We start from the raw sequence: 57,671 nt of genomic DNA on the forward strand, positions 1-57,671 counted from the left end.
GATGTCCACGTCCTCCGCGCGCAGCCCGCGCTCCCGGAGGATGCGCAGGGCGTCGGGGCCCGCAAGCAGGGTCAGGCTCTGGCTCATCGCGGGGGCGGACCCTAGCAGTCCGGCACGGACGGAGGCTCAGCGCTCGTCGTCCGGACGCTCCGAATCCAACGGATGGAGCGTCACCACCTGGTGGCCGTCCTCCGGTTCGGTGCGCGCCTCCTCCAGCTCCTCGGGTGTCCGGGGCGCCCGCTCGGAGAACTCGTCGTTCTCCAGGTGCCGCTGGCGCTGCTCACTGGTCTCGCCGTAGCCCTCCAGCTTCTTGCCCGCCATGGTCGTCCTCCCATCGAAACGTGAACCTCAAGCCTTGGGATGACACCCGATGGGCGCAAGCGGTGGTCTGCCCGGGCGGACGCACGCTCCAGGAGCGGGGCTCCAGCGGGCGCTCACTCCTCCAGCGTTCCCGCGGAAGGGGGCGCGCCGTCGCGCTCGCGCTGGGCCTCCAGGTAGGCGGAGAAGCCCGCCTTGGACTGGATGCGGAACACCGGCAGCCGGGGCAGCACGTCGTCCGCGAACGCGTACTGCTCGCAGACGAGGCTCGCGCGCAGGGCCCCCTCCGGTCCGCCGGTGAAGGCCTGGACCTCGTGCTGGAGGTTGCCCCGGAAGTGGACCAGCAGGCCCGGCCTGGGGCGCACCTCGCCCTGGAGCTGGTTGTCGCGCAGCAGCCGGAGCGCGCCTCCCCGCGCGCCTTCCGGAACCCGCAGGTACAGGACGCTCACGTGCTCCGGTGTCGCGTCCGGGACGCCGCTCGGCTCCTGCAACGTCGCGTCGATGTGCCGTCCCACCGGCGTGCCCGCGTCCAGCAGCAGCAGGTTCAGGTAGAACGCATTGGGACGCGGACGCGTGTCCTTGCCCCCGAACCAGCGCTGCGTCCAGGGCAGGAGCCCGCGCGCGCTGTCGTCATCCAGGATTCGGCGCAGGTAGACGGACAGGAACGGGAAGCGGGCCTCCAGCGTCGCGCGGCCCTCGCGCGTGAAGATGAACGCGAAGCCCCGGCTCGCGCGGAACGTCCCCATCAACGGACTGCGCGCGACGAAGCGGGAGCCGAGCAGGGCATCCCCCAGGGCCTCCAGCTCCGCGCGGGGCAGGGCGTCGCGGTGGGTCACGTACTCGGGCACGGACCGGACGCTAGCGCCTTCCCGGCGCGCGCGAGAGGAGAACCACCACCGCCCGCATCCCTCCCGGCCGAGCCCGGGGCTACAGGCTGGCCTGCTTCACGCCGCCCTTCGACCTGCCCAGCATGTGCAGCAGCGCCTTCTCCGAGCAGTGCATGCCTTCGCCCGCGCTCGCCGCCAGCTCGTCCACGGACTTGAAGTAGCGGTCCACCACCTGGCCCCGCTCGAACAGGACGAGCACGGACGGGTAGATGTACGACGCCTTCGCCACGGCGGGCGTGTTGCCCAGGTGCTCGGAGGCCTCGCGCACCGCGGCCACCATGCTCTTCTTGAGCACGGTCTTCTTCACCGGGCCTCCGTCGCCGTCCTCCACGCGCTCACGGGCCCTCGCCAGCGCGCAGGCGCAGATGAGCGTGCCCGCCCAGGTGCGGAAGTCCTTCGCGCTGAAGCCCGGGCCAATCACCTGCTGGATGTACTCGTTGATGTGCCGGCGCCGCACGTCCACCACCGCGCCGTCGTCGAGCACGAACTTGAAGACATCCCGCCCGGGCACCTTCAACAACTGCCGCACGAGCGTCGCCACGCGCCGGTCCTTCAGCTCACGGTGCTGCCGCACGCCGGACTTGCCCGGGTAGTCGAACACCACCGTGTCGCCTTGCACCTTCACGTGCCGCGCGCGCAGCGTGGCCAGCCCGAAGCTGCCGTGCTCCTCGGCGTAGCGCTCGCTGCCCGGACGGATGAAGCAGGTCCCCAGGATGCGCAGCATCCCCGCGAGCACCCGCTCCCGGCCCAGGCCCCGCCGGCGCAAGTCCTTGTTCACCTGGCGCCGCATCTTCGGCAGCGCCTGCGCGAAGCCCACGATGCGCTGGTACTTCGCGTCCCGCTGCTTCTGCGTGTGGGCCTCGCTGTAGCGGTACTGCCAGCGGCCCGCGCCGTCCCGGCCCACCGCCTGGAGCCGCGCGGAGGCCTTGGGCGAGATGGCCACGTCCGTCCAGGCGGGCGGCAGCCGCAGCGCGTCGATGCGCTCCCGCTCCGCTGCCGGCACCGCCCGGCCCCGCGCGTCCACGTAGCGGAAGCCTCGCTTCATCGTCCCCAGCCGGCGGTGACCGTCCTCCCGGAGGCGCTCCAACTGGGTCATTCCCCGGCGGCTCGCGGGCGGGACGCGCTCGGATTCTGGAACGGTGGCGTGGGAGGGCATCGACTCCTGTAGTGCGCAGCCCACGCCGGGGCGGCAATCCGGGTGCCCCCTGGCGGCCCGCACAGCAGGCGACCGGAAAAGCCCCGGGTGGCATTTTCGGATGGGGGTGCAGTCGTTTAGAGTTCGTTGCGACTCCCACCTCTCAATTTATTCCCGAGGCATGACGACCTTCCTCGACGCCCTCCTGGCGTTCCCGACCGCGATCTTCACCATCCTCCTCGGTGTGGTGCTGGCCTACTGGCTGTGCGTGATCATCGGCGCGGCGGGCATCGACATGCTGGATGGCGACGTGGACCTGGAGGGCGGCGCCAAGGCGGTGAGCGGCGCGTTCGAGGGCGGCGCCAAGGCGACCTCGGGGCTCCTGGAGGGGGGCGCGAAGGCCGTCGGAGGCCATGACGTCGGCCACGCGGGGCACTCGCACCTGCACGACGCGGAGGCCGCCACCGGCCTGCTCGCGATGCTGGGCTTCGGCGGCATCCCCGTCACCGTGTCGGTGAGCCTGGTGGTGTTCCTCTCCTGGTCGCTGTCGCTGCTCGGCGGACAGGCCACGCACGCGGCGCTGTCCATGCTGCCCTCGTGGCTCGTGAGCACGGGCCTGGGGCTCGTCTGCGCGACGGTGGGGACGGTGGTGGGCGGGCTCGCGGTGCGGCCCCTGCGCCCCATCTTCATCGCCAAGAAGGCCCCGGGCCGTGAGGCGCTGATGGGCCGCGTGTGCACCATCTCCAGCGGCAGCGTGACGGCCAGGGATGGCCACGCCACCTTCGACGATGGGGCCGCGGGCCTCATCCTCAACGTCTTCTGTGACAAGCCCAACCAGCTCAAGCGCGGCCAGCCGGCGTTGATCCTCGGCTACGACGCGGAGCGGGGCGTGTACGAGGTGGAGCCGGTGGACTGGCTCCTGCCCCAGGAAATGGAGCAGCTCCGGGATCCGCTGAAGGCCGCGGCCATCGCGCGAGCCCGCGCCCAGCGATGAACATTGGCGTCCTCCGGGCTCCTCCGGACGGGCGCGGCAATCGGCACCGGGTGGCTTTCGCGGGGGACCCCGAGTGCTTGGAACAAGGCCCGCCCAACGGACTTCACAGGATAGGCCATGGATCTGATCACCACTGCGGCAATCGCCGGCGTCGCAATCATCATCCTCTTCGGCATCTTCGTCAGCGTGGCCAAGTTCTACCGCCAGGTGGATCAGGGCAAGGTGCTCATCGTCAACACCATGAAGACCGAGCCCACGGTCACCTTCACCGGCGCCGTGGTGCTGCCCATCGTCCACCGCGCGGAGGTGATGGACATCTCGCTGAAGACGGTCGAAATCGACCGCCGCGGCAAGGAGGGCCTCATCTGCCAGGACAACATCCGGGCGGACATCAAGGTCACCTTCTTCGTGCGCGTGAACAAGACGCGTGAGGACGTGCTCAAGGTGGCCCAGTCCATCGGCTGCGCCCGCGCGTCGGATCAGGAGACGCTGGAGAACCTCTTCGAGGCCAAGTTCTCCGAGGCCCTCAAGACGGTGGGCAAGTCCTTCGACTTCGAGCAGCTCTACACCAAGCGCGACGAGATCAAGGACAAGGTGGTGGAGACGATCGGCCGCGACCTCAACGGCTACATGCTGGAGGACTGCGCCATCGACTTCCTCGAGCAGACCCCGGTGGAGATGCTCGACAAGGACAACATCCTGGACGCGCAGGGCATCCGGAAGATCACCCAGCTCACCACCGAGCAGAACGTCTTCACCAACGAGCTGCGGCAGACGGAGCGCCTGGCGGTGACCAAGCGCAACGTGGAAGCCGACGAGGCCATCTTCTCCCTCGAGCGTCAGCGCGAGGAGGCCGCCGCCAAGCAGCGCCGGGAGATCGACAGCATCCAGGCGCGCGAGACGGCCGAGGCCGACCGCGTGAAGAGCGAGGAGTTCGCCAAGGCGCAGTTGGCGCGCATCAAGGCGGAGGAAGAGATCGCCATCAACGAGGAGAACAAGCAGCGCCAGGTGCAGGTGGCCCAGAAGAACCGCGAGCGCGTGGTGGGCGTGGAGTCCGAGCGCGTGGAGAAGGACCGCGCCCTGGAGGCCATCAACCGCGAGCGTGAGACGGAGCTGCAGCGCATCGCGAAGGAGAAGGCGCTGGAGTCGGAGAAGAAGGCCATCGCCGACGTGGTCCGCGCCCGCATCGCGGTGGAGAAGACCGTCGCCCAGGAAGAGGAGAACATCAAGGACCTGCGCGTGACGTCGGACGCCAAGCGCACCAAGGAGGCGATCATCATCACCGCCCAGGCGCACGCGGAGGAGGCGTCCGTGAAGGACGTCACCGCCGCGGACGCGAGCGCGAAGATCGCCGTGTTCATGGCCAAGGAGAAGCTCACCCTGGCGGAGGCCGACCTGGAGGCCGCGGACAAGCAGGCCAAGGCGAAGATGCGGCTGGCGGAGGGCATCCAGGCCGAGTCCGCCGCGGCGGGCCTCGCCACCGTGCGCGTGCGTGAGGCGGACGCGGTCGCCACGGAGAAGCTGGGCATGGCGCAGGTGCGCGTGAAGGAGGCCGAGGCCTCCGTCATCGAGAAGCAGGGCCAGGCGCAGGCCGCCGCGGTGCGCGAGAAGCTGCTCGCGGAGGCCGCGGGCGCGGAGCAGAAGGGCCTGGCGAACGCCCGCGTGCAGGAGGCCGAGGCCACCGCCATCCACAAGCGCGGCGAGGCGGAGGCGTTCGCCACGCGCGAGAAGCAGTTGGCCGAGGCCGCCGCCATCCAGGAGAAGCTGATGGCCGAGGCCCGGGGCCTGTCGGAGAAGGCCGCCGCGATGAAGGCCCTGGACGGCGTGGGCCGCGAGCACGAGGAGTACCGCCTGCGCCTCCAGAAGGAGCGCGACGTGGAGCTGGCCGCCATCAACGTCCGCAAGGAGATCGCCCAGGCCCAGGCCACCGTCCTGGCCCAGGCGTTCAGCAACGCGAAGTTCCAGATTGTCGGCGGCGACGGGAAGTTCTTCGAGAACTTCATCAAGGCCGTGTCCGTCGGCAGCTCGGTGGACGGCGCGCTGGAGCACAGCGAGTCGCTGAAGAAGGCGCTCGGCGGCTACCTCAACGGTGAGAAGGACCTGCCGGCGGACCTGAAGGAGATCCTCTCCAAGCCGGGCCTCAGCAACGACGCGCAGAACCTGGCCGTCGCGGCGCTGCTCAACCGGATGTCGGTGAGCCCCACGGAGACCACCGCCGCCGGCATCAAGGCGCTGGTGCAGTCGGAAGCCGCGGCCCTCGCGCAGAAGCAGCAGGGCTGAAGCGTCCCGCCAATCGCAACTCCTTTCCGGTGAACATCCATGGCAACTGACAGCACCAAGACCCCGGGCGCCCAGGCGCCCGGGGGCGAGGCGACGCTGGAGGGCGGCAGCTACGAGGTCATCCGCGCGCGCCTCCTCTCCCAGGCGGACGCGCTGGCGACCCAGGCGAACGACCTCAACGCCCGGCGCAAGGCGCTGTTCGGCGGCACGGAGCTCACCGTCATCGGCAATGAGCGGGTGCGCACGGAGAACAACTGCGTCCCCCGCGACATCGTCAGCGTCGGGAAGTACCTCCTCTTCGGCTACAACGTCTTCATCGGCCTGAAGAAGGAGACGACCGTCTCGGACGTCTTCTCGCTGCACCGCTTCGAGAAGACGGCCGAGGGCTTCGACCTCTCCGCCGTGCCTCCCACGGAGGCCGGCGGCTTCCTCGCGGACCCCCGGTTCGTGAAGGACTTCAGCGAGCTGTACAAGTACTACAAGGACACGAAGCTCTTGCAGTTGCGTCGCCGGGACTCGCGCCTGCTCGCGGTGTTCCAGACGGGCCAGTCCGCGCGCGACCTGAAGGTCTTCCGCTTCAACGTGGACGTGGAGGGCCGCGCCACCTACGTGGACAACCAGGGCGAGCGCGACCACGTCTACCCGCCGTCACACGACTTCGAGTGGACGGTGGCCACGCGCGAGCAGTACGTGCTGGGCCAGCACCCGCACGTCAACGTGCTGGATCAGGTCTTCGTGGAGACGGTGAAGGGCGACCTCACCGTGAAGGTGGAGGACAACACCACCACCGGCCTGGGCATCTACAGCGAGCCGGTGGAGGACCCGGACCAGTCGCTGGACGACGCGGAGTTCGCCTGGACGCAGGTGGGCGGGCTCATCCTCCTGCGCATCCTGCCGTTCCGGGAGAAGGCGCACCGCTACCTCGTCTTCAACGCGCGCACCCAGCACGTGGTGCGCATCGACGCCATCGGCCAGTCCTGCGTGCGGCTGCCGGAGGACCAGGGCATCGTCTTCCCGGGCGGCTACTACCTCCAGACGGGCGACTACAAGGTCTTCGACGGCGCGTCGGAGGGGATGGAGTTCCACCAGGCGGTGCGCTCGCCCAACGGGGAGGACGTGCTCTACGTCTTCCACCGCCGGGACGACGGCGCCTACGTGCTCTTCCCGTACAACCTGGTGCGCAAGGAGGTGCAGACGCCGCTGCAGGCCAACGGCATGAGCCTCTTCGCGGACGGCGGGCTGGTGGTGTTCCGCGCCTCGTCGCAGGAGCCCACGCGCGTGCACCCCATGCAGGTGTGGCAGACGCCGTTCGTCTCCGACGAGCACGCGGCGAAGCTGCCCCCCGCGCCGGGCTACCTGGGCAAGGTGGGCAACGCGGAGCTGGTGCGCGGCATCAGCGACGCGCTGACGCTGCCGCGCGTGGCGAAGACGGACAGGCCCACGCGCCGCACCTACGAGGACCTGGTCTCCGCGGCCACGCGCGCCCTGGACGCGTACTACTGGCTCTCCCACGCGGAGGTGGGGCTCCAGGAGCCCATCGAGCTGCTGCGCCGCACCTCCGAGCTCATCATCGATGAGTTCGAGAAGGTCCTCGCGATGCGCAAGCGCGCGGAGGAGTCGCTCGCGCAGGCCCTCCAGACGCAGGAGACGCTCCTGCTCAACGCGCAGCCGGAGGGGCTCACGGACGCCGAAGGCTTCATGCGCGCCCTGGCGGACCTGCGCCGGCACCGGGGGCACCTGATCACGCTGAAGGACGTCCGCTACATGGACCTGGGGCGCGTGGACGCCCTGGAGCAGGCGGTGGTGGCCGCGTCCGACGCGGTGAGCACCGCGTGCGTGGACTTCCTCCAGAAGGGGGAGGCGCTCCAGCCCCTGGCCTCGCGGCTGGAGGGGCTCCTGGAGCGGCTGGAGCCGCTGGCGACGACGGCGGAGCTGGCCCCGCTGGCCGAGGACCTGGAGCGCACCGGCCAGGGCCTGGAGGTGCTGGGCGAGGTGGTGGGCGGGCTCCAGGTGGGCGACCCGCTGGCCCGGGCCCGGATCCTCGAAGGCATCTCCGAGCTGTTCAGCCGCCTGAACCGCGTTCGCGCGGGGCTCCAGGCGAAGCGCAAGGAGCTGTCCGGCAGGGAGAAGCGCGCGGAGTTCGGCGCGCAGTTCAAGCTCCTGGGGCAGAGCATCGAGAACGCGCTGTCGCAGGCGGACTCGCCGGAGAAGTGCGACGAGGCGCTCTCCAAGCTCACCGTGCTGCTGGAGGAGCTGGAGGGCCGCTTCGGCGAGTTCGACGAGTTCCTGGGGCAGAACACCCAGAAGCGCGAGGAGCTGCTGGAGGCCTTCGGCGCGCGCAAGCAGGCGCTGGTGGACGAGCGCCAACGCCGGGCCTCGGGCCTCTTCAGCGCGGCGGAGCGCATCCTCCAGGGCGTGCAGCGCCGGGCGAAGTCGTTCAAGGCGGACGATGAGCTCAACGCCTACTTCGCGTCCGACGCGATGATCCTCAAGCTGCGGCAACTGTCCGAACAGTTGCTGGCGCTCCAGGACAGCGTGCGCGCGGATGAGGTCCTGTCGCGGGTGAAGTCCGCGAAGCAGGACGCCCTGCGCGCCCTGCGCGACAAGCAGGACCTGTTCGAGGGCGGCGAGGGCCTCATCAAGCTGGGGCAGTACCGCTTCCACGTGAACACGCAGCCGCTGGAGCTGACGCTCGTTCCTCGCGACGGCGCGCTGTACCTCCAGCTCACCGGCTCCGACTACACGCAGAAGGTGGAGGACCCGGAGCTGCTGAAGTACCGCGAGCTCTGGGAGCAGCACCTGGTCTCCGAGACGCGCGACGTGTACCGCGCGGAGTACCTGGCCGCGGGCCTGCTGATGGACGCGGAGGAGGGGAAGGGCGGCCTCACGCTCGCGGCGCTGTACGAGGCCGGCGCGCAGGGGCAGTTGATGGAGCGCGTGCGCGCGTACGCGGCGGACCGCTTCGACGAGGGCTACGAGCGCGGCGTGCACGACGCGGACGCGACGGTGCTCCTGGAGAAGCTGCTCGCGCTGCACCAGGGCGCGGGCCTGCTGCGCTTCGCCCCGGGGCCTCGCGCCTGGGCCGCGCTGTACTGGGCTTTTGATCCGGACGACGCGCTCCGGGGCGTGTTCCACCGGCGGGCGCGCAGCCTCGCGCGGCTGCGGCAGGCGTTCGACACCGGCTCGGACCTGGTGGCGCTGGGGGATGAGCTGGGCGAGCGCGTGCTCGCGTTCCTCCAGGGCCACGGGCTCGCGGCCTCGCCCGCGGAGGGCCGGCAGGCGGGCCGCTACCTGGTGGAGGAGCTGGCGGTGGACCGCCCGCGCTTCACCACCAGCCGCGAGGCCCTGGCGCTGAAGGACGCCTTCCTCGCGCACCTGGACCGCCACGGTTCGCGCACCGCGTTCGACGACGACCTGCGCGGCCTGGAGAAGAACCTGCCGGAGCGCCTGCGCATCGCCCGCGCCTGGGTGGACGCGTTCCTCGCGAAGCGCGAGGGCGGCCCGGGCGAGGCGGCCCACGTCGCGCTGGAGACGGCGGTGGTGCTGCTCACCGAGCGCAAGCTGGACCGCGAGACGGCGGGCGCCCTCACGGCCACGGAGGCCACGGGCCTGCTGGGCAGCCACCCGCGCATCCAGGACCGCAAGCTGTCCCTGCGCCTGGACGAGTTCCTGTCGCGGCTGGGCGAGTTCCGCCAGGTGCGCGTGCCCGCGTACGTGGCCTACCGCGCGTACCTGCGCGACCTGCTGGACCGCGAGCGGCGCAAGCTGCGGCTGGAGGAGCTGACGCCCAAGGTGCTCACGAGCTTCGTGCGCAACCGGCTCATCGACGAGGTGTACCTGCCGCTCATCGGCGCGAACCTGGCCAAGCAGTTGGGCGCGGCGGGCGAGGGCAAGCGCACGGACCGCATGGGCATGCTGCTGCTCATGTCGCCGCCGGGCTACGGCAAGACGACGCTGATGGAGTACGTGGCCAGCCGCCTGGGCCTCACCTTCGTGAAGGTGAACGGGCCGGCGCTGGGCCACTCCGTGAAGTCGCTGGATCCCGCGGAGGCGCCCAACGCCACCGCGCGGCAGGAGGTGGAGCGCATCAACCTGTCCTTCGAGATGGGCAACAACGTGATGCTCTACCTCGACGACATCCAGCACACGGACCCGGAGCTGCTCCAGAAGTTCATCTCCCTGTGCGACGGCCAGCGCCGCGTGGAGGGTGTCTGGAATGGCCAGACGCGCACGTATGACCTGCGCGGCAAGAAGTTCTGCGTGGTGATGGCGGGCAACCCCTACACGGAGACGGGCGAGCGCTTCCGCATCCCGGACATGCTCGCCAACCGCGCGGACACCTACAACCTGGGTGACATCCTGGACGGCAAGGAGGAGCTGTTCGCGCTCAGCTACCTGGAGAACGCGCTCACCTCCAACCCGGTGCTCGCGCCGCTGGCCACGCGCGACCCGCAGGACGTGCACCGCCTCATCCGCATGGCCCGGGGCGAGGAGGTCCCCTCCGGCGAGCTGAAGCACGGCTACGCGGCGGCGGAGCTCCAGGAGATCATCGCCGTCTTCCAGCGGCTGTTCCGCGTGCAGCAGGTGCTGCTCAAGGTGAACCTCCAGTACATCGCGTCCGCCGCGCAGGACGAGCGCTTCCGCACGGAGCCGCCGTTCAAGCTGCAGGGCAGCTACCGCAACATGGGCAAGCTGGCGGAGAAGGTCGTCTCCGCGATGACGGACGACGAACTGGAGCGCCGCATCGACGACCACTACCAGGGCGAATCCCAGACGCTCACCACCGCGGCGGAGCAGAACCTGCTCAAGCTGGCGGAGATGCGCGGGCGCCTGACGCCGGAGAAGGCGAAGCGCTGGGAGGAGATCAAGCAGGGCTTCGCCCGCGTGAAGCGCATGGGGGGCAAGGAGGACGACCCCGTGGCGCGCGTCACCGGACAGCTAGGCGCCATCGAGGAGCAACTGGGCTCCGTGCGCGACGCGGTGGTGCAGGCCGCCGCGCAGGCGAACGCCCCGAGCGAGGACACGCCCGTGGCCCCGCACCTGGAGGCCCTGCGCGAGGCCGTGCTGGAGGTGGCCCGCGTCAGCCGCGAGGCCGCCCAGAAGCCTCCCGCCCCGGTGCAGGTGTCCCTCCCGGCCGCGCCCCAGGCCCAGGCGCCCGCCACGGACCTGGCCCCGTACCTCAAGCACCTGGCGCAACTGCTCAAGGCCCTCACGGAGCGCGTGGCCGCGCAGGCGGAGGAGGCCCCCACGCTGCGCAACGCGCCCATGCCCCAGGCGCCCGCGCCGGACTTCGGCCCGTACATGGCGCAGCTCTCCAAGGCCATCACGGCCCTGGCGGACCGGCCCGTGTCGGTGTCCCTGCCCACCCCGGTGGAGTCGCTCCAGCGCGCCGCGAACGGTCCGTCCCCGGCGGAGCTCAGCCGGCAGATCGAGCTGGTGGAGGGCGCGCTGCTGCCCCTGGAGCGCGCCGCCCGCCGCAACGTGCAGGGCGAAGGGGAGGGCATCAAGGCGCTCCAGGTCTGGCAGGGGGTCACGGAAGCCCTGGAGCTGCTGCGCGGCATGCTGCGGCGCTGATTCGATTTGCATGTCTGGCGTTTGCCTTTAAAGGGGTTGGCGCGGTTCCAACCCCTGGAGGTCAATGCCATGCAATTCTTCAAGTCGGCTGTTTCCCTGGGTGCGCTCGCCGTCGTCATGGCGTGTGGTGGAGCGGAAGAAGCGGGGGCGCTCGCCACCCAGAAGGCCGCGCTGGTGACCGGGACGTCCCAGGGCTGCACCTTCACGGTGTCGTTCGTGCAGCGCGTCCCGGTTCCCCCCATCTTCGACATCAAGCTCACGCGCGAGGCGAGCGCGACCTGCCCCTGGAGCGCGAGCACCGTGACGGTCGGGTACTCCAACGCCAATCCGCCCTCCATGGTGTCGCTGGCGGCCAACGACCTGGGCGTGGCCGTGGGCTACACGTACCGGACGGGCGGCCCGTCGCCCATGGCGGTGGCCATCAAGCACGTGGCGCCGGACTCGCTGGCCATCGTCCGCTCCGCGGGCCTGATGCCCGTCGCGCTGGGGACGTACATCTGGTCCGCGGACCTGGGCATTGGACCGGATGGCACGACGCTGATCGCCACCGGCACCAAGAACGTCCCCATCTCCGGAGAGACGGGCTCCGGGGACCGCTACGTGGCCGTCTTCCCTGACTTCTTCACCAGCACCCTGGCTCCCACCATCGTCGCTTATTGAAAACAATCTGTTTCCAATGTCTGACGTCTGCCTTTATAGGGAGCGCCGCGGTTCCACCCCAACCCTGGAGTGCAATGCCATGCTGGACGTCAAGTCTGTTGTTTCCCTTTGCGCGGTCGTGGGCCTCACGGCCTGTGGCGCTGGCGTGGAGGGGGAGGAGGGCCTCGCCACCCAGGAGTCCGCGCTGGTGACGGGCACCTCCCAGGGCTGCACGTTCACGGTGTCGTCCGCGGCGCAGCCGGGCACGCTGCCTCCCATCTACGACGTCATCGTCACGCGCGCGGCGGACGCCACCTGCGCGTATGGCGCGGGCAGCGTCGTGGTGGGCACGTCCACCGGCACGGCGCCCTCGCTGTCGCTGGCGGCCAACGACCTGGGCGTGGCCGTGAGCTACACGTACAAGACCAGCGTCAGCGGCAGCGCGCCCCAGTCCCTGGGCATCCGGCACGTGGCGCCGGACACGCTGGGCATCGTCCGGTACGCGGGCCTGTCCGTGTACCTGGGCCGGGGCTCCATCTACTCGGGCAGCCTGTCCATCGCCTCCGACGGCACCACGCTGACCGTCTACGGCACGAAGAACGGCACCATCTACGGCCAGACGGGCACGGGCAACACGTACCTGGCCAGCTACCCGGACTTCTTCACCAGCACCACGGCCCCGTCCATCATGACGTTCTGATGCCGTGACGGACGGGGCGGAGGGGCGCGCGGCCTACTTCTGGGGCGCGAACTGCTCCGCCCCGTCCACGGTGTCGTCGTCCAGCACCTTCTCCACGGAGTCCACCAACTGCTGGCCGTCACTGGCGGTGACGCGCAGTTGGAAGCGGCCCTCGCCGATGCCCTCGAAGACGAAGTAGTTGTAGCTCTGGCGCTCCAGCGCCTTCCAATCCCCGTCGCGCCGCCACTCCAGCTTCTTGATGGGCAGCCGGTGGTTGCGCACCTGGATGGCCGTCCACCAGGGGTTGCTGCCGTCCTTGAAGTGGTACTTCACCGGGCCGGCCACGTCGCAGGACACCGGCGTCCAGGTGATGTCCACCCGGCCGTCCTTGCGCTCCGCGACCTTGTCGAAGGCCTCCACGGACAGGTCCAGGTGGCCCTTCTCGCACTCCGGGCACTGGTCCACGATGCGCACGCGCGCGCTGCCCTTGGGCCCCACGATGTCCACGCACTGCCCGCAGGCGGCGCTGTTGTCGTACTGCTCGCGGTTCATCGCGGCCACCATCAGGTCGCCGCTCGGGTCGTAGCTGCAATTGCCGCCCCCGTTGGCGTCGTAATAGGTCGCAATCCCTTTCTGCTCGGAGCCCAGGGCCACGCCGCCCCCGGAGGCGGAGTCTCCGCAGGCCCCAAGGGCCAGCGAGGTCAGGGCCAACACCCACGCATTTCGCAACGAAGCGGGTCGGTTCATACCGCGCATCATACACGCGGCGCTCCGCGTCAACGGCAGACAGGACTCCGCGTATTGGTTCCGTCAGGCAGGATTGTTAGCGTCCGGGCCTTCCCCCTCCCCAAAAAAGGAAAGGAATTCCCATGATGAGCAAGCTGACGTCCGTGGTGTGTCTTGGGTCCACCCTCATGCTGTCGGCCTGTGGCGGTCCGGAGCAGGAGGACGGCGCGGAGCTCGCGCGGCAGGGTGCGCGGTTGACGACGGCGTCCTCGCAGGGCTGTGACTACGAGGCGACCACGGTGCAGATCACCACGTCTCCGCCGCAGTACAACGTCGTCATCACCCGCACGGGCGGCGCCACCTGCACCCTGACGACGGGCGCGTCGGTGGTCGTCCAGTCCGTCCCGCTGAGCCCGCCGGGCACCGTGTCCCTCTCCGGTTCCAGCCTGGGGCTCGCGGTGGGCTTCACGATGCGGAATGGCTGGAGCGGCTCCGCCGCCACCATCATGGCGGTGCGCGCCGTGGACCCCACGACGCTCTCCACCACGCGCAACGCGGACATCTACTGCGACTACATGACGGGCAGCATCTCCACGGGGGGCCTCGGCGTCAGCAGCTCTGGGACCAACGTGACGGCCTCCGGTACCAAGGCGTGCAAGATCAACGGCAAGTCGGGGACCTACTGGTCGGCGACCTTCACCGACTTCTTCACCACCACCACGCCCCCTGTCATCACCGTCATCTGAAGCCCTCCTGAAAAAGCCCTGCCCGCCACCGGTGCATCCCCGGTGGCGGGCAGGGCCCCCCTTGCTGCGCGTTCCCCGTTGCGTCGTGCTGGGTGCTGCTTTCAGCGGCCGCTGGCGGACGCGGTCGTCAGCGCGCGCGCCTGGCCGATGAGACGGACGAATTCGGTGCGGTCGGCGTCACCGGCCACGGCGCCCTCCGCCAGCTTCTGCGTGGTGGCCAGGCTCCAGCCCTCCGCGGCGGGCGCGGCGCGGAGGATGTCCGCGGTGGCGGCCACGGCGAGGGCGAAGCGGAAGTCGCTGGAGGCGGCCTCCATGGAGGGCTTCAGGTTCGCGCGGGTGAGCGGGAAGGCCTGCTCCCTGGCCTCCGTGCCGTTGGGCGCCTTGGCGCGGATGCGCACGGTGGCCAGCTCCTGGGGCGCGTCGCCGGTGAGCTCCACCTCGTAGAGCGCCGTCACGGTGTGGCCCGCGCCAATCTCGCCCGCGTCCACCTTGTCGTCGCGGAAGTCCTTGTCCGCGATGTCGCGGTTCTCGTAGCCCATCAGGCGGTAGCGGCTGACGGCCTTCGGGTTGAACTCCACCTGGAACTTCACGTCCTTCGCGATGACCTCCAGCGTGCCGGTGAGCTGCGTCTCGAAGACCTTGCGCGCCTCCTTCATGCTGTCCACGTAGAAGCTGTTGCCGTTGCCCTTGTCGGCCAACTGCTCCATCAGCGAGTCGTGGTAGTTGCCCATGCCGAATCCCACCGTGGTGAGGGTGACGCCCTCGGCCACGTACTTCTCGATGCTGGCCAGCATGGCCTTGGGGCTGGTGTTGCCGATGTTGGCGTCACCGTCGGTGAGCACCACCACGCGGGACACCACGCCGCCCGCGGCCTTCTTCACCGCGTGCTTGTAGGCCAGCTCCATGCCGGAGGCCATGGCCGTGCCGCCGCCCGCGGTCAGCGAGTCCAGCGCCGCGTGGATCTTCTTCACGTCCGTGGCGGGCGTGGGGGCCAGCACGTCCCGCGTGGAGCCCGCGTAGGTGACGAGCGCCACGGTGTCGTTCTCGTTGAGGTTCTTCACCGCGACCTTGATGGACTCGATGGCCAGCGGCAGCTTGTCCGACGACGCCATGGAGCCGCTCGTGTCCACCAGGAACACCAGGTGCGCGGGCTTGCGCTGCGAGCGGGAGACGACCTTGCCCTGCACGCCCACGCGCACGAACTGGCGGCGCGCGTTGAAGGGCGAGGGCGCGCCCTCCAGGTGCACCGTGAAGGCGCCTTCCTCCGGCGGCGTGTAGCGGTACTTGAAGTAGTTGACGAACTCCTCCACGCGCACCGCCTGGGTGGGCGGCAACTGGCCCTGCTGCAGGTAGCGCCGCGCCATGGAGTAGGACGCCGTGTCCACGTCCGCCGCGAAGGTGGACAGGTTGTCCTTCGCCGTCTCGGTGAAGGCGTTGGCCTTGTAGGTCTCGAAGACGTTGCCGCCCTCGGCGACGCCCTTGTCCGCGTCCACCTCCAGCTTGCGCTTCTCCACCGGCTGATGGACCGGAGCCGGGGCGCCGGCGGCTCCCAGGGTGCCCAGCGCCGCGCCCATGGGCATGGCCGCCTTCGCCGGAGCGGCGCGGCGCGTGGCCGGCTCGGACGCCGCCAGGGCACTGGACGCCTCACGCTCCTCGGCGGGGGCCGGGGCGATGTCACCGCGGTTCCTGGCGTCCGCGGCCGGGGTGGACGGGGGCGGCGGGGGCGCCATGAGGGCCGTGTCCTCGTCCTTGGGGGCGCTCTGGGTGGCCGCCAGGGCCTGGGGCTTGAGCTCGTCGCGCGCCGACAGGCGGCCCTGCGCCGGCTCCCGGGAGGAGCACGCGCTCACGAGGCTGGCGCAGAGGAGGGCACCACTGACGAAGGACACGCGGCGCTTCGAGAAGAACGGGGACATGGCGGCTCCGGGACGACGGGAGGAAGTCAGCGTGCCCCTGGAAACGACCGACCTCCGGAATGGGTTTATCCCGTGAATTTTTCCCGGGTCCGCGCGTGGGCCGCGCTTGCGTGGGGGGACCCCTTTTGCGACGGTCCCCGGCCATGGAGACGACACGACCGTTCCGGATTCTGGGCATCCAGCAGATCGCCATTGGAGGGCTGGACAAGGGCGCCCTGCGCAAGCTGTGGGTGGACACGCTGGGCCTGACGGCCCACGGCACCTACCGCAGCGAGAAGGAGAACGTGGACGAGGACATCGTCGTGGCGGGCGCGGGCCCCTTCAAGGTCGAGGTGGACTTGATGCAGCCCGTCAATCCGGACGGCCGTCCCAAGGTCCATGACCCGGCGCTCAACCACGTGGGCCTGTGGGTGGACGACCTGGCGGTGGCCGTCAAGTGGCTGGAGGGGCAGGGCATGCGCTTCACGCCCGGCGGCATCCGCAAGGGCGCGGCGGGCTTCGACGTGTGCTTCATCCACCCGAAGGCCAGCGATCAGTTCCCGCTGAGCGGCGAGGGCGTGCTGATCGAGCTGGTGCAGGCCCCGCCGGAGATCATCCGCGCCTTCGATCAGGCCTCAGCCAGCGCGGCGCACTGAGCAGCCACTGTCCGGCGCGCGCGAAGGCCTTCTTCCCCGCGCGCTCCACCGGATCCCACGCGAGGCACAGCACGAACGTGCACGCGATGAGCAGGGCGAGCAGGCCGGAGAACTTCAGCCACCCGCTGGAGTCGCCCCACAGCTTCTGGAACGAGAAGACGCCGAAGACGCGGTAGTACAGCAGCATCTCGTGGAAGAAGTAGGCGGACAGCGACGAGGTTCCGAAGACCTCCAGGAAGCGGCGCGCGCGGGACGGCTTCGCGTCCGGCGCCATCCGGCCCTCCGCCCACAGCATCACGAGCAGCACCGCGCAGACCCACATGAAGCGGGTGGCGGAGTTGGACGGGTTGGTGACGAAGAAGCGGTGCGGCGGGTAGAGGTTGTTGAGCACGCCCGGCAGCAGCGTGCCCACGAGGCCCAGCGCGATGAGGAAGCCCAGGGCCCACGCCAGCCCCTTGCGGCCCCACGCGCCCGCGATGCAGCCCGCGAAGGCGCCCAGCCACGCGAAGCCCACCCACGGCACCAGCGGGAAGGGGGCCCAACTGGACTTGCGCAGGAACGACGCCCAGGGCTCGCCCGCGGAGTCGCTGAAGGGGGCCAGCGCGAACGCCACCATCGCCAGGACGAGCGCGGTGCCCGCGAGCACGCGAGGGCGCGAGGCCAGGAGCGCGGCCATGGGCAGGGTGAGCAGCAGGCACAGCCCCACGCAGTGGAGGATGTCCAGGCGCAAGAGCCACACGGGCTCCGTGCGGATGGGGAACCAGACGGCGTTGACGAGCGCGGCGACGGCGAACACCTCCGCGATGCGGCGCAGGTTGCGGCGCACGCGCTCGTTCAGCACGCCCCCGGCGGCGCTGCGCACCATGAGCAGCGCCAGCGCGAACCCGGCGGAGAAGATGAACGCGGGGGCCACCAGCCCGTCCACCTTGAGCAGCCGTCCGGTCCACACGCTCTTGCGCAGCTCCGGGGTGAGCAGCACCAGCGCGTGGGTCTGGATCATCACGAGGACGGAGAGGCCGCGCAGCCAGTCGATGGCGCGCACGCGCTCGCGGGAGATGGGGGCGGCGTTGGTCGGGGAACTCACGGGCGGCGCTACCCTACGTCGGTCCCGCGGGCGGATGCACGCGCCCGCGGGACCGGAGACTGCTTGGACTACCAGGTGACGGCGTCGAGGTAGACCGTCCCCGTCCACGCGCCCGCCGTCTGGAACTCCACGCCCAGTTGGTACAGCGGGGTGGTGGAGCCAGAGGGCAGCTTCACGGTGATGGCGTTCCAGGCGCCGGCCTTGAGGCTGCTGACGTCGATCCAGTTGCCCGTCCAGCGCCAGTTCGCGGAGGCGCCCTCCAGGGTGTAGGGCTGGACGCCGGTGATCTTGCTGCCGGTGGGCAGCCACACCTGGAACGTCACCGTCTTGCCGGACGGCACGGCCGCGTTGGCCACGGCCACCGTGCCCTGGCCGGACGCGCCGTTGAAGGGCACGGCCAGCGAACGGGTGCCCGCGAAGGTCTTGGACGTGGTGCTGCTCACCGCCGACAGCGCGGCGCCGCCGGCGCTCCAGCCCTGCGCGCCGGACTCGAAGCCGTACTGCGACGGATCCGCCGGGGTGCCCGCGTCGGAGGCGCCGGTGCCGCCGTCGGGGCTCGTGCCGCCGTCAGGGGTGCCCGCGTCGATAGGCGGGGTGCCGGCGTCCACGGTGCCACCGTCGGTGGCTCCGCCGCCGCCCGGCGGAGGGAGGGTGGTGCCGGCCGCGGGCAGGAGCAGCCCGCCCGCGTTGAGGAACGTGGCCGCGCGCGTCTTCAGGTACGGCTGGCCATCGGTGCCCAGGTCGTTCTGGTAGGAGCTCTGGCCGCCCGCGCCCGCGCCGTACAGCAGGGCGACGACGCCCACGTTGGCGAACTTGCGCCGGTGCGCATCCCCGCTCGCGCCGAAGAAGTACTCGGTGCGGTTGTCCTTGTAGCCCTGGCGCGGACCGCCGCTGTTGGTGATGTTGAGGTGGTTGGAGTTGCCCAGCGGGATCTGCCACAGCATCCAGCGCTTGCCGGAGGTCTGGTTCCACAGGCGCAGCCACTCCGCGTGGCGGTTGTAGGAGCGCGACGTGAGGGACGCCGTATCGCTCATGTCCCACATATGGTCGGCGCCCTGCGTGAGCCGGTAGAAGTCCGCGTCGCGGTCCAGCGGGTCGCCCACGAGCACGTCGTAGGTGGCGCCGGTGACGTTGGTGCCCAGGCCCAGCGGCTTGAGGAAGTTGACGACCTTGTCCACCTCCGGCTGGAGCGGATCCGTGAGCGAGTTGAACGCGATGTCCTTGCCGCTGGCCCACGCGGAGATGTGCAGGCCCAGCACGACGTTGTTCGCGCCCACGGCCTTGCGAAGCTGGAGGAACGCCAGGCTCCACCCCGCGACGGTGTTGGGCAGGCCCGCGAGCTCCGGCATCCCCGAGGAGGCGATGGCCGCGGGGGCGTTGGGATTGGACGCCGTCTGGAACTGGAGGAAGCCGACCGCGTCCGGCTCCACGTGGAGGATGACCGGGCCGCCGTAGCTCTTCGCGCGCTGGAGGAGCAGCTTCACGTCCTCGAAGTAGCTGCGCATGGTGGAGGCGTTCTTCAGCTTCGCGAGCGTCTCCTGCTCGCCGCCGCCCGGCTCTCCGAAGAGCTGGTAGTAGGTGACGACGGGGACGTAGCCCTGCGCCTTCGTCTCCGTGAAGAAGCTGGCGGCCCAACTGCCGTCACGGGCGCCATAGCCCCAGTTGTTCGCCCAGCCCTTGGTGAAGTAGCGGTAGCGCGCGTCCCACGGCACGTTGCTGTCCCGCATCCAGCTCTGGCCGGCCTCCTCGAAGAGGCCGACCATCAAGCGATTCTGGAAGGCCGGAGGCACGGGGCCCTGCACACCCGTGGCGGCCTGGGCGGACAGCGCCCCAAGACACGTCAGCGTCAGCAGCGCCGCGAAGGCGCGTCGAATGGTGTTGGTCATGGAAGCGCTAGTACGCTCCGGCGCCCCCAGTCCTTCCGTCGCGGGCCCGCATCGCCCCTCGGCCGTCCGCTCATCGGGCACGCCGCCGAGGGCTCCTTGCGGACGCTAGGCGACCGAGCTTCGGGCCACGGCGTCCTCGGTGCGTCGCAGGCACGTGGTCAGGTGCCTCGCCAGGGTCTCGACGTTCGGCGGCTCGATCATCGTCTGGTGGTTGCCGGGCACGGGCAGCACCTCCAGTCCGTGCCGCACGAGCTCCTGCCACGGCTGCTCCGGGTGCAGCGGGTGGGGCGGCACGTGGACCTGGGCCTTCAGGTACGTGGCCGCGCCCTCGTAGGGCACGGGCACGTAGCTGAAGAGGGCGCGCATGTGGGCCTTCCACACGTCCAGGAAGATCTCCAGGTCGCGCAGCGAATACGAGTCCGGCACCGTCGCGCCCTCGCGGGCCTGCCGCAGCACCTCCTTCATCTGCTCATGCGGGGGCAGGGCGCGCAGGCGCTGGGCGAGCGTGGGGGTGTCATCGCCGAACATCGCCGCGAGCAGCGCGGCGTCGTCCTCGAACCGCGTGGGCATCTGGCCGGGGCCCGGCGTGTCGAGGAAGACGAGCAGCGCCGGGGGGATGCCCAGCTCGCGCATGCGCTGGGCCATCTCGTAGACGATGGTGCCGCCCATGGAGAGGCCCACGAGGTAGTGGGGCCCCTGGGGTTGCCACTGGAGCATGGCGCCCAGGTGGTGGGACGCGAGCACCTCGATGCTCGTGAGCGGCGGGCACTCGCCGTTCACGCCGGGAGCCTGGAAGCCGTACACCGTGCGGCCGGGACCGAGCGCACGCACGAGGTCCTGGTAGCAGAACACCGTGCCGCCCACCGGGTGCATGCACCACAGCGGCGGAAGGTCCGGGCGTCCCTCCTGGAGCCGCACGATGCCCTCCGGGAGCGTGGGCCCCTGCGTGGCCGCCGGTGCATCGGGCGTGAGCTTCGCCTGGATCCACTGCGCGAGCGCCGCGACCGTCGGACTCTGGAAGAGGACCTGGAGCGGGACCTTGAACGGGAAGTGCTCCGACAGCTTGGACACGAGCTGCGCCGCGAGCAGCGAGTGGCCGCCCAGGTCGAAGAAGCTCGCGGTGACGCTGTGGACCGTGCGCCCCAGCACCTCCGCCCAGAGGTCCGCGAGCTGTTGTTCCAGCGGCGTGCGAGGCAGCACGCCGGCCTCCTCCGTCTCCGCGGCGTCGGAAGGACGGGGCAGCGCGCGGCGATCCACCTTGCCGTTCGCGTTGAACGGCAGCGCGTCCAGCAGGACGAACGCGGAGGGGACCATGTGGCTGGGAAGCGAAGCCTGGACGTGGGCGCGCAGGTCGCTGGCCGTCACGGAGTCGCGGAAGGTGACGTAGGCGACCAGCCGCTTGTCACCGGGCGAATCCTCGCGCACGAGCACCAGCGCCTCGCGCACGGCCGGGTGCTGGCGCAGCACGGCTTCGATTTCGCCGGGCTCGATGCGGAAGCCACGCACCTTGACCTGGTGGTCGCGGCGGCCCACGAAGTCGAAGGCGCCGTCGTGGCGCTGACGGACGAGGTCGCCCGTGCGGTAGACGCGGGCGCCCGGGGTGGAGGCGAAGGGGTGGGGGACGAAGGCTGACGCGGTGAGGTCGGGACGCTCCCAGTAGCCCCAGGCGAGGCCATCACCGCCGACGAACAGCTCACCGACGATGCCAGGTGCCACCGGGTGCAGGTGCGCGTCCAGCACGTACGCCGTGCTGTTGGAGAGGGGCCTGCCAATGGGCACCGTGCCTGAGACGGGCTTCGTGACGAGCTGCCACGTGCTGAACGTGGTGTTCTCCGTGGGGCCGTAGACGTGCACCAACCTGCGAGGCCCGCCGTGTTCGAGCAGCCGGTTCACGCAGGCCGGGTCCGAGGCCTCGCCACCGAAGAGGAGCGTGGACAGGCCGTTGAAGGCCGTGGGCTCCATGCGGGTGACGTGGTTGAAGAGGGCCGTGGTGAGGAACAGCGCGGTGATGCGTTCGTCCCGCAGACCCCGGGCCAGCGTCGCGGGCTCGATGATGTCCTCCTTCGAGAACAGGACGAGCGTCGCGCCGTTGAGCAGCGCGCCCCACACCTCGAAGGTCGAGGCGTCGAAGGACACCGTCGCGGCCTGGGCCACGCGGTCTTCAGGGCCGAAGGGGATGTAGTCCGGATCCATCACCAGCCGTATCACGGCCTGATGCGGGACGCAGACGCCCTTGGGACGGCCCGTGGAGCCGGACGTGTAGATGAGGTACGCGGGCTGCGCGGGATGGAAGCGCGTCGCGTCGTGGGGCGAGCCCGAATGCGCGGGCGCCTCCAACGCATCGATGTGGATGAACCCCACGCTGTCTGACGAGAAGCGGTTCGAGGACGCCGTGCTCGTGATGATCCGATGCACCTTCGCATCGGAGATCATGAGCGCCAGGCGATCCACCGGGTAGTCCGGATCCAACGGCACGTAGGCGCCGCCCGCCTTGAGCACGGCGACCAGCGCCACGATGAGGTCGATGGAGCGAGGCAGACACACGCCCACGCGAGGCGCATCCGGTCCAACGCCCTGCGCCTGGAGCGCCCACGCGAGCTGATTGGCGCGGGCGTCCAGCTCCGCGTAGGTGAGCGCCTGGGCCCCATGGCGCACGGCGATGGCCTCCGGACGCGTGGACACCTGGGCTTCGAAGGCCTGGGCCAGGGAGAGGTCCCTCGGATAGGGCCGGCCGGTGTCGTTCCAGGCCGTGAGGACCTGCTGGCGCTCGGCTTCGGACAGCCAGGGCAGGGCGTGGATGGCCGCGTCCGGTTGATGCAGCGCGCCTTCGAGGAGGCGCCGGAAGTGGTCCGCCATCCGTTCGAGGGTGCGGGGTTCGAACAGGGAGGTCGCGTACTCGAACGTGCCGCTGAGGCCTTCCGCTGTTTCGGTCAGGGCCAGCGTGAGGTCGAACTTGGAGGTCGGGGTCTGAAGCTCCACCGCCTGGACCTGGAGGCCCGGGAGTTGGGGCGGCGTCCCGGGAGCGTTCTGCAAGGCGAACATCACCTGCACCAGCGGCCCGTGGCTCAGCGCGCGTTCGACGTGCAGCTCCTCGACGAGCTTCTCGAACGGAAGCTCCTGGTGCGCGTACGCCCCCAGGGCCCGGTCGCGCACTTGCCGCAGCACTTCACGGAAGGAAGCACCGTCGCGCAGGTGGGCCCGCAGGGGCAGCGTGTTGACGAAGAAGCCGATGAGGCCTTCCACCTCCTCACGCGTGCGGTTGGCGATGGGCGTGCCGACGATGAAGTCCCGCTGCTCGCTGTAGCGCGACAGCAGCAACTGGAAGCCCGCCATCAACGTCATGAACAGCGTGGCCCCTTCCTGGCGGCCCAGGCCCTCCAACGCTTCGAGCACGCTCCGCGGAAGGGTGAAGACGTGGGTGGAGCCCGCGAACTGCTGCACTGCTGGACGAGGATGGTCGGTGGGCAGCTCCAGGACGTGGGGCACGTCCGCCAGTTGCTGCTTCCAGAAGTCGAGCTGCCGCTGGAGCACGTCGCCCTGGAGCCACTTGCGCTGCCACGCCGCGTAGTCCGCGTACTGCACGGGCAGGTCCGTCAACTCCGAGGCCCGGCCCGCGTGCCGCGCTTCGTACTCGGCGGACAACTCGCGGTAGAGCACGCCCATCGACCAGCCATCGGACACGATGTGGTGCAGGTTGAGCAGCAGCACGTGGTGTTCAGCGTCCTCGCGCACCAGGAGGGCACGGAACAGCGGACCCTCCGCGAGGTCGAACGGCGTCTCCGCGTCCTCGCGCAACAGGGCTTCCGCTTCGTGCCTGGACGAGGCTTCGACCCGGCGAAGAGACACGGGCGACCGGGGCAGGATGCGCTGCGCGGGGACGCCCTCACCCGGGAACACCGTGCGCAGGGCTTCGTGCCGGTCCACCAGCGCCTGGAGGGCGTGCTCCATGGCGTCCACGTCCAGCGCCCCCTCCAGCCGCAGCGCCATGGGCATGTTGTACGCGGCCCGGTCCGAGTGGAACTGATTGAGGAACCAGAGCCGCTCCTGCGCGAACGACAGGGGCGGCGGTCCTTCCCGGTGCCAGCTCCGGAGCGCGGGCACGGACAGCGACGAGTCCCGCGCGCGTCCTTCCAGTACGCGCGCCAGGGTTTCGATGGTGGGGAACTCGAAGAGGGTCCGCACGGGGACGGGAACGCCCAGCACCTGCGACGTCCGGGAGACGATGCGTGTGGCCAGCAACGAGTGTCCACCCAGGTCGAAGAAGTTCGCATCGACGGGGACATGGGCGCGGTTCAGCACCGCGCACCAGATGGCGCTCAACGTCTGCTCCAGCGCCGTCAGGGGCCGTGTGCCCGCCGAGGTCGGCACGTCGCCTTCGGGCACAGGCAGCGCGCGGCGGTCCACCTTGCCGTTCGCGTTGAGCGGCAGCGCGTCCAGCAGGACGAACGCGGAGGGGACCATGTGGCTGGGAAGTGAAGCCTGGACGTGGGCGCGCAGGTCGCTGGCCGTCACGGAGTCACGGAAGGTGACGTAGGCGACCAGCCGCTTGTCGCCGGGCGAGTCCTCGCGCACGAGCACCAGCACCTCGCGCACGGCCGGGTGCTGGCGCAGCACGGCTTCGATTTCACCGGGCTCGATGCGGAAGCCGCGCACCTTGACCTGGTGGTCACGGCGTCCGACGAAGTCGAAGGCGCCGTCGTGGCGCTGACGGACGAGGTCGCCCGTGCGGTAGAGGCGGGCTCCCGGAGTGGAGGCGAAGGGGTGGGGGACGAAGGCTGACGCGGTGAGGTCGGGACGCTCCCAGTAGCCCCAGGCGAGGCCATCCCCGCCGACGAACAGCTCGCCGACGATGCCGGGTGCGACCGGGTGCAGGTGCGCGTCCAGCACGTACGCCGTGCTGTTGGAGACCGGGCGCCCGATGGGCACCGTCACCGCGTCAGGGTCGACGTGCGTCGGAGAGAACCACGTGCTGTACGCGGAGTTCTCCGTGGGCCCGTAGGCGTGAACGATGTGCTCCGGTGCGCTGTGGGAGAGGATGGCGCGGATGCAGGCCGGGTCCGCGGCCTCGCCACCGAACAGGAGCCACCGCAGGCCCTTCAGCAGCGACGGGTCCGTGCGCGCGACGTGGTTGAGGAGCGCCGTGGTCAGGAACAGCACCGTGATGCCCTCTTCACGGACCCGCCGCGAGAGCACCGTGGGCTCGATCACCTCTTCCTTGGACAGCAGGACCAGCGTCGCACCGTTGAGCAGCGCGCTCCACAGCTCGAACGTCGAGGCATCGAAGGCGACCGTGGACGTCTGGGCGATGCGGTCCTCGGGACGGAGCTGGATGAAGTCCGGGTCGAGCACCAGCCGGGCGACGCCCCGATGCGGGATGCACACGCCCTTGGGCCGGCCCGTGGAGCCGGACGTGTAGATGATGTGCGCCAGGTCATCGCCCGTGCACGCCTCCGGCGGCGCACGGCGTTCCAGACCCGCCGGGAGCGCATCCAGCCGCAACACCTTCCACGGTCCCGAGGGGACATGATCCGCGAGCGCCGACGCGGTGACGACCGCGACGAGCCGCGCATCCGAGGCCATGAAGGCGAGCCGGTCCGCCGGGTAGTCCGGGTCCAGCGGCACGTAGGCGCCACCAGCCTTGAGGATGGCGACGAGCGACACGACGAGCTCGATGGAGCGTGACAGGCACACGCCGACACGCGGCGCATCCCGTCCGACCCCCTGAGCCTGGAGCGCCCACGCGAGCTGATTGGCGCGAGCATCCAGCTCCGCGTAGGTGAGCGCATCCGAACCGTGTCGCACGGCGATGGCATCCGGGCGCGCGGCCACCTGCGCGTTGAAGGCACTCACCAGGGAGGCGTCGCGCGGGTAGGGGCGCGCGGTGTCGTTCCACGACGCAAGGACCTGATGCCGCTCGGCTTCGGACAGCCAGGGCAGGGCGTGGATGGCCGCATCGGGCCGGAGGAGCGCGCCTTCGAGCAGGCGGTGGAAGTGGCCCGCGATCCGCTTGATGGTGTGGGGCTCGAACAGCGCGCTCGCGTATTCGAGGACGCCGGAGAGTCCGTCGCCGGTCTCCTCCAGCATCAAGCTGAGGTCGAACTTGGAGGTCTGGAGCGGCAGCTCCGCCGCCTGGACCTGGAGGCCGGGGAGCTGGGGCAACGTGCCGGGCGCGTTCTGCAAGGCGAACATCACCTGCACCAGCGGTCCGTGGATCAGGGCGCGCTCGACGTGCAGCTCCTCGACGAGCTTCTCGAACGGAAGCTCCTGATGCGCGTAAGCGCCCAGGGCCCGGTCGCGCACCTGCCGCAGCACTTCACGGAAGGAAGCACCGTCACGCAGGTGGGCCCGCAGGGGCAGCGTGTTGACGAAGAAGCCGATGAGGCCTTCCACCTCCTCACGCGTGCGGTTGGCGATGGGCGTGCCGACGATGAAGTCCCGCTGCCCGCTGTAGCGCGACAGCAGTAACTGGAAGCCCGCCATCAACGTCATGAACAGCGTGGCGCCTTCCTCTCGGGACAGGTACTCCAGCGAATGACGGAGCGCGGACGGCAGCGTGAAGCGGAACGAGGAGCCATCGAACCGCTGCACCGCGGGGCGAGGACGGTCGGTGGGCAGCTCCAGGACATGCGGCGCGTCCGCGAGCTGTTCCTTCCAGAATCCGAGCTGTTCCTGGAGCACCTCGCCCTGGAGCCACTCGCGCTGCCACGCCGCGTAGTCCGCGTATTGCACGGGCAGCGGTGCCAGTCGCGACAGTTGGCCCTGGAGGCGCGCGCCGTACTCCGCGGACAGCTCGCGGTAGAGCACGCCCAGCGACCAACCATCGGACACGATGTGATGCAGGTTGAGCACCAGCACCGAGCACGTGCCTTCGAGCTGGAGCAGCAGCGCCCGGAACAGCGGCCCTCGCGCGAGGTCGAAGGACCGGTCCGCTTCCTGCCGCAGCCGCGCCTGGACTCGCGAGTCGTCGGGCCCCCGCGCGTCGAGTCGCTGAACGTCCAACGTGAAGACAGGCGCCTCGGAGATGTGCTGCGTGGGGCGGTCGCCCTCCGGGAACGTGGTGCGAAGGGACTCGTGCCGCGACACGAGCGCCTCCAGGCTGGCGCGCAGCACCGGGACGTCCAGGGGGCCGTCCAGGCGCAGCGCCATGGGCATGTTGTAGACGCCGGGTGCGTCGTGGAGGCGACCCAGGAACCACAGCCGCTCCTGCGCGAAGGACAGCGGAAGCGGTCCGGTCCCGCGAGGCACCACGGGGATGCGCGAGGCCTCCCTGTGCCCTTGCGCGAGCAGGCCCTCCACGGTCCGGACGAACGCCTCCAGGCGCGGTGCTTCGAAGAGAGCGCGCACGGGAAGTGACACGCCCAGCGCATCCCGCACGCGGGACACCACCTGCGTGGCCAGCAGCGAATGGCCGCCCAGGTCGAAGAAGTGGGAGTGCGCTCCGACCTCGCGTCCGCCCAGCAGCGAGGCCCAGATGCCCGCGATCCGCGCTTCGAGTGGACTCCGGGGCGCGATGAAGCCCTCGGTGCCGGAGGCTTCGGGAACGGGCAGCGCGCGCCGGTCGATCTTCCCGTTGGGCGTGAGGGGCAACGACTCCAGCACGACGAAGGCGGCGGGCACCATGTGGCTCGGGAGCCGTGCCTGGAGGAACTCGCGGAACACCGCGTCCGGGGTGTCCGTGGCCGCGACGTAGGCCACGAGCCTGCGGTCTCCCGGCGTGTCCTCGCGCAGCAGCACGAGTGCCTCCCGCGCGTTGGGGTGCTGCCGCAGGGCCGCTTCCACTTCGCCGGGTTCGATGCGGAAGCCCCGCAGCTTCACCTGATGGTCGCGGCGTCCCACGTACTCCAGGACGCCGTCCGCGCGCTGCCGGACCAGATCGCCCGTGCGATAGAGCCGGGCACCGGGCACGTCGCTGAACGGGTGGGGGATGAACTTCTCCGCCGTGAGGTCCGACCGGTCCCAATACCCGAGCGCCAATCCGTCACCCCCGACGAACAGCTCACCCACGACTCCAGGCGGCACCCACTGGTGCCGGGCATCGAGCACGTACGCCGTGCTGTTGGCGATCGGCCCACCGATGGGCACGGACTCGACGCCCACGTGCGGCACCCGGTGCCACGTGCTGAACGACGTGTTCTCCGTGGGGCCATAGCCGTTGATCAACGCCGTGGGGCCGCCGTGCGCGAGCACCGCGTTGACGCTGGCGACGTCCGCGGCCTCGCCGCCGAAGATCATCCAGGACAGGTGGCGGAAGGCCTCGGGCCGCGAGCGGGCGACATGGTTGAACAACGCCGTGGCCAGGACCATGTGCGTGACGCGCTCGTCCTGGAGCCTGCGCGCCAGGACATCCGGGTCGATGATCTCGTCCTTGGTGAACAGGACCAGCGTGGCCCCGTTGAGTAGCGCGCCCCAGATCTCCAGCGTGGACAGGTCGAACGCGATGGTCGTGGACTGCGCCATCCGGTCGCCGGGGCCCAGGTGCACGTAGTCCGGGTTGAGCACCAGCCGCACCACGCCCCGATGCGGGATGCACACGCCCTTGGGACGGCCCGTGGATCCGGACGTGTAGATGATGTGCGCCAGGTCCACCGGCATCACGGGCTCGGCCGCCGGTGCTTCCACGGCACCCCACTGAACATCCAGGCACACGGGCGTCCATGACCCCGCGGGCAGCCCGGACGCCAGCGCCTCATGCGTGACGATGGCGACCAACCGCGCATCGGTGGCCATGAAGGCGAGCCGCTCGGAAGGGTGCTCTGGATCCAGCGGGACGTAGGCGCCGCCCGCCTTGAGGATGGCCAGGAGCGACACGATGAGGTCCACCGAGCGCGGCAGGCACACGCCCACCTGCGGCGTGCGCCGTCCCACCCCGAGCGTCCGCAGCCGCCGGGCCAGATGCTCCGCGCGCGAATCCAGCTCCGCGTACGTGAGCGTCACGGGCCCATGGCTCACGGCGATGGCCTCGGGCCGCCGCGCGACCTGGAGCGCGAAGGCGTCCACGATGGACTGCTCCGAAGGGTAGGGGCGCGCCGACGCGTTCCAGTCGCGGAGCACCCGCCGCCGCTCCGCCTCCGACAGGAACACGGCGTCTCCGATGGCCTGGGCCGGCGCTTCCACGAAGCACCGCAGCACCTGGAGGTAGTGCGCCGTGAAACGCTCGATGGTGGCCGCATCGAACAGCGCCGTGGCGTATTCGAGCGTGCCCGCGAGCGCGTCACCGGACTCCTCCAGCGCGAGGAACAGGTCGAACTTGGACGTGCGCGTGTCGAGCGTCAGCGGGGTGACGGTGACGTCCGGGAACTGGAGCCGCGATGTGGGCGCGTTCTGGAGCGCGAAGAGCACCTGGATGAGGGGCGTCCGGCTCGGCTCGCGTTCGACCTGGAGCGCCTCCACCAGCTTCTCGAACGGCAGGTGCTGATGGGCATACGCCCCCAACGCGCGGTCGCGCACCTGTCCCAGCAACTGGAGGAACGACGGCTCCCCTTCGATGCGAGCGCGGATGGGCAGCGTGTTGACGAAGAAGCCGATGAGCCCCTCCAGCTCCTTTCGAGTGCGGTTCGCGATGGGCGTGCCCACCACGAAGTCCCGCTGGCCGCTGTAGCGCGACAGCAGCACCTGGAACCCGGTGAGCAGGACCATGAACAACGTGGCCCCTTCACGGCGGGCCAGCTCCTCCAGCGCCCGCTGGAGACGCGCCGGAACCGTGAAGCGATGGACGGCGCCCTCGAACCGCTGCACGGAGGGACGCGGCCTGTCGGCGGGCAGCTCCAGCACATGCGGCACGTCCGCGAGCTGCCGCTCCCAGAAGCCCAGCTCCCGCTGGAGCACTTCGCCCTGGAGCCACTGTCGCTGCCACGCCGCGTAGTCGGGATATTGGAGGGGCAGCGGCGCCAGCTCCCGAGCGACGTACGCCGTGGACAGCGCCTGATACAGCACGCCGAAGGACCAGCCGTCGGAGACGATGTGGTGCAGGTTGAGCACCAGCACGTGCCGCCGCTCCGCTTCACGGATGAGCAGCGCACGGAACAACGGCCCTCGGGCCAGGTCGAACGGCCGCTCCGCTTCACGCTGCATGCACGCGAGCGTCTCTTCCTCCGAGCTTGTCGCCGCGCGCTCCAGCGTCACGGGCAGGTGCGCGGCGACGTGCTGGATGGCGGCGCCTTCGCCAGGGAAGGTGGTGCGCAGGGACTCATGCCGGTCCACCACGGCCTGGAGCGCCTGCTCCAGCGCGGCCGTGTCCAGGAGCCCCTCCAGGCGGAACGCGAATGGCAGCGAATACAGCGCGGAGCCCGGCATCCACTGGTCCAGGAACCACAGCCGCTGCTGCGCGAACGACAGGTGTTCCCGTGCTGCATCCGTGCACGGAGGGATGGGCGCCTCGGCCCGCTCCGCCACCGGAGAGGCCACCTCCAGCGCGGCGGCGAAGTCCCGCAGGAGGGGGTTCGCGAACAGCAGGCGCAGCGGCACGGGACGCTGGAGCACGTCACACAGCCTGCCAATGGCCTGCGTGGCCAGGAGGGATTGCCCCCCCAGCTCGAAGAAGTCCGCCGTGGCGCTGACCGCCTCCACGCGCAGCACGTCCGCCCAGACCCGCGCGACGGTCCGCTCCAACGCGGTCTCCGGCGCGACGAAGTCCTCCTCGGCCCCGGGGCAGTCGCGCGGATCCGGCAGCGCCTTGCGCTCCACCTTGCCGTTGGCCGTGAGCGGCATCGCGTCCAGGACGACGATGGCTGAAGGCAGCATGTGCGTGGGCAGGTGGCCCTTCAGGTGGGCCCGCAGCACCGGCGCCGTCAGGGGCTCCGACGCCGTCACGTACGCCACGAGCCTCCGGTCCCCGGGCACGTCTTCGCGGACCATCACCACGGCCTCCTGCACGGAGGGCCGCAGGCGCAGCGCCGCTTCGATCTCGCCCGGTTCGATGCGGAAGCCGCGCACCTTGACCTGGTGGTCCACGCGTCCCACGAAGTCCACCGCGCCGTCCTCGAGCCGCCGCGCGAGGTCTCCCGAGCGATACATGCGCGCGCCCGGTTCGGTGCTGAAGGGGTCTGGCAGGAACCGTTCGGCGGTGAGGTCCGGGCGCTCCCAGTAGCCCCACGCGACGCCGCTGCCCCCCGTGTACAGCTCGCCCACGGCGCCCACGGGCAGCTCGCGGCCCTCCGGGTCCAGCACGTACATCCGCGTGCCGGAGATGGCGTGGCCAATGGGCGCGGGCTCGGAGCCGAGCGGCGCGCGCAGGAGCTGGCAGCTCGTGAAGGTGGTGTTCTCCGTGGGGCCGTAGCAGTTGAAGATGCGCGTGTGCGGCAGGGCCTCCAGCGCCCGGCGCGCGTGGGGCAGCGACATCACCTCTCCGCCCGTGTAGAGCTGCCGCAGCGTCTGGGTGCCCGGCAGGCCCCGGTCCACCAGCGTGTTGAACAGGCCGGTGGTGAGGAACGCCGTCGTCACGCGCTCCTCGCGCAGGAAGTCTCCCAGCTCGTCCAGCGCGGCGGCCCCACGCGAGAACACCGCCACGCGGCCTCCGTTGAGCAGCGGACCCCAGAGCTCGAACGTGGACGCGTCGAAGGCCACCGGCGCCAACTGCAACAGCACCTCCTCCGGGCCCAGGTGCACGTAGTCCGCGCCCAGCACCAGCCGCAGCACGCCCCGGTGGGGCACGCACACGCCCTTGGGACGGCCCGTGGAGCCGGACGTGAAGACGACGTAGGCCAGGTCGTCCTCCACCACGTCGCGCGCGATGGGCCCGTCGCTGAAGGCAGCCAGCGCGTCCGCGTCCGTGTCCAGCCGGAGCGTGTGCCAGTCCCCGGACGGCAGGTGTGACTCCAGCCCGGCGTGCGTGACGATGATCCGCACGCGCGAGTCCGTGGCCATGAAGGCCAGCCGCTCCGAGGGGTACTCCGGATCCAGCGGGACGTACGCACCGCCCGCCTTGAGGATGCCGACCAGCGTGACGATGAGGTCCACCGAGCGCGGCAGGCACACGCCCACCTGGGGCCGCTCGCGGCCCACGCCCCGCGCCTTCAACCAGCCCGCGAGCCGGTTCGCCCGCGCGTCCAGCTCCGCGTACGTGAGCTGCTGTCCGTCACAGCGGACGGCGACGGCGTGGGGACGGAGCGCGGCCTGGGCCTCGAAGGCATCAGCGATGCTTCGAGGAGCCAGACCCCGGGGAGACACGGGGACGTCGACGGTGTCGGTCATGTCGACGCGCCACCCCGACGAGAGGGGGTGTCAGTGCCGCCGCGTTGGACACGGAAGCAATTGAAACAAGGGCGGCGCGTGACACGGATTAAAGAGACGTGAGCTCGGCGCGCGCAAGGTCGGGCGGCTCGCGACACCCTGGTGGGGCGGATCGCTCACATGCGCGCGACGTCCTCCGTGAACACCCTTTGTTTCACGGGGGACAGATCAGCCCCGGCTCACTGGCATCCACATCCTGGAGCGCGAGCAGACACGTGAGCGCGTCCGGGTCCACGGAATCCATCAGGTACGTCCGGCGCCACAGCAGCGCGGCGAAGCGCGTGGGCAACTGCGAGTCCGGCGTGACGAGCGCGCGGCGCACGCCGTTGCTGCCCACCGCGGCCTTGGCCATCGCGGCCTCCAGCTTCGCGACCTCGTCGGGGCAGCCCTCCGGGCAGTTGTAGAGGAACACCGCGTGGCCGTGCTCCAGGTTGTGGATCCACGAACAGCGCGGCTGCTCCTCGGTGTAGTTGCGGCACGACAGCCACGTGGAGCAATGCAGGCCGGAGTTGGGCGGGTTCTCACCATTGCCGCACGCGGTGCTGCCGCACGAACTCACGTGATTGGCGGGCGACGTGTCCGACAGCGGGAACGAGTACCGCTCGCAGGCTTCGCCACCGGGGGTGGGCGGATCGTCGCTTGTCGAACCGCAGGCGAGGCACAGCGAGAAGAGGAGGGCGGAGAGGGCGCGAGGCATCCACCCCGTCATATCGCAACAGCCGGGGGCGCCTCAGCCCGGCGCCACGCCACGCCGGTCCACGTCCTGGTCGCTCAGGCCTCCGAACCCCAGCGCATCCATCAGGCGCAGGAAGTCCGCCGGGGGCAGGCTCCCGCCCGTGGCTCGCGGATGGCCGTGCGCGAACGAGCCTCCCATCAGCGGCAGGTCCAGGCCCCGCAGCAGCGCGAGCAGGTCCAGCGGCTCGCGGCTTCGCAGCACGAAGTTCACGCGGCCGGGCAGGTAGCCGGTGTTGGCGGCGACGACGATGTGGTCCGGCAACCGCTGCACCCAGCGCATGGCCACCAGCGGGTGCACCTGCGCCTCTGAGCTGAAGAGCAGGAGCGCCTTGTTGCCCGCGAAGCGCGGCGGCGTCTTCGCGCACCGGGCCACCTCGCGCTGCACCTCCAGGCGGCAGTCGCGCAGCGCGTCCACGCCGGGCACGCGCCCCTCCGCGATGTCCGTCGCGTTGCCCGCGCGCAGGAGCACCTGCATCGCCAGCGGCGCCGCGAACCGGCTGGAGCGGCGGGCCGCGTTGAGCAGCGCCACCGCCTCCGTGACGGACGAGCGCTTCGCCCGCCGCAGCGCGTCCCGGAGGAACGGCATCGGCGCGTCCGCGCCCAGGTCCGCCACCGTCCCCAGCACCGCCAGCCACTCCAGCGGACCGGGCACGATGAACGACGACGTGAGCACGTACGTCAGCAGGCTCGTGTTCGCCACGGGCGCATGGCCGTAGGCGGTGAGCACCCGCGCGCCGGGTGGGAAGTCCTCCGATGCGTGGTGGTCCACCACCAGCGTGGGAACTCCGGGAAGCAGCGGCTCCGCGCGGCTGCCCATGTCCAGCACCACCAGGGCCTCCGCGGAGGAGGCGCCCAGCCGCTCCAGGAAGGCCGGGTGGTGGACGTCCTCTCCCTTGCCCGGCAGGCGCGCCGTCGGCCGGGCGCCCAGGGACTGAAGCGCCCGGAGCATCAGCACTCCGGAGGTGAGCCCGTCCACGTCCGTGTGCGGGACGACGAGCACGTGCTTGTCCCGGCATGCTTCCAGGAACTCGCGCGCCTGGTCCATCGCCGCCTCTGGCGCCGGCCAGTGCGCGTCTTTCGTGTGTCCCAGAAGCATGAAGCAAAGCTGTCACTGCCTGTAGCGGCACGGCAGGGCGCGCCCGTCGTGGCTGGTTGCCCTCCGGACGGCTTCCCACCTCCAGTCATACGGCGCGAGCGTGGTGACCTTCGCAGGCATGGAAGGCCTATCGGCGGGCCCCGAGTGCCGCGTCGTCATCCACGTGGGCGGCGCCGCCCCCAGCCGCCCGGAGGCGCTGGACGCCGCGCACCGCATGGAAGGACCGCGCGGTTTTCGCACTGCGTCGGGAGGCGATGTCACAACGTCCACACAAGGGGCAGGGCGCGCGGGCGCCGTGACTTCGCGGGTGCGAGGGCAGGGCACTTCCCATAGTGTCCGCGCCCATGACCCGCACTCCCCAGTCCCTCATTCGCGCGGCCCTTGCCGCCCTGTCGCTCGCGGCGCCCGCCGCCAGCGCGCAGGCGAAGACGACGCCCGCTCCGGCCGCGAAGGCCACGCCCGCGGAGGCGAAGCAGTTCGCCGAGAAGCTCAACGCGGACCTGAAGCAGCTCTGGACCCGCCAGGCCACCGCCGAGTGGATCAAGAGCACGTACATCACCGACGACACGGAGCGGAACGCCGCCTCCGTCAACGAAGAGGTGATGGCCTACGTCAACAACGCCATCAAGGACTCGCGCCGCTTCGACGGGCTGAAGCTGGACGCGGACACCGCGCGCATGCTGCACCTGCTGCGCGTGTCCCAGACGCTGCCCGCCCCGTCCGACCCCAAGCAGCGCGCGGAGCTGGCCTCCACCGCCGCGAAGCTGGAGGGCCTCTACGGCAAGGGCAAGTACTGCGGCAAGGACGGCAAGGGGAAGTGCCGCGACCTGGAGGAGCTGTCCGACGTCATGGCGGAGAGCCGCAACGCCAACGAGCTGCTCGACGCGTGGACCGGCTGGCACGCCATCAGCCGCCCCATGCGCCCGCTCTACACGCAGTTGGTGAACCTCTCCAACGCGGGCGCGAAGGACATCGGCTTCAACGACCTGGGCACGCTGTGGCGGTCGTCCTACGACATGACCCCGGCGGAGTTCGAGCAGGAGGCGCAGCGGCTCTGGGGCCAGGTCAAGCCCATGTACGACGAGCTGCACTGCTACGTGCGCGGCCGGCTGGCGAAGCAGTACGGCGAGGCCGCCGTGCCCGCCGGCAAGCCCATCCCCGCGCACCTCTTGGGCAACATGTGGGCGCAGGAGTGGAACAACATCTACCCGCTGGTGGAGCCGTTCCCCGGCCAGGCCAGCCTGGACGTGGACAGCGCCCTGGTGAAGCAGGGCTACGACGCGCAGAAGATGGTCAAGCTGGGTGAGAAGTTCTTCACCTCGCTGGGCCTCAAGCCGCTGCCGCAGACCTTCTGGGAGCGCTCGCAGTTCACCAAGCCCCGCGACCGCGACGTCGTCTGCCACGCGTCCGCCTGGGACGTGACGTACGACAACGACCTGCGCATCAAGATGTGCATCAAGCCCACCGAGGAGGACCTGGTCACCATCCACCACGAGCTGGGCCACAACTACTACTACACGTACTACTACAAGCTCCCCGTCCTCTTTCAGGCCGGCGCCAACGACGGCTTCCACGAGGCCATCGGTGACGCGCTCACGCTCTCCATCACCCCGGCCTACCTCCAGCAGGCGGGCCTGCTCAACGCGGTGGAGAAGAACGACAAGAACGTCATCAACCTCCAGTTGAAGGACGCGCTGGAGAAGGTGGCCTTCCTGCCCTTCGGCCTGCTGGTGGACCAGTGGCGCTGGGACGTGTTCAGCGGGAAGGTGAAGCCGGCGGACTACAACAAGAGCTGGTGGGCGATGCGCACGAAGTACCAGGGCATCGCCGCGCCGGTGGCGCGCACGGAGCAGGACTTCGACGCGGGCGCCAAGTACCACGTGCCCGCCAACGTGCCGTACACGCGCTACTTCCTCGCGCGGATCCTCCAGTTCCAGTTCCACAAGGCGCTGTGCGAGGCCGCCGGCATCAAGGGCCCCCTCAACGAGTGCTCCATCTACGGCAACAAGGCCGCGGGCGCGCGCCTGCAGGCCATGCTGGAGCTGGGCGCGAGCAAGCCGTGGCCGGACGCACTGGCGGCGATGACGGGCACGCGCCAGATGGATGCCACGCCCATGCTGGAGTACTTCGCCCCGCTGCGCCGCTGGCTGCAGGAGCAGAACAAGGGCCAGAAGTGCGGCTGGTGACGTGAGCTGGGAGTGGACACCCCCGGGGACGGGCGCTTAGGCTGCGCCCGTCTTGTAGGGTTGAACTCTGTAGGACCGGACGGCGACTCTTCCTGTCCGCGATGAAAGAAGAACAAGGCAATGGCAACTGGAACCGTGAAGTGGTTCAACGACGCGAAGGGCTTCGGCTTCATCACCCAGGACGGCGGCGGCGAGGACGTGTTCTGCCACCACACCGCCATCAACATGGACGGCTTCCGCACGCTGGCCGAGGGCCAGAAGGTGGAGTTCGAAGTCACCAAGGGCCCCAAGGGCCTGCAGGCGCAGAACGTTCGCGCGATCTGAGCCTGACCGCTTCTTGATTCACCCATGAAGGTCCGACTCTCTGCAGGGTCGGGCCTTCTGTATTTTCCGGAGCCCGCATGCCCGCCTTCCGTCCGCGCTTCCTCCCCCTGGTGGCCGCCCTCGGGTGCGCCACGACGTCGCCCTCCACACCCCCCGCGCCGCCCGCCGCCACCGCGCCGTCCGCGCCCGTGTCGAAGCAGGCCCTGGCCGCGCTCAAGCAGGAGCTGGTGAAGCAGCACGGCGAGTCGCAGCGCGCCCGCATCGAGCGGGGCGTGGAGCAGGTGGCCGCGCTCTGGCGCCCGGAGGACGGGGACCTGGCGGCCTTCGCGCGCGAGCAGTTCCTGCCCACGGGCCCCCAACTGGATGCCACGTTCACGCGCTTTGAAGGACTGTTCGAGCAGCTCGACGGCCACATGAACGAGCTGGGCCGCGAGCTCCAGTGGTTCACGGACCTGGACCTGGGGCCGCTGCTGCCGGTGGAGCCGCTGCTCGCGGCGTATGACCCTTCCTCCAACGTCACGTCGGACCTGTTCAGCGCGAAGCCGGGCTTCGTGGTGCTGCTCAACTTCCCGCTCACCACGCTGGCCGAGCGCGTGAAGGAGGGCCCGTCGTGGACGCGGCGCCAGTGGGCGGAGGCGAAGCTCGCGTCGCGCTTCAACCGGCGCGTGCCCGCGGCGGTGGAGCAGAAGGTGTCGCAGGCCATCGCGGACGCGAACCTCTACATCGCCGAGTACAACGTCTGGATGCACCACCTGGTGGACGCGAAGGGCCAGCGCCTCTTCCCCCAGGGGCTGCGCCTCATCAGCCACTGGAACCTGCGCGACGAGCTGAAGGCGGACTACACGGATCCGCGGGGGCTGGAGAAGCAGCGGATGATCATCCAGGTGATGGAGCGCATCGTCACGCAGACGATCCCCGCCGCCGTCATCGACAACCCGCGCGTGGACTGGGACCCGTTCACCAACAAGGTGACGGTGGCGCCGCCGGAGACGGTGGAGGTGAACGCGCCCCAGCGCGCCGTGAAGGCGGACGCCGCGCCGGAGCCGGACACGCGCTACGCGCGGCTGCTCGCCACGTTCAATGCCTCGCGGAAGGTGGACCCGTACTCACCGGTGGCGCCCACGCGCATCGCCCGCGCCTTCGAACTGGACCGGGGCCTGCCGGAGGAGCGCGTGCGCGCGCTGCTCACCCAGCTCCTGGAGTCCCCGCTGGTGCCGCGCGTGGCGAAGCTGATGGAGACGCGCCTGGGCCGCCCGCTGGAGCCGCAGGACCTGTGGTACCCCGGCTTCCGTCCGGGCGCGAAGGTACCGGAGGCGCAGTTGGACGCGCTGACGCGCAAGCGCTACCCCACGGCGGACGCCTTCGCGCGCGACATCCCGCGCATCCTCCAGGGGCTGGGCTTCACGCGGCAGAAGGCGGACGTGCTCGCGTCGTACATCCGCGTGGACGCCTCCCGAGGCGCGGGCCATGCCCAGCAGGCGCTGCGCCGGGGCGACTTCCCGCGTCTGCGCACGCGCGTGGAGAAGGGGGGCATGGACTACAAGGGCTACAACATCGCGGTGCACGAGCTGGGGCACAACGTGGAGCAGGTCTTCAGCCTGTACCAGGTGGACCACACGCTCCTGTCCGGCGTCCCCAACAACGCCTTCACGGAGGCGCTGGCCTTCGTCTTCCAGGCGCGCGACCTGGAGCTCCTGGGCCTGGGCCAGCCGGACGCGGCCAGCGAGCGCGAGCGGGTGCTCAACGACTTCTGGCAGGCGTGGGAGATCGCCGGCGTGGCGCTGGTGGACATGGCCACGTGGCATTGGATGTACGAACACCCGGACGCCACGCCCGCCCAGCTCCGCGACGCGGTGGCCGGCCTGTCGCGCGACGTGTGGAACCGCTACTACGCGCCCGTGCTGGGGCGGAAGGACAGCCCGGTGCTGGGCATCTACAGCCACATGGTCAGCTACCCGCTGTACCTGCCGGACTACCCGCTCGGGCACCTCATCGCCTTCCAGATTGAAGAGCACCTGAAGCAGCACGGCCCACTGGGCGCGGAGTTCGAGCGCATGGCCACCTTCGGCTCCGTCACCCCGGACGAATGGATGCGCCACGCCACCGGAGCCCCCGTCAGCGCGGACGCTTTGTTGCGCGCCACCGAAGCCGCGCTGTGATAGTTCAGGCATTCCCCATTTAACTCTTCTGGAGGATTGACCTTGAATTTCATCTCTCGTGCGCTGGTGCTGGGCTCGCTGTCGACCGTGGTGGGCTGTGCGTCGATGAAGGGCGGCACCAAGACGCCGGACACGACGGAGCCGAAGCCGTCGACGGCGTCGCTGGTGGACTACTGCGACGACACGCAGAAGGCCATCTCCAAGGAGGCGGACACGCTGGCCAGCCCCTACGGGATTGATCAGCACCTGGACAAGAACTTCCCGGACCGCAAGGTGTCCTGGCTGATGACGGACAGCGCGTACCAGAAGTTCGTGGTGCAGACGGGCGCGAAGAACTTCGGCCGCTGCAACGACACGGCCTGCTACCTGTTCGCGGCGCCGTCGGCGTCCATCCACGGCGCGGTGGAGAAGGCGAAGACGGCGGACGGCAAGCACGACCCCGCGGTGCTGGGCCAGGCGCTGGGCCTGCCGGCGAAGAACTTCGAAGGCCCTCTGCGGATGATGACGCTGGACCTGGGCGCGCAGAAGGTCTGCACGCGCCTGCCGGTGGACGCGGACCCCGGCGTGTGGAAGTGCCAGACGCCCGAGGACACCGACTGCTTCAAGTTCGGCGGCTACACGTCCGGCGGCGCGCCGGAGGTGATGGTCATCAACGCGCCGGTGGCGGACACGCAGGTGGCGGAGATCCCGTGAGCGACGAGGAGGTGCTCCTCCAGAGCCCGCTCCTGTACCGCGTGCTGCGCGGGCGGGACGGGGGGCTGTCCATCGAAGTGGTGGTGGGCGGCTTCGTCCAGTTCGAGGTGCGCGTGCGCCTGAACGCGGAGGAGACGGAGTCCTTCCAGAAGGAGGGACGCGCGTTCGCGGACCGGCTGGCCCAGGCCATCATGGCCAACCCGCCCTTCGGCGGCCGGTCCGTGAAGCTGCCCGTGTCGTGACGCCTTCGCGGGGACCCGCCGCACGCGGGTCCCCGTCGCAAGCGCACTACGGCGTGGCGGCGGTGTTGCCGGGGATGTCCACCAACTCCACCTCGAAGGTGAGCACGGCGTTGGGCGGGATGCGCGAGCCCGTGGGCGGGCGCTCTCCGTACGCGGTGCTCGCGGGGCAGGTGAGCTTCGCCTTGCCGCCGACCTTCATCTTCTGCACGCCCTGGGTCCAGCAGGGGATGACGCCGTTGAGCGGGAACTCCACCGCCATGCCGCGCTTGTAGGAGCTGTCGAACTCCGAGCCGTCCACCAGCGTGCCCTGGTAGTGCACCTTCACGGTGTCGATGGCGCGGGGCGACTTGCCGGTGCCGGCCTTGAGCTCGCGGTAGATGACGCCGGAGGGCAGCCGCGTGGCGCCGGGCTCCTTGGACGCGCGGTCCAACGTCGCGACGTTGACCTGGGCCATGCGCGCCTTGGCGAGCGTCTGGATCTTCGACGCGTACTCCTTCGGATCCACCGCGGGCGGAGCGCCGGCGACCGCGTCCTGGATGCCGCGCTGGAGCAGCGCCAGCTCCTCCGGGGTGAGGGCGAGCGCCGTCACGCTCTGGCCCAGCGAGAGGCCGAGCGAATAGATGGTCTTCTGATCCTCCGTCTTGAGGTCCACGGGCTCCTGGGCGGAGGCCGCCTTCGCGGGGGCCGCGGGCGCGGCGGCCGGCTTGGAGCTCTTCGTCGGGGCCTGGGCCAGGGCGAGGCCCGGAGCACCGAGCATCAGGACCAGGGCTGCCTTCCACTGCATACGCATGCTGCCGCCTTTCACGAGAATGGCAGGGACCATAGCGCCGCTCGCGCGCCGCCGGTCGCTCATCCGCGCGCACAGGCCAACGCGAAGAATCCAGCGAGCGGAAAACCACGGCGCACGCAGGCCTGCCTGGGGGGCGGGAAGGGCGCCGTTTTCTTGCGCGCATGACGTCTGAACGTACTGTGCCTTCAGGTCGCTGCACCCCCGCAGCAGGCTGTTGCACCAGCCGGAGGTCATGAGCCAATGAGCGAGAAGCGGAAGGCCAATCGGGCGCCCCTGGACATCTACCTCAACAAGTACATGGGCGGCGTGCCGTACATGACCCGGGCCGCGGACATCAGCCAGGAGGGCGTCAGCCTCTCGCGCCTCATCGAGCCCCAGCACGACGCGCGCCGCGTGGGCCTCCAGTTCCAGCTCCCCGGCTCCGAGGAGATCATCTACGCCGAGGGTGAAGTCGTACGCGAGTGGAAGGAGCTGGGCCGCAAGGAGCAGTCCGGCGTGCGCTTCACGCTGCTCACCGAGCGGCACCGCAAGATGATCGACGCCTACGTCGACCGTCACAGCGAAGGCAACTGACACAAGGCGTTACCCTCCGCGTGCGTCACCGCGATTGCGCGGTGCCACCGGCGGTTCGCGGTCCCCCGCGCTGGACCCCTCAGGCGGATCCGACTGTCCCCGGGTCGCCTTGACTTCGCGCGAAGTGCCCCCCTTGAATGACCGGAGAGGTTCCCTGTGCGCTCGCCGACGTGTCGCGGCGACAACGGGAGGAGTGCTCCGTGAGGCGTTCGCTGTGGGGATTGTTGCTGGTCGTGCCGCTGACGGCGCTGGGCCAGGGCAAGGACGCGAAGGTCGCCGCACCCGCCACGCCCGCCGCTGAGCCCGCGCGCGGCGCGGGCACTCCGGGCATCAACTGGGAGGGCCCGGTCCTGCGCGCCACGGGCGCCGGAGCCCCGGACCTCAAGGCCGCCAACCCCGGGCAGGCGCGCCTGGGCGCCGAGCGCGCCGCGAAGCAGGACGCGTTCCGCAACCTGCTGGAGCAGGCCAGGAGCATCCAGGTGAGCGCGGGCCGCACGGTGGGCGACGAGCTGGCGCGCGACGAGGTGAAGAGCCGCGTCGAGGGCGCCATCCGCGGCTACAAGGTCGTGGCCACGCGCTACTTCTCCGACAGCGGCGTGGAGATGGACGTGGAGGTGCCGCTCGCGGTGCTCTCCGCGGCCCTGACGCCCGCGCAGGAGCCGGCCATCGTGCTCAACGCCGAGGGCGCGGCGAAGTACACGGGGCTCGTGGTGGACGCGCGAGGGCTGGGCGCGAAGCCGGTGCTCGCGCCCCGGCTGGTGGACGCGACGGGCAAGGCGCTCTACGGCGCGACGGTGCTCACGCCAGAGGCGCGCGGCACGGCCGGCGTCGCGGCCTGGTTCAACAGCCTGGACGCGGCCCGGAAGGCGTCGCGCGTGGGCGACAAGCCCCTGGTGGTGAAGGCCGCGCAGCTCCAGGGCTCCGACCTGGTCCTGAGCGCCGAGGGCATCCGCGCGCTCACCGAGGCGAACACCCGCTTCCTGGCCGAGGGCCGGGTCGTCATCGTCACGCAGTGATGGCCGTGGGCTCCTTCCGGAGGACGGCGGTGCTCGCGCTGGCGGCGATGCTCACGGGCGCCTGCGCGGCGAAGCAGGAGCAGCCCGCGACGGTGGCCCGCGCGGAGCAGTTGATGGCGTCCAACTCCGCCAAGCGCGGCGACCTGGTGCTCCGGTGCGAGCCCTCGGACGCGCAGGTCCTCCTGGACGGCGTGGAGCAGGGGACGTGCACCGACTTCGCCGGGGTGTCGCGGAGCCTGCGGTTGGGGGACTCCGACTTCCACCAGGTGGAGGTGAAGAAGCGCGGGTTCTACCCCTACACGACCTACTACCAGCCCCGTGGCGCGCGGGTGACGTTGAACGTGAAGCTCCGGCCCCTGGCGCCCGAAAGCGGCGGCGTTTCGCCCTGAAGCTCCGGGCGCGTCCCGGGACGGCCTCGTCCGCGCCAGGGTCGGCGCCCCGCACCGCGAGGGGGCGGGCGACGCCCCGAGCCTGCTCAAGGGCAGCAATCAGGGCCTGAAGACGCCGTAGGATGGGCGGGGACAGGAGGCGGTCATCGGACGTCGCAAGAGAGGCAGTGAGCGCGCGCTGAAGGGGGCCCCCCAGCCCATCGCGACCCCGGAGGTGTCCCCGGTGCTGCACGTCGTGCACCCGGAGCCCGTGCCTCCGCCGGGCGACCCCGCGGCGCTGGACGAGGCGGAGGCCCGCCGGGTCGACTTCATCTGGTCCGGCGTGATGGTGGGCTCGCTGGCGCTGGTGTTCGCGCTCCTGTCCGTGTTCGGCGGGGTGGCGGTGCCGGTGCTGCTGGCGCTGACGGGCGCGTACGCGTTCAACCCGCTGGTGACGCTGCTGGAGAGGCGCGGCGTGGACCGCACCTGGGGCACGTCCATCCTCTTCTTCGCGGGCACGCTCCTGATGGTGGGCGCGGGCCTGTACCTGGTGCCGGTGTTCCGCGACGAGGCGGCGAAGCTGCCCGGCTTCTTCCAGCGCGCCAGCACCCAGGTGGTGCCGCAGGTGGAGTCGCTGCTGGGCGTGTCGCTGCCGGACCTGGTGAGCCAGCGCACCGCGGAATTGGGGGAGAAGGCCTCCGAGCTGCTCCAGAGCGCGGGCCCCACGGCGGCGCGGCTGGTGGCGAGCTTCGCCGGCAACACCGCGCGCTTCGCGGCCACGCTGCTGGGCCTGTCGGTGGTGCCGGTGCTGGCGTTCTTCTTCCTCCAGGACTACCCGCGCCTCATGGGGCGCATCCAGGACCTGCTGCCGCGCCGCTCCGTGGTGCTGGTGACCCAGCGCTTCCGCGAGGTGGACGAGGTGCTGTCCGCCTTCGTGCAGGGCCAGCTCACCGTGGGCGCCATCCTGTCGGTGCTCTACGCGGTAGGCCTGTCCCTGGCGCGCATCGACCTGGCCATCGCCATTGGACTCATCGCCGGCTTCGGCAACATGGTGCCCTACCTGGGCACGGGCATCGGCGTGGTGCTGGCCCTGCTGGGCGTTCTGCTGTCCTGGCAGGGGCCGTGGCAGCTCGCGGTGGTGGCGGCGACCTTCATCATCGGGCAGTTGGCCGAGGGCTTCGTCATCACCCCGCGCGTGGTGGGGGAGAAGGTGGGCCTGGCCCCCGTGGCGGTCATCATCGCCGTGCTCGCCTTCGGTGAGCTGTTCGGCTTCGTGGGCATCCTGCTGGCCGTCCCGGCGAGCGCCATCCTCAAGGTCGTCCTGAGCGTCGTCCTCCAGCGCTACCGCCGCACGCAGCTCTACAAGGGGAGTGTGCAGGGGCCGTGACGAAGCTGGAGAAGCTGCACCAGGAGATCATCGCGTGCCGGGCCTGCCCCCGGCTGGTGGCGTGGCGCGAGGAGGTGGCCCGCGTGAAGCGGCGCGCCTACCGCGACTGGGACTACTGGGGGAAGCCCGTCCCCGGCTTTGGCGACCCGAAGGCCCGGCTGATCATCGTGGGGCTGGCGCCCGCCGCGCACGGGGCCAACCGCACGGGGCGGATGTTCACCGGGGACCGCTCCGGGGACTTCCTCTACGCGGGCCTGCGGCGCGCGGGCTTCGCGAACCAGGGGCACAGCGAGCACCGGGACGACGGGCTGAAGCTGACGGACGCCTTCATCGTCGCGGCCGGCCGGTGCGCGCCGCCGGACAACAAGCCGCTGCCGGAGGAGCTGGCCCGCTGCGCCCCGTTCCTGGACCGGGAGATGGCGCTGTTGCCCGGCCGGGTGCTGCTCGCCCTGGGGGCCATCGGGTGGAACGCCGCGCTGGCCTCGGCCGCCCGCACGGGCGGTCCGCTCCCCACGCCCCGTCCCGCCTTCGGCCACGGCGCCGAGTTCCGGCTGCCGGACGGCCGGTGGCTCGTGGGCAGCTACCACGTCAGCCAGCAGAACACCCAGACGGGGAGGCTCACCCCCGCCATGTTCGACGCGGTGATGAAACGCGTCCGGGCGTTGTTGGAGACGTGAACGCGGGGAAGATCAGGGCCCGCGCTCATGTTCCTTGACAGGTGCGGGAGCCCGCTGTTATTCCCCGCGCCCATCCGCACGACGGGTCGTTAGCTCAGCGGTAGAGCACTACCTTGACACGGTAGGGGTCAGTGGTTCGATCCCACTACGACCCATCATCAGTAAGTGATCCATCTCGCGGGCGGCAGGCTTTCTCAAAAGCCTGCCGCCCGCGGTTTTTTCCAGCGCAGGGGTTTATCCGCCATGTCCGAATCCATCACGGTGACGCTCCCCGACGGCAGCCAGAAGCAGACCGCCCGGGGCACGACCATCGCGGACTTCGTGAAGGGCAGCATCGGCGTGGGGCTCGCGAAGGCGGCCCTGTTCGCCCGGGTCAACGGCCAGGACATGGACCTGGCCCGGACGCTCGACGAGGACGCGAAGCTGCAGATCTTCACGTCCAAGAGCCCGGAAGGCCTGGACCTCATCCGTCACGACGCCGCGCATGTGGTGGCCAGCGCCGTGCAGAAGCTGTTCCCCGGCACGCAGGTGACCATCGGTCCCGCGACGGAGGAGGGCTTCTACTACGACTTCTTCCGCGAGAAGCCCTTCACCCCGGAGGAGCTGGAGAAGATCGAGGCCGCGGCCAACGCGGAGCTCAAGCAGGACGCGCCCTTCGTCCGCACGGAAATCTCCATGGAGGACGCCATCAAGCTCTTCGAGGAGAAGGGCGAGAAGTTCAAGGTGGAGATCGTCAAGGACATCGCCGCCAAGGGCGCCAAGACGCTCACGCTCTACACCCACGGCGACTGGGTGGACTTCTGCCTGGGGCCCCACGCGCCCAGCACGGGGAAGATCGGCGTCATCAAGATCCTCTCCTCCAGCGGCGCGTACTGGCGCGGCGACCACCGCAACCCCATGCTCCAGCGCGTGTACGGCACGGCCTTCTTCGACAAGAAGGCGCTGGACGCCTACCTCACGCGCATCGAAGAGGCGAAGAAGCGCGACCACCGCAAGCTGGGCAAGGAGCTGGACCTCTTCCACTTCCACCCGTACTCGCCGGGCGCGGCCTTCTGGACGCCCAAGGGCACCGCGCTCTACCAGACGCTGTCCAACTGGATGCGCAACCTCACGGCCGGTGACGGCTACGTGGAGATCAAGACGCCCCTGATGTTCAACAAGGGCCTCTGGGAGACGAGCGGCCACTGGGGCAAGTACAAGGAGAACATGTTCCTGGTGCTCGACAGCGAGTCCGGCGAGCACGACTTCTCCCTCAAGCCGATGAACTGCCCGTCGCACCACCTGTTCTTCGGCTTCAAGAAGCACAGCTACCGCGACCTGCCCCTGCGCCTGCACACCCAGGACGTGCTCCACCGCAATGAGGCGGCCGGCTCCCTGGGCGGCCTCACCCGCGTGCGCCAGTTCGCGCAGGACGACGCGCACATCTACTGCATGGAGAGCCAGATCACCGACGAGGTGCGGCGCTTCGTGCAGCTCCTGGACCGCGTCTACAAGGCGGTGGGCCTCACCTACGCGGTGAAGCTGTCCACGCGCCCCGAGCAGCGCCTGGGCGACGACTCCCTCTGGGACCGCGCCGAGGGCGGCCTCAAGGCGGCGCTGGAGTCGCTGGGGCTGGCGTACGAACTGGCCCCCGGGGACGGCGCCTTCTACGGCCCGAAGATCGACTTCGCGGTGTCGGACAGCATCGGGCGCCGCTGGCAGTTGGGCACCATGCAGTTGGACTACCTGGCCCCGGAGCGCTTCGACCTCACCTACGTGGGCGAGGACAACGCCGAGCACCGCCCGGTGGTCCTCCACCGCGCCATCTTCGGCTCCTTCGAGCGCTTCACCGCCATCCTCATCGAGCACTTCGCGGGCGCCTTCCCGGCGTGGCTGGCCCCGGTGCAGGCCACCATCGTCACCGTGGCGGACCGTCAACTGGACTACGCCCGCAAGGTGCGGGACGACCTGCGCGCCAAGGGCTTCCGCGTGGAGCTGGATGAGCGCGGCATGACGCTCAACGCGAAGATCCGCGAAGCCCAGATGCAGAAGGTCCCCTTCACCCTGGTGGTGGGGGACAACGAGGTGGAGGCCGGCGCCGTCGCCCCCCGCCGGTACGGCGGCGAGGACCTCAAGTCCATGAAGTCCGCGGACTTCGAGGCCCTGCTGGCCAGGGAAGCCACGCTGCCCTGAGCTGTGTGGGGGACTTGACTCTCCGTCCGGGCTGAACTACGTGCCCGGCTTTCCGGGGATTGGAGGACACCCTCCATCCCCGACCGTCGGAGGGTCCTCCCATCGTTCGCGATCAGAGAACCAATCGCCGTATCCGAGCCCGGGAGGTCCGCGTCGTCGGACCCAACGCCGAGCAGCTCGGAGTCATGTCCCTGGAAGCAGCCCTGGCACGCGCCCAGGCGGACGGCCTCGACCTCGTCGAGATCTCCCCCATGGCCAAGCCGCCGGTCTGCAAGATCATGGACTACGGCAAGTTCAAGTACGAGGAGAAGAAGAAGGCCTCGGAAACGAAGAAGAAGCAGGTCGTGGTCCACCTCAAGGAGGTGAAGCTCCGCCCCAAGACGGAGGAGCACGACTACGAGTTCAAGGTCCGCAACACCCGCCGGTTCCTGGAAGAGGGGAACAAGGCGAAGATCACCATCCAGTTCCGGGGTCGTGAAATCACCCACAAGGAGCTGGGGAGCGCCATCCTGGACGATGTGGTGAAGGACCTGAAGGAAATCGCGGTGGTGGAGCAGAACCCCCGGATGGAGGGGCGCCAGATGTTCATGATCCTGGCCCCCAACCCGAAGGTGGCGCAGCGCGCCCGCGAGCTGGCCCGGCAGCAGGTGGAGGCGGCCGGAAAGAAGCAGGAGGCCAGGCCAGCGGTCGCCGCGGCGGTCGTTTCAGCGTCGGCTGTAGGAAATCCTGCCCCCGTCGCGGCAAAAGAGTGATAGAGGCTTCCGCCCAAAGCGTCCGGGGACCGTGTGCCCCGGACCGCCGTCAGTCACGAAGATTGCCGGCCGACAGGAAGCAGAAGGAAGGTTTGGGATCATGCCCAAGTTGAAGACCCGCAGCGCCGCGAAGAAGCGCTTCCACGTGAAGAAGAGCGGCCAGGTGAAGTTCGGCAAGGCGTTCAGCAAGCACCTGTTCACCTTCTCCAAGACGCCCAAGCAGAAGCGCGGCAACCGTGGCACGGGCCACCTGCGCGACATGGACGCGAAGAAGGTCATCAAGGAGCTGTTCCCCTACGGCGCCTGAGTCGTCCTCGGGTTTGAACCAATCGTGAGTCCTGGCGGAGCGGCGTGAGGCCAGCGCCCCGGGGCTCCCTTCCAGAAGTCAGGAGTGTGTCATGCGCGTCAAAAAGGGTTTCAAGGCTCGTCGTCGTCGTAATCGCATTCTCAAGCTTGCGAAGGGCTTCCGCGGCCGTCGCAAGAACTGCTACCGCCGTGCGAACCAGGCCGTCGAGCGCGCCCTGGACTACGCCACCCGCGACCGCGCGGTGCGCAAGCGCAACTTCCGCTCCCTGTGGATCGTCCGCATCAACGCGGCCGCTCGCACGGTGGGCCTGTCCTACTCGAAGCTGATCGCCGGCCTGGCGAAGGCGAAGATCTCCCTGGACCGCAAGGTCCTGTCGGATCTGGCCATCGCGGACCCCGCGGGCTTTGCCGCCATCGCCAACATCGCGAAGGCAGCCTGAGACACGGCCGGCGGTGACGCCGGCTCCCGAAGCTGAAACGGGCTGCCTCCACCAGGGGGCGGCCCCTTTTTTTTGCCCGGCGCCAGAAGGCGTTCCGGGGCGTGAACGGAAGGCGGGAAGAGGACCATGCGAGACCGGTTGCAGGCGTTGGCGGACGCGGCGCGCCAGGAGATCTCCGGCGTGTCGGAGCCCTCGCAGGTGGAGGCGTTGCGCATCCGCTACCTGGGCAAGAAGGGCGAGCTGTCCGCGGTACTGGGCGGCATGGGCAAGCTGCCCCCGGAGGAGCGGCGCGCCCTGGGCGAGGTGGCCAACAGCGTCAAGGCGGAGCTGGAGCAGCTCCTGGCGGACGCCACGAAGCGCGCGGAGGACGCGGCGCTGGAGGCCCAGTTGAAGGGCCCCAGGCTGGACGTGACGCTGCCCGGGCGCGCGGTGCTGCCCGGCGGACGGCACCCGGTGTCGCGCACGCTGGAGGACATCGTCCGGACGTTCGCGCGGCTCGGGTTCGAGGTGGCGGTCGGCCCGGAGATCGAGCTCGACTACTTCAACTTCGAGGCGCTGAACCTGCCCAAGGACCACCCCGCGCGGGACATGCAGGACACGTTCTACGTGGACGAGCCCAGCCTGGGGCACGCGAAGAAGGCGGACAGCCCGTCGCTTTTGCGCACGCACACGTCGCCGGTGCAGGTGCGGCACATGCTGTCGCGCAAGCCGCCCATCCGCGCGGTGATGCCGGGCCGGGTGTACCGGCGCGACTCGGACATCACGCACACGCCCATGTTCCACCAGGTGGAGGGCCTGCTGGTGGACAAGGACGTGAGCTTCGCGGAGCTGAAGGGGACGCTGGACGCGTTCGTGAAGGCGTTCTTCGGCTCGGAGACGCGCACGCGCTTCCGCCCGTCGTTCTTCCCCTTCACGGAGCCCTCCGCGGAGGTGGACGTCACCTGTGCGTCCTGCGGCGGCAAGGGCTGCCGCGTGTGCAAGCAGACCGGCTGGCTGGAGGTGCTGGGCAGCGGCATGGTGCACCCGAACGTCTTCACCGCCGCGGGCTACGACCCGACGGAGGTGACGGGCTACGCGTTCGGCATGGGCGTGGAGCGCCTGGCCATGCTGCGCTACGGCATCGACGACCTGCGGATGATGTTCGAGAACGACGCGCGCTTCCTCGCGCAGTTCTGATTCCGGCCCACCACTCAAGAGGACAACCCCGTGAAGATTTCAGTGAAGTGGCTGGGTGATTACGTCGCGCTGCCGCCGTCCGTGGACGAGCTGGCGCGCAAGCTGACCGCTGCGGGCCTGGAGATCGAGGGCGTGGAGCGCCCCGGCGAGGGCCTGCGCGGCGTGGTGGTGGCGCAGATCCGCGAGTCGGTGCAGCACCCCAACGCGGACAAGCTGTCCGTCACGCAGGTGGACATCGGCGGCTCCGCGCTGTTCCAGGTGGTGTGCGGCGCGAAGAACTTCAAGGTCGGCGACAAGGTGCCGCTGGCCACGGTGGGCGCGAAGCTGCCCAACGGCATGGAGATCAAGCAGGCCGCGCTCCGGGGCGTGGACAGCTTCGGCATGCTCTGCTCCGCGAAGGAGCTGGGCATCACGGAGGACTCGTCCGGCCTGCTCATCCTCCCCGCGGACACGAAGCTGGGCCTCCCCATCGCGGAGGCCCTGGGGCTGGATGACTCCGTGCTGGAGGTGAACGTCACCCCGAACCGGCCGGACGCGCTCAGCCACCTGGGCATCGCGCGCGAGGTGGGCGTGGTGACGGGCGCGCCGCTGAAGGTGCCCCAGCCGAAGCCCGCGGAGTCCGGCAAGGCCGTGGCGGAGCGGGTGAAGGTGCGCATCGACGCGAAGGAGCGCTGCTCGCGCTACGCGGCGCGGGTGGTGGAGGGCATCACCATCCAGCCGTCGCCGCAGTGGATGCAGGACCGGCTGAAGGCGTGCGGCGTGCGCGCCATCAACAACGTGGTGGACGTCACCAACTACGTGCTCCTGGAGTACGGCCAGCCGCTGCACGCGTTCGACCTGGAGAAGGTGGCGGGCCAGGAGATTGTGGTCCGCACCGCGAAGCCGGGCGAGAAGCTGCGCACGCTGGATGACAAGGAGCGCACGCTGGACGCGGACGACCTGGTCATCGCGGACCGCGACCGCGCGCAGGCGCTGGCGGGCGTGATGGGCGGCGGCGACAGCGAGGTGACGCAGGGCACGAAGCGCATCGTCATCGAGTCCGCGCACTTCCACGGCTCCGGCGTGCGCCGGTCCGCGAAGCGCTACGCGCTGCACACGGAGGCGTCGCACCGCTTCGAGCGCGGGGCGGACCTGGACGCGGTGCTGCCGGCGTTGGACCGGGCCGCGCAGCTCATCGCGGAGCTGTCGGGCGGCACGGTGGCGCCGGGCCGGGTGGACGTGCAGCCCGAGCCCCTGGCGCCGCGCCGGGCGACGCTGCGCTACGCGCGGGTGGAGAAGGTGCTGGGCGTGGCGGTGCCGGAGGCGGAGGTCCGGCGCATCCTGACGGCGCTGGGCTTCAAGTCCGTGGAGGAGTCGCAGGGGCAGACGACGTACGAGGTGCCGCGGGCGCGCGTGGACGTGGAGCGCGAGGAGGACCTGATGGAGGAGGTCGCCCGCGTGTACGGCTACGACAACATCCCGGCGCGGCTGCCGCGCGGGCTGGAGACGCTGGCGCCGGAGCCGCTGTCCATGGAGGCCGAGCGCCGGCTGCGCCACGCGCTGGGCGGCGCGGGGCTGTCCGAGGTGGTGAACTACTCGTTCGTGGCGCCGAAGTCGCTGGAGGTGCTGGGCGGGAAGGAAGCGCCCATCGCGCTGATGAACCCGCTGAGCGTCGAGCAGTCGGTGATGCGCACGAGCCTGCTGCCGGGCCTCTTGGAGAACCTGTCGCGCAGCGTGCGCCACCAGGTGGAGTCGGTGGGCCTCTACGAGACGGGCCGGGCGTACTTCCGGGACGCGGAAGGCGGGCAGGGCATGCGCCCGGCGGCTCGCGAGGTGCCGCGCGTGGCGGGCCTGGTGTGGGGCCTGCGGGGCGGTGGCCGGAGCTGGACGCAGAAGGACTCGCGCGTGGACTTCTACGACGCGAAGGGAGCGGTGGAGGCGCTGCTGCACGCCCTGCACGTGGAGAGCGCGGCCTTCACCCCGGCGGAGGCCCCGGCGTACCACCCGCGGAGCTGCGCGCAGGTGGCGCTGAAGGACGGGACGGTGCTGGGCCTGGTGGGCGAGGTGCACCCGCGCGTGGCGAAGGCGCTGGGCCTGCCGGAGGGCGTGTTCGTGTTCGAGCTGGACACGGAGCCGCTGTACGCGGCGGCGCGGCTGGTGCCTCAGGCGGCGGCGCTGCCGAAGTACCCGGCGGTGCTGCGCGACCTGGCGGTGGTGGTGCCGCTGGAGCTGCGCAACGAGGAGGTGCGCCGGGTCATCCTGGAGGTCGGGGCGCCGCTGGTGGAGGACGCGCTGGTGTTCGACGTCTACACGGGCAAGCCCATCCCCGAGGGGAAGAAGAACCTGGCGTACGCCTTGAGGTACCGCTCGCCCGAGCGGACGCTGACCGACGCGGAGGTCACGGCGGCCCACCAGCGCATCATCACGGAGGTGAACCAGCGGCTGGGGGCGGCGCTGCGCGCCTGAATTCCTGAATGAAGTCAGGACGTTGACACGGTTCGGGGAAGGCTGACACCATGCCCCGCGTTCACCGGTCCATCACGGGTGCCAGAGGACTCGCATGACGAAAGCGGACATCATCGAGGGCGTCTACGAGAAGGTCGGCTTCTCCAAGAAGGAGTCGGCGGAGATCGTCGAGCTCGTCTTCGACACCGTGAAGGAGACGTTGGAGCGCGGGGACAAGATCAAGATCTCCGGGTTCGGAAACTTCCAGGTGCGCCAGAAGAAGGCGCGCGTGGGGCGCAACCCGCAGACGGGCAAGGAGATCGAGATCAGCGCCCGCCGGGTGCTGACCTTCCGGCCGAGCCAGGTGTTGAAGAGCGCGCTGAACGGCGAGGCACCGCCGGAGAACCACGCGGAAATCGACGCGCAGGAGGATGCGGCGGCGGACGCGGCGGAGGCCCGGGGCGAGGACTTCGACGAGGGAATGGAAGAGGGCGACGAGTAGGTTTTTTTCACCGGCGCCCGTCACCTCGCGCTTGACCCAGGAAAGCGGCGAGGGCATAAGGCAGCACCGTTTCACGACGGCGGTTTTCGGGGCGTAGCGCAGCCTGGTAGCGCACTTGCTTGGGGTGCAAGTGGTCGCAGGTTCAAATCCTGTCGCCCCGACCAAATAGAGGCCCTGGAGTTTCCGGTGCGAGCCGGTGACTCCAGGGCCTTTGTCTTTGGGGACTCGACACTCCCGCGGCGACCTGGGCTCCTGCCCGGTTCGAGGGATGCGTCAGCGCGTGCCGGACGGCGGGCAGTAGGCGCCCGTCAGCATGGACCAGAGCTGGGCGGACTCGGTGGGGAAGAAGAGGTAGCTGCCGGCGCGGGTGAAGACGCCGGACTCGCCAGACCCCGCGCCGTAGATTCCGGGCGCCGAGCCCATGGGGCCGGGGATGATGTCCTCGACCAGCCGGGCGCGGCCCTGGAAGACCTTCCACGGCTCGAACCCGTGCGTGCCGTCGTCCGCCGCGAAGTAGAGTTTGCGGCTGGCCACCGTGAGGCCGTAGGGCGAGGAGCCCTCCGCGCCCGGGCGGATGTCTCGCGCGAGCCGCGTGCCCGCGGTGGTGCCGTCACTCCGCCACAGCTCGCGCCCGTGCACACCGTCGTCCGCGGAGAAGTAGAGCAGGCCCTCGAACACGGTCAGCCCCCGGGGATAGGAGCCCTCCTGGCCCGGGAAGATGTCCGCCAGCCGCCCCGTGCCTTCGGGCGTGCCGTCGCTCCGCCACAGCTCCACGCCAGCGCCGGGGTAGTCACTCTCCACGGCGGTGAAGTAGAGGTTGCCGGCATAGGCGGTGAAAGAGAACGGCGTGTCCACCTCGTCCCAGTAGTAGAGCGGCGTGGCGGCGTCCGGGGTGCCGTCGCTCACGTAGAGGAACGGGGAGCCGTCCGTCTCGTCCACCAGGAAGAACACCCGGTCACCCACGGCGATCAACTGGAAGACGGCGGTATCCCCGCCACCGCCCACGCGGAAGAGCTCCTCGACGGCCTTGGTGGGGGACACCTCCAGCACCGCGTGGGGCTCCAGGTCCTTGTCCACGTACGCCTCGAAGACGAGATTGCCGCTGGCCGTCTCCACGAGCTCGTCGGGGAAGCTGGAGGGAGGGCCCGGGTTCACGTCCAGGTACAGCCGGGTGCCCGCGGGCGTGCCGTCGCTGGCCCACAGCTCGACGCCATGCTCCGGGGTGTACATGCGGAAGAACAGCCGGCTGCGGAACTCGCCCAGCACCGTCAGGCTTGAGCGGGGGGAGGGCGACGAAGGCTCGGTGATCAGCGGGAGGGTTCCGGCCGTGGTGCCGTCCGTCCTCCAGAGGGTGCGGCCCACGGTGAAGAAGAGCAGCCCGCGCGCCTCCGTCAGGCTGCCTACCGGGGCGTCGAAATCGCGGAACAGGCGCGTGCCTGCGGGCGTCCCATCGCTGCTCCAGAGCGCTGGGCCGTGGATGCCGTCGTTCACGGGGAAGTAGAGCGTCCCCTTCACGCCTGTCAGCTCATACGGCTCCGCGAACTGCCCTCCGGCCGAGAAGTCCGCGAGCCTCGTGGCGGAGGGGCACGTGTCCTCGCTCGCGAGCCTGTCCGGCGCTTCCTGCGACGCGGGCACTTCGCCTGACTCCGAGGGCGCCACTCCGCATGCGGCCACCCCGAGCGCCAGCAGCCAAGCACACGACTTCCATCCCCACCTGCCCATCATGACTTCCCCCTCCCGACAGGGCGTGATGCCCCCTCGCGGTGGCCTGCAAGCTTGGGTGGGTGCCAGGGCGCGGCATCTGCTCCCGGGGTTGGGGGCAATGACAGACGCTGGGTGGAGGGATGGACTGCTCAGGCTTGCCTGCCTTGGCGCAGGGCGTGGAGCAGTCAGGTCCGGGCCTGCCAGGTCAGCCACTCTCCCGGACGTGCCAACTCCACGCTCACCTTCCGCTTGCGCGCGGCGGCCAAGAGCAGCGCCTCCGCGTCTGGGACCTCCTGGTAGTCATCGGAGGCGGCGACGCCGTAATGGATGGGCACGAGGAGCCGCGCTTCCAGGACGACGGCCGCGGCTACCGCCTGCTCGGGCGTCAGGACGGCGTGCACGTCGCTCACGGGCTTCCGCCAGCCGAAGCGCGCTCCGTTGATGGGCAGGAAGGCCGCGTCGAAGGGGCCGAACTGACGCCCGATACGCCACCAGGAGCCGTGCCAGAGCGTGTCGCCGCAGTGGATGACGCGGCGGCCTCCTCCAGAGACGATCCACGAGACCTGGGGATCTCCATAACCGTCCGCCGCGGGGACGGCGGTGGCGGTGAAGTCGTTGAGCAGGATGGGCTCGTAGAGCGGAGCGGACCGCACGCGGAGGCCCGACGCCGCGGCCGCCACGGCCACGTCCGGGGCGCACACCAGCGTCCCGGTGTCCCCCAACGCCTGACGGACGGCGACCGGATCGAAGTGGTCGGAGTGGCGATGCGTCACCAGGACGAAGCGGTTCCCGCCGCTCACGTCCAGCGGGACGAGCGGGTCCTTCAGCGCGGTCCCCCACACGGTGGGATCGATCAGCGGATCCACGAAGAGCGTGTCCTGTCCGAGCCGCAGCCGCACTCCGGCCCAGGCCAGCCGCTGGGCACGAAGCGCGGCGTTGTCGGCAGCCTTCGCCGCGCGGCCCATGCCAGCGGGCAGCAGGACCGCGCCCACCGAAAACGCAGCCGCCGCACGCAGGAAGTCGCGGCGACTTGCCCGATCGTTCCGGCTCTCGCTGTTCGAGGGGCCTACCCGTTGCTCCCCCTCGATGCGCTCACACGCGCATGGCCGTACGACAGGGCTCTGCGTCCTCGGGAAGCTGTCTGTGTGGGGCATCCGTCCGTCCTCCTGGCATTGGAAGTCCCACGTTACGGATGGGCGCTACATGAGCACAGCGAAACGATTTCGCGATGATGATGAATCGCGTTCATGTGAAGCTGCCCGGCATGCTCGAGCTCCGTCACTTCAGGCTGATTGCCGCGGTCGCCGACACGGGGAGCCTGGCCGCGGCGAGCCGGCAGCTTCACCTCACGTCCTCGGCACTGAGCCACCAGCTCCGTGACGCCGAGGAGCGCCTGGGCGTGCAGCTCTTCCAGCGCCGCCAGCGACGGCTGCTCCTGACCGGCTCGGGAGAGAAGCTGCTCCTCTCCGCTCGGCGGGTGTTGAGCGAGGTGGCCCAGGCCGAGACGATCTGCCGCGCGCACCCTCAGGACGACCTGCTCCGTCTCAGCACGGGCTGCTACACGGTGTATGGCTGGCTGCCGCCCATCCTCGGGCAGTGGCAGGCCGAGCATCCACGCGTCGAGCTGCGCATCGTCCTGGAGGCCACTCGTCAGCCGCTCGGGGCGCTGCTGAATGGCGAGTTGGATCTCGCCTTGACCCCGGACGTCCCGAAGCAGGCCCGACTGGCGCAGACCCCGCTCTTCGAGGACGAACTCCTGCTGGTGGTCCCCGCGGGCCATGCGCTGGCGCGGCAGGGACATGTCACGGCGCAGGACCTGGTGCGGGAGCACCTGCTCACCTATGCCGCGCCCCGGGAGCAACTTGATGTCTTCACGCGCGTGTTCTGGCCCGCGGGCCTCGAGCCGCACCGGGTCTCTCCGGTGCCCCTCACCGAGGCGTTGATCGAGCTGGTGCGGGGCGGTATCGGCGTGACGGCGCTGCCTGAATGGATGCTGCCGGACCCGCGCCACGGGCTGCAGACCGTGCGGCTCACCCCTCGCGGAATCCGACGCCGCTGGAGCGCGGTCACCCGTGCATCCCGTCAGCGTCCCGCCCCGCTGACCCGCTTCATCCAGCTCCTCCGCGAACGCTTCGCCCTCCACGGCAAGGCAGGACCGCGGGCTCTCTCACGGCAACAGGTGCCGCCGCGCAGGGGTGGAACTCCACGGGCCTCACAGCGAGACTGACAGCGGTGTCCGGTCGCACGGAGCCGCGTTTCCGCGCGAGCGCTCGCGGTCCAACTGCCGCTGTATCCTTCGCAGCTCGCTCCGGCGGATGAGCCGGGAGAACCTCCCGATCAGCCACCAGTACCTCCGGAAGCGTCTCCACGAGGCCGCGTCCGTCGCCGTCACCCTCAGCTCGACACCCAGCCACGCGCCGCCTCCTTCGCGCGGCTCCACCCGGATGTTCCAGGCGAGCTTGCCGAAGCCGGGCTCGCTGAACGCCGTGAAGCTCCCGGGCGTCACTCGCACGAAGTCGATGCGTGGTCGCCAGAAGCGCCCGATGGCGCCGATCACCTTCTCGCTTCCGGGGGCCTCGGCCAGCGCGAGAAAGCCGTTCCCCGGCGCCGCGATGTCGTCGATCCGCATGTGCGGGGACCTCCGCACCGGTCTGCCACGGAGGCGAGCGAGGATGCGCTCGGGGAGCAGCCGGAGCGCGAAGAGCCAGCGGATGAACGGGACGTCGTGCAGATCCATCGCTCGCACGGCGGCCCAGGCCTTCTCGGGGCTCGCGGCGGTGGGCACCCGGTCTACCTCTCGCAACGCGCAGTCGGGCATGAACTGGTGGATGAGCGTCATGCCTTCATCAAGTGCGCTGCGCGCTCCGGACCGGCAAGCAGGGCAGGGCGAGCGGACCGCGCCGCCGGACTCCAGCCCGTCCCTCCCTGTCGGCTGCCGTTCATGGGACCGGCGACGGTTCGGGCTCGAGCGGCGCGACGGCGCCTGGACCGAGGTCCTCGAGCCTGAAGTCATCCATCGTCAACGTGCCGACGCGCTCCAGGGCCAGCCCCATGCTCAGCGCCCGGCCGGCTGAGGGCGCGGGGGGCGTCGTCCACTCGGCGTAGCCGTAGGTGCCTCGCGTGGGCAGCAGGGCGCTCTGGGCCCACCACACCCAGCCGCCTGAAGCGTTGCGGTAGTACGCCTTGAAGAGCGGCGCGGCGGTGGCCTTGTACCAGGCGGACACCCTGTAGCGGTGACCCGTGGTGAGCGGCGGCGCGCACGCTCCGAGATCCTCCAAGGAGATGAGCTTGCGATCCCCGCTGGAGTAGCTGGTGATGCTCAAGCGCTGGGCCCAGTTCCCTGAGTGGGCATCGGAGGTCCGCGACCAGGTGTAGGAGTTGGCGCCATAGCCGCCGCGCTGCCAGCAGTCCGGAGTTCCGTCCCCGTTGCTGTCGGTCTCCAGGGACGGATTCGCCAGCAGTTGCGTGGGAGGGGGCGTGCCCGCGTCGGGCAGTGGCGGCCCGTTGACGGGTGGCTTCACCGCGCCCCCGATGACCTGATCCACCGTGCGCACGAAGGTGCCCCGCGAGGAGCGCGCCGCGAGCCAGTCCAGGAAGGCCGTGAAGGTGGCCACGTTGATGCCGTACGTCTCGGACGTCGGACACGGGCCCGGGCAGATCTCGTGGAAGGCGAGGGGCACCCAGCCACCCCCGGCGGACTCGGCGCGGAGCACCAGGCCTTGCAGGTCCGCCAGCGTCTGGGTTCTCTGGATGGAGCCGTGGTTGCGAATAGCGAATGGGTCCTGTGGCGGAACGGTCTCCGCGTAGGGGCAACCCGAACAACTGTCCGGCGTACGCAGGCCGCCAGACTCTCGCGCGGAGTTGTAGTTGCAACCGATGACGACCTGCTCGGTGGTCGCGTCCCGGGCTCCGGACGGGTAGGCGAACGACGTCACCCGGAACCCCGCGTTCATCAGGGCGACGCGATCGTCGCACACCTGGCGGCGCTGCGAGTCCACGTCCAATGTGGGGAGCTGGACGTGCGACACCGTGTGACCGCCCACCTCGTGGCCAGCGGCCTGGAAGCGCCGGAGCTGATCCAGAGTCAGGTATCCCGAGAGGCCGATCCGCCCGCTGCTGACGAAGAAGGTCCCTCGCAGGCCGCGCGCCTCCAACAAGGCTGCCGCGTTGACCTGGCTGGCCCGCGCGTCATCGAAGGTGATCGAGACAACGAGCTGTCCGGGCT

At 70.2% G+C, this 57,671-nt stretch carries 40 protein-coding genes, 2 tRNA genes and 1 pseudogene (2 of these 43 running past the window's edge); 27 read left to right on the forward strand and 16 right to left on the reverse strand.

From position 1 onward, the window contains the following. The 4 genes from K8556_RS01135 to K8556_RS01150 form a co-directional block, all read right to left on the reverse strand. Positions 1-87, reverse strand: partial view of a patatin-like phospholipase family protein gene (locus tag K8556_RS01135; protein ID WP_223738169.1) — the start only. Its footprint begins 978 nt before the window's first position; 87 of the gene's 1,065 nt are visible here — the first part of the coding sequence; the start codon lies at positions 85-87; its stop codon lies off the left edge, out of view. Between the two features lie 39 nt (positions 88-126). Next, positions 127-321, reverse strand: a complete 195-nt coding sequence (locus tag K8556_RS01140) for a hypothetical protein (RefSeq protein WP_223738170.1) — start codon at positions 319-321, stop codon at positions 127-129. Between the two features lie 113 nt (positions 322-434). After that, on the reverse strand, positions 435-1,166 hold the full coding sequence (locus tag K8556_RS01145; protein WP_223738171.1) for a 2OG-Fe(II) oxygenase: 732 nt from the start codon (positions 1,164-1,166) through the stop codon (positions 435-437). Between the two features lie 79 nt (positions 1,167-1,245). Then, complete coding sequence (locus K8556_RS01150; RefSeq protein WP_223738172.1) at positions 1,246-2,361, reverse strand: DNA topoisomerase IB; 1,116 nt, start codon at positions 2,359-2,361, stop codon at positions 1,246-1,248. 160 nt (positions 2,362-2,521) lie between these two features. Between K8556_RS01150 and K8556_RS01155 the strand changes: the two genes are divergently transcribed. The 5 genes from K8556_RS01155 (at position 2,522) to K8556_RS01175 (ending at position 12,527) form a co-directional block, all read left to right on the forward strand. Further along, positions 2,522-3,334, forward strand: coding sequence for a hypothetical protein (locus tag K8556_RS01155; RefSeq protein WP_223738173.1), 813 nt, complete (start codon positions 2,522-2,524; stop codon positions 3,332-3,334). Between the two features lie 117 nt (positions 3,335-3,451). Further along, positions 3,452-5,614 (forward strand): hypothetical protein, encoded by a 2,163-nt coding sequence (locus K8556_RS01160; protein ID WP_223738174.1) that lies wholly within the window; start codon positions 3,452-3,454, stop codon positions 5,612-5,614. Positions 5,615-5,653: 39 nt separating this feature from the next. Beyond that, positions 5,654-11,188 (forward strand): DNA repair ATPase, encoded by a 5,535-nt coding sequence (locus tag K8556_RS01165; RefSeq protein WP_223738175.1) that lies wholly within the window; start codon positions 5,654-5,656, stop codon positions 11,186-11,188. Between the two features lie 69 nt (positions 11,189-11,257). Next, positions 11,258-11,848, forward strand: coding sequence for a hypothetical protein (locus K8556_RS01170; RefSeq protein ID WP_223738176.1), 591 nt, complete (start codon positions 11,258-11,260; stop codon positions 11,846-11,848). Positions 11,849-11,927: 79 nt separating this feature from the next. Further along, positions 11,928-12,527 (forward strand): hypothetical protein, encoded by a 600-nt coding sequence (locus K8556_RS01175; protein ID WP_223738177.1) that lies wholly within the window; start codon positions 11,928-11,930, stop codon positions 12,525-12,527. Between the two features lie 33 nt (positions 12,528-12,560). Here the strand turns inward: K8556_RS01175 and K8556_RS01180 are convergent, their stop codons facing one another. Beyond that, positions 12,561-13,253: an expansin EXLX1 family cellulose-binding protein gene (locus tag K8556_RS01180; RefSeq protein ID WP_223738178.1), complete on the reverse strand. Its 693-nt coding sequence runs from the start codon at positions 13,251-13,253 to the stop codon at positions 12,561-12,563. 122 nt (positions 13,254-13,375) lie between these two features. Between K8556_RS01180 and K8556_RS01185 the strand changes: the two genes are divergently transcribed. Beyond that, complete coding sequence (locus K8556_RS01185; RefSeq protein ID WP_223738179.1) at positions 13,376-13,978, forward strand: hypothetical protein; 603 nt, start codon at positions 13,376-13,378, stop codon at positions 13,976-13,978. 101 nt (positions 13,979-14,079) lie between these two features. On the opposite strand, the gene K8556_RS01190 is transcribed toward K8556_RS01185, so the two are convergent. Further along, positions 14,080-15,891 carry a von Willebrand factor type A domain-containing protein gene (locus K8556_RS01190; protein WP_223738180.1) on the reverse strand — a complete coding sequence of 604 codons (1,812 nt, stop codon included), beginning with the start codon at positions 15,889-15,891 and terminating at the stop codon, positions 14,080-14,082. 143 nt (positions 15,892-16,034) lie between these two features. Between K8556_RS01190 and K8556_RS01195 the strand changes: the two genes are divergently transcribed. After that, entirely contained in the window at positions 16,035-16,526 is a 492-nt protein-coding gene (locus K8556_RS01195) for a VOC family protein (protein ID WP_223738181.1), read from the forward strand. Here K8556_RS01195 and K8556_RS01200 read toward each other — a convergent pair. The 5 genes from K8556_RS01200 to K8556_RS01220 form a co-directional block, all read right to left on the reverse strand. Next, positions 16,483-17,610, reverse strand: a complete 1,128-nt coding sequence (locus K8556_RS01200; RefSeq protein WP_223738182.1) for a heparan-alpha-glucosaminide N-acetyltransferase domain-containing protein — start codon at positions 17,608-17,610, stop codon at positions 16,483-16,485. The genes K8556_RS01195 and K8556_RS01200 overlap by 44 nt on opposite strands. Before the next feature lie 68 nt (positions 17,611-17,678). Beyond that, positions 17,679-19,496, reverse strand: coding sequence for a hypothetical protein (locus K8556_RS01205; protein WP_223738183.1), 1,818 nt, complete (start codon positions 19,494-19,496; stop codon positions 17,679-17,681). 105 nt (positions 19,497-19,601) lie between these two features. Further along, positions 19,602-31,685 (reverse strand): non-ribosomal peptide synthetase, encoded by a 12,084-nt coding sequence (locus K8556_RS01210; RefSeq protein WP_223738184.1) that lies wholly within the window; start codon positions 31,683-31,685, stop codon positions 19,602-19,604. Between the two features lie 193 nt (positions 31,686-31,878). Next, positions 31,879-32,421: a DUF3105 domain-containing protein gene (locus tag K8556_RS01215; RefSeq protein WP_223738185.1), complete on the reverse strand. Its 543-nt coding sequence runs from the start codon at positions 32,419-32,421 to the stop codon at positions 31,879-31,881. Between the two features lie 33 nt (positions 32,422-32,454). Further along, positions 32,455-33,555 (reverse strand): DHH family phosphoesterase, encoded by a 1,101-nt coding sequence (locus tag K8556_RS01220; RefSeq protein ID WP_223738186.1) that lies wholly within the window; start codon positions 33,553-33,555, stop codon positions 32,455-32,457. A gap of 344 nt (positions 33,556-33,899) precedes the next feature. On the opposite strand from K8556_RS01220, the gene K8556_RS01225 reads away from it, so the two are divergent. From K8556_RS01225 to K8556_RS01245, 5 genes are all read left to right on the forward strand, one after another. Then, a complete protein-coding gene (locus K8556_RS01225; protein ID WP_223738187.1) occupies positions 33,900-35,741 on the forward strand; it encodes a M2 family metallopeptidase in 1,842 nt (613 codons plus the stop codon). Positions 35,742-35,861: 120 nt separating this feature from the next. Continuing rightward, positions 35,862-36,065: a cold-shock protein gene (locus K8556_RS01230; RefSeq protein ID WP_223738188.1), complete on the forward strand. Its 204-nt coding sequence runs from the start codon at positions 35,862-35,864 to the stop codon at positions 36,063-36,065. 77 nt (positions 36,066-36,142) lie between these two features. Next, positions 36,143-38,224 carry a hypothetical protein gene (locus K8556_RS01235; RefSeq protein ID WP_223738189.1) on the forward strand — a complete coding sequence of 694 codons (2,082 nt, stop codon included), beginning with the start codon at positions 36,143-36,145 and terminating at the stop codon, positions 38,222-38,224. Between the two features lie 42 nt (positions 38,225-38,266). Beyond that, entirely contained in the window at positions 38,267-38,917 is a 651-nt protein-coding gene (locus K8556_RS01240; RefSeq protein WP_223738190.1) for a hypothetical protein, read from the forward strand. Further along, positions 38,914-39,159, forward strand: a complete 246-nt coding sequence (locus K8556_RS01245) for a hypothetical protein (RefSeq protein ID WP_223738191.1) — start codon at positions 38,914-38,916, stop codon at positions 39,157-39,159. The genes K8556_RS01240 and K8556_RS01245 overlap by 4 nt, the downstream gene beginning before the upstream one ends. A 46-nt stretch (positions 39,160-39,205) precedes the next feature. Here the strand turns inward: K8556_RS01245 and K8556_RS01250 are convergent, their stop codons facing one another. Continuing rightward, complete coding sequence (locus K8556_RS01250) at positions 39,206-39,949, reverse strand: FKBP-type peptidyl-prolyl cis-trans isomerase (protein WP_223738192.1); 744 nt, start codon at positions 39,947-39,949, stop codon at positions 39,206-39,208. A gap of 240 nt (positions 39,950-40,189) precedes the next feature. On the opposite strand from K8556_RS01250, the gene K8556_RS01255 reads away from it, so the two are divergent. From K8556_RS01255 to K8556_RS01320, 14 genes and pseudogenes are all read left to right on the forward strand, one after another. Continuing rightward, on the forward strand, positions 40,190-40,522 hold the full coding sequence (locus K8556_RS01255) for a PilZ domain-containing protein (RefSeq protein WP_223738193.1): 333 nt from the start codon (positions 40,190-40,192) through the stop codon (positions 40,520-40,522). Between the two features lie 200 nt (positions 40,523-40,722). Then, complete coding sequence (locus K8556_RS01260) at positions 40,723-41,538, forward strand: LPP20 family lipoprotein (protein ID WP_223738194.1); 816 nt, start codon at positions 40,723-40,725, stop codon at positions 41,536-41,538. Beyond that, on the forward strand, positions 41,538-41,927 hold the full coding sequence (locus K8556_RS01265; RefSeq protein ID WP_223738195.1) for a hypothetical protein: 390 nt from the start codon (positions 41,538-41,540) through the stop codon (positions 41,925-41,927). The genes K8556_RS01260 and K8556_RS01265 overlap by 1 nt, the downstream gene beginning before the upstream one ends. Positions 41,928-42,150: 223 nt before the next feature. Then, complete coding sequence (locus K8556_RS01270; RefSeq protein ID WP_223738196.1) at positions 42,151-43,293, forward strand: AI-2E family transporter; 1,143 nt, start codon at positions 42,151-42,153, stop codon at positions 43,291-43,293. After that, a complete protein-coding gene (locus K8556_RS01275) occupies positions 43,290-43,970 on the forward strand; it encodes a uracil-DNA glycosylase (protein ID WP_223738197.1) in 681 nt (226 codons plus the stop codon). Before K8556_RS01270 ends, K8556_RS01275 begins: the two co-directional genes overlap by 4 nt. An 83-nt stretch (positions 43,971-44,053) precedes the next feature. Next, positions 44,054-44,125, forward strand: a tRNA-Val gene (locus K8556_RS01280). An 88-nt stretch (positions 44,126-44,213) separates the two neighbouring features. Further along, positions 44,214-46,142 carry a threonine--tRNA ligase gene (gene thrS / locus K8556_RS01285; protein WP_223738198.1) on the forward strand — a complete coding sequence of 643 codons (1,929 nt, stop codon included), beginning with the start codon at positions 44,214-44,216 and terminating at the stop codon, positions 46,140-46,142. 59 nt (positions 46,143-46,201) lie between these two features. Next, positions 46,202-46,894 carry a translation initiation factor IF-3 gene (infC, locus tag K8556_RS01290; RefSeq protein WP_223738199.1) on the forward strand — a complete coding sequence of 231 codons (693 nt, stop codon included), beginning with the start codon at positions 46,202-46,204 and terminating at the stop codon, positions 46,892-46,894. A 100-nt stretch (positions 46,895-46,994) separates the two neighbouring features. Next, a complete protein-coding gene (rpmI, locus tag K8556_RS01295; protein WP_014397248.1) occupies positions 46,995-47,201 on the forward strand; it encodes a 50S ribosomal protein L35 in 207 nt (68 codons plus the stop codon). A 91-nt stretch (positions 47,202-47,292) separates the two neighbouring features. Beyond that, the gene (gene rplT, locus K8556_RS01300) at positions 47,293-47,640 is read left to right on the forward strand and encodes a 50S ribosomal protein L20 (protein ID WP_014397247.1); all 348 of its coding nucleotides are present in this window, start codon (positions 47,293-47,295) and stop codon (positions 47,638-47,640) included. A 126-nt stretch (positions 47,641-47,766) separates the two neighbouring features. Continuing rightward, positions 47,767-48,816, forward strand: a complete 1,050-nt coding sequence (gene pheS / locus K8556_RS01305) for a phenylalanine--tRNA ligase subunit alpha (protein ID WP_223738200.1) — start codon at positions 47,767-47,769, stop codon at positions 48,814-48,816. A gap of 30 nt (positions 48,817-48,846) precedes the next feature. Beyond that, positions 48,847-51,261: a phenylalanine--tRNA ligase subunit beta gene (gene pheT, locus K8556_RS01310; RefSeq protein WP_223738201.1), complete on the forward strand. Its 2,415-nt coding sequence runs from the start codon at positions 48,847-48,849 to the stop codon at positions 51,259-51,261. 94 nt (positions 51,262-51,355) lie between these two features. After that, positions 51,356-51,634: pseudogene (locus K8556_RS01315) on the forward strand (integration host factor subunit alpha); the annotation flags it as partial. Positions 51,635-51,829: 195 nt separating this feature from the next. Continuing rightward, positions 51,830-51,906 (forward strand) — tRNA-Pro (locus K8556_RS01320). A 109-nt stretch (positions 51,907-52,015) separates the two neighbouring features. On the opposite strand, the gene K8556_RS01325 is transcribed toward K8556_RS01320, so the two are convergent. Beyond that, positions 52,016-53,377, reverse strand: coding sequence for an ELWxxDGT repeat protein (locus tag K8556_RS01325; protein WP_223738203.1), 1,362 nt, complete (start codon positions 53,375-53,377; stop codon positions 52,016-52,018). Between the two features lie 254 nt (positions 53,378-53,631). Further along, a complete protein-coding gene (locus K8556_RS01330; protein WP_223738204.1) occupies positions 53,632-54,438 on the reverse strand; it encodes an MBL fold metallo-hydrolase in 807 nt (268 codons plus the stop codon). Positions 54,439-54,710: 272 nt separating this feature from the next. On the opposite strand from K8556_RS01330, the gene K8556_RS01335 reads away from it, so the two are divergent. Next, positions 54,711-55,673: a LysR substrate-binding domain-containing protein gene (locus K8556_RS01335; RefSeq protein WP_223738205.1), complete on the forward strand. Its 963-nt coding sequence runs from the start codon at positions 54,711-54,713 to the stop codon at positions 55,671-55,673. Here the strand turns inward: K8556_RS01335 and K8556_RS01340 are convergent. Together K8556_RS01340 and K8556_RS01345 are read right to left on the reverse strand one after the other, a co-directional pair. Next, complete coding sequence (locus K8556_RS01340; RefSeq protein WP_223738206.1) at positions 55,659-56,285, reverse strand: hypothetical protein; 627 nt, start codon at positions 56,283-56,285, stop codon at positions 55,659-55,661. The two genes, K8556_RS01335 and K8556_RS01340, sit on opposite strands and share 15 nt — an antisense overlap. A 100-nt stretch (positions 56,286-56,385) precedes the next feature. Then, on the reverse strand, positions 56,386-57,671 hold the 3' portion of the coding sequence (locus K8556_RS01345; RefSeq protein ID WP_223738207.1) for a polysaccharide deacetylase family protein. Its footprint extends 151 nt past the window's final position; the window shows 1,286 of its 1,437 coding nt (coding positions 152-1,437); the start codon falls outside the window, past its right edge; it ends in the stop codon at positions 56,386-56,388.

The organism is Corallococcus sp. AS-1-12 (assembly GCF_020036995.1).
In the GTDB taxonomy this organism is placed as follows: Bacteria; Myxococcota; Myxococcia; order Myxococcales; family Myxococcaceae; genus Corallococcus.

Excerpts from the sequence above, each read along its gene's own strand:
- K8556_RS01140 (WP_223738170.1), bottom strand. The coding sequence starts at position 321 with ATGGCGGGCAAGAAGCTGGAGGGCTACGGCGAGACCAGTGAGCAGCGC.
- K8556_RS01150 (WP_223738172.1), bottom strand. The coding sequence starts at position 2,361 with ATGCCCTCCCACGCCACCGTTCCAGAATCCGAGCGCGTCCCGCCCGCG.
- K8556_RS01155 (WP_223738173.1), top strand. The coding sequence starts at position 2,522 with ATGACGACCTTCCTCGACGCCCTCCTGGCGTTCCCGACCGCGATCTTC.
- K8556_RS01160 (WP_223738174.1), top strand. The coding sequence starts at position 3,452 with ATGGATCTGATCACCACTGCGGCAATCGCCGGCGTCGCAATCATCATC.
- K8556_RS01165 (WP_223738175.1), top strand. The coding sequence starts at position 5,654 with ATGGCAACTGACAGCACCAAGACCCCGGGCGCCCAGGCGCCCGGGGGC.
- K8556_RS01170 (WP_223738176.1), top strand. The coding sequence starts at position 11,258 with ATGCAATTCTTCAAGTCGGCTGTTTCCCTGGGTGCGCTCGCCGTCGTC.
- K8556_RS01175 (WP_223738177.1), top strand. The coding sequence starts at position 11,928 with ATGCTGGACGTCAAGTCTGTTGTTTCCCTTTGCGCGGTCGTGGGCCTC.
- K8556_RS01180 (WP_223738178.1), bottom strand. The coding sequence starts at position 13,253 with ATGAACCGACCCGCTTCGTTGCGAAATGCGTGGGTGTTGGCCCTGACC.
- K8556_RS01185 (WP_223738179.1), top strand. The coding sequence starts at position 13,376 with ATGATGAGCAAGCTGACGTCCGTGGTGTGTCTTGGGTCCACCCTCATG.
- K8556_RS01190 (WP_223738180.1), bottom strand. The coding sequence starts at position 15,891 with ATGTCCCCGTTCTTCTCGAAGCGCCGCGTGTCCTTCGTCAGTGGTGCC.
- K8556_RS01195 (WP_223738181.1), top strand. The coding sequence starts at position 16,035 with ATGGAGACGACACGACCGTTCCGGATTCTGGGCATCCAGCAGATCGCC.
- K8556_RS01205 (WP_223738183.1), bottom strand. The coding sequence starts at position 19,496 with ATGACCAACACCATTCGACGCGCCTTCGCGGCGCTGCTGACGCTGACG.
- K8556_RS01210 (WP_223738184.1), bottom strand. The coding sequence starts at position 31,685 with ATGACCGACACCGTCGACGTCCCCGTGTCTCCCCGGGGTCTGGCTCCT.
- K8556_RS01215 (WP_223738185.1), bottom strand. The coding sequence starts at position 32,421 with ATGCCTCGCGCCCTCTCCGCCCTCCTCTTCTCGCTGTGCCTCGCCTGC.
- K8556_RS01220 (WP_223738186.1), bottom strand. The coding sequence starts at position 33,555 with ATGCTTCTGGGACACACGAAAGACGCGCACTGGCCGGCGCCAGAGGCG.
- K8556_RS01225 (WP_223738187.1), top strand. The coding sequence starts at position 33,900 with ATGACCCGCACTCCCCAGTCCCTCATTCGCGCGGCCCTTGCCGCCCTG.
- K8556_RS01230 (WP_223738188.1), top strand. The coding sequence starts at position 35,862 with ATGGCAACTGGAACCGTGAAGTGGTTCAACGACGCGAAGGGCTTCGGC.
- K8556_RS01235 (WP_223738189.1), top strand. The coding sequence starts at position 36,143 with ATGCCCGCCTTCCGTCCGCGCTTCCTCCCCCTGGTGGCCGCCCTCGGG.
- K8556_RS01250 (WP_223738192.1), bottom strand. The coding sequence starts at position 39,949 with ATGCGTATGCAGTGGAAGGCAGCCCTGGTCCTGATGCTCGGTGCTCCG.
- K8556_RS01255 (WP_223738193.1), top strand. The coding sequence starts at position 40,190 with ATGAGCGAGAAGCGGAAGGCCAATCGGGCGCCCCTGGACATCTACCTC.
- K8556_RS01265 (WP_223738195.1), top strand. The coding sequence starts at position 41,538 with ATGGCCGTGGGCTCCTTCCGGAGGACGGCGGTGCTCGCGCTGGCGGCG.
- thrS (WP_223738198.1), top strand. The coding sequence starts at position 44,214 with ATGTCCGAATCCATCACGGTGACGCTCCCCGACGGCAGCCAGAAGCAG.
- rpmI (WP_014397248.1), top strand. The coding sequence starts at position 46,995 with ATGCCCAAGTTGAAGACCCGCAGCGCCGCGAAGAAGCGCTTCCACGTG.
- rplT (WP_014397247.1), top strand. The coding sequence starts at position 47,293 with ATGCGCGTCAAAAAGGGTTTCAAGGCTCGTCGTCGTCGTAATCGCATT.
- pheS (WP_223738200.1), top strand. The coding sequence starts at position 47,767 with ATGCGAGACCGGTTGCAGGCGTTGGCGGACGCGGCGCGCCAGGAGATC.
- K8556_RS01335 (WP_223738205.1), top strand. The coding sequence starts at position 54,711 with ATGCTCGAGCTCCGTCACTTCAGGCTGATTGCCGCGGTCGCCGACACG.
- K8556_RS01340 (WP_223738206.1), bottom strand. The coding sequence starts at position 56,285 with ATGACGCTCATCCACCAGTTCATGCCCGACTGCGCGTTGCGAGAGGTA.